At 73.0% G+C, this 57,219-nt stretch carries 51 protein-coding genes and 1 tRNA gene (2 of these 52 only partly in view); 32 read left to right on the plus strand and 20 right to left on the minus strand.

Going from position 1 to position 57,219, the window contains the following annotated elements:
• The 6 genes from mscL to IEZ05_RS28970 all read right to left on the minus strand — a co-directional run.
• On the minus strand, positions 1–53 hold the 5' end (the start) of the coding sequence (gene mscL, locus IEZ05_RS28945) for a large conductance mechanosensitive channel protein MscL (protein WP_189233214.1). 418 nt of this gene lie to the left of the window's left edge; 53 of the gene's 471 nt are visible here — the first part of the coding sequence; the start codon lies at positions 51–53; the stop codon falls past the left edge of the window.
• Between the two features lie 111 nt (positions 54–164).
• On the minus strand, positions 165–737 hold the full coding sequence (locus IEZ05_RS28950; protein WP_229869909.1) for an RcpC/CpaB family pilus assembly protein: 573 nt from the start codon (positions 735–737) through the stop codon (positions 165–167).
• A 208-nt stretch (positions 738–945) separates the two neighbouring features.
• On the minus strand, positions 946–1,788 hold the full coding sequence (locus IEZ05_RS28955; RefSeq protein ID WP_189233216.1) for an S-methyl-5'-thioadenosine phosphorylase: 843 nt from the start codon (positions 1,786–1,788) through the stop codon (positions 946–948).
• 82 nt (positions 1,789–1,870) lie between these two features.
• Entirely contained in the window at positions 1,871–2,188 is a 318-nt protein-coding gene (locus tag IEZ05_RS28960) for an FmdB family zinc ribbon protein (RefSeq protein ID WP_189233217.1), read from the minus strand.
• Between the two features lie 67 nt (positions 2,189–2,255).
• Positions 2,256–3,563, minus strand: coding sequence for an MFS transporter (locus IEZ05_RS28965; RefSeq protein ID WP_189233218.1), 1,308 nt, complete (start codon positions 3,561–3,563; stop codon positions 2,256–2,258).
• Between the two features lie 255 nt (positions 3,564–3,818).
• Entirely contained in the window at positions 3,819–5,459 is a 1,641-nt protein-coding gene (locus tag IEZ05_RS28970; protein ID WP_373298865.1) for a potassium/proton antiporter, read from the minus strand.
• A gap of 218 nt (positions 5,460–5,677) precedes the next feature.
• Between IEZ05_RS28970 and IEZ05_RS28975 the strand changes: the two genes are divergently transcribed.
• Complete coding sequence (locus IEZ05_RS28975) at positions 5,678–8,470, plus strand: penicillin acylase family protein (protein WP_189233219.1); 2,793 nt, start codon at positions 5,678–5,680, stop codon at positions 8,468–8,470.
• A gap of 90 nt (positions 8,471–8,560) precedes the next feature.
• Here the strand turns inward: IEZ05_RS28975 and IEZ05_RS28980 are convergent, their stop codons facing one another.
• Positions 8,561–9,115, minus strand: coding sequence for a 5-formyltetrahydrofolate cyclo-ligase (locus tag IEZ05_RS28980; protein ID WP_189233326.1), 555 nt, complete (start codon positions 9,113–9,115; stop codon positions 8,561–8,563).
• Between the two features lie 152 nt (positions 9,116–9,267).
• Between IEZ05_RS28980 and galU the strand changes: the two genes are divergently transcribed.
• The 7 genes from galU (at position 9,268) to IEZ05_RS29015 (ending at position 14,856) form a co-directional block, all read left to right on the plus strand.
• The gene (galU, locus tag IEZ05_RS28985) at positions 9,268–10,170 is read left to right on the plus strand and encodes a UTP--glucose-1-phosphate uridylyltransferase GalU (RefSeq protein WP_189233220.1); all 903 of its coding nucleotides are present in this window, start codon (positions 9,268–9,270) and stop codon (positions 10,168–10,170) included.
• A gap of 5 nt (positions 10,171–10,175) precedes the next feature.
• Positions 10,176–11,525: a molybdotransferase-like divisome protein Glp gene (gene glp / locus IEZ05_RS28990; RefSeq protein WP_373298866.1), complete on the plus strand. Its 1,350-nt coding sequence runs from the start codon at positions 10,176–10,178 to the stop codon at positions 11,523–11,525.
• Between the two features lie 85 nt (positions 11,526–11,610).
• Positions 11,611–12,123, plus strand: a complete 513-nt coding sequence (gene moaC, locus IEZ05_RS28995; protein WP_189233221.1) for a cyclic pyranopterin monophosphate synthase MoaC — start codon at positions 11,611–11,613, stop codon at positions 12,121–12,123.
• Complete coding sequence (locus IEZ05_RS29000) at positions 12,120–12,659, plus strand: MogA/MoaB family molybdenum cofactor biosynthesis protein (RefSeq protein WP_189233222.1); 540 nt, start codon at positions 12,120–12,122, stop codon at positions 12,657–12,659. Before moaC ends, IEZ05_RS29000 begins: the two co-directional genes overlap by 4 nt.
• A gap of 23 nt (positions 12,660–12,682) precedes the next feature.
• Positions 12,683–13,321, plus strand: coding sequence for a GNAT family N-acetyltransferase (locus IEZ05_RS29005; protein WP_229869915.1), 639 nt, complete (start codon positions 12,683–12,685; stop codon positions 13,319–13,321).
• Between the two features lie 168 nt (positions 13,322–13,489).
• A complete protein-coding gene (gene sepX / locus IEZ05_RS29010) occupies positions 13,490–14,707 on the plus strand; it encodes a divisome protein SepX/GlpR (RefSeq protein WP_189233223.1) in 1,218 nt (405 codons plus the stop codon).
• A gap of 75 nt (positions 14,708–14,782) precedes the next feature.
• A tRNA-Ala gene (locus tag IEZ05_RS29015) sits at positions 14,783–14,856 on the plus strand.
• A gap of 86 nt (positions 14,857–14,942) precedes the next feature.
• On the opposite strand, the gene IEZ05_RS29020 is transcribed toward IEZ05_RS29015, so the two are convergent.
• The 3 genes from IEZ05_RS29020 to IEZ05_RS29030 all read right to left on the minus strand — a co-directional run bounded on the left by IEZ05_RS29020 (position 14,943) and on the right by IEZ05_RS29030 (position 18,771).
• Positions 14,943–17,405, minus strand: coding sequence for an ABC transporter permease (locus IEZ05_RS29020; protein ID WP_189233224.1), 2,463 nt, complete (start codon positions 17,403–17,405; stop codon positions 14,943–14,945).
• The gene (locus IEZ05_RS29025; RefSeq protein WP_189233225.1) at positions 17,399–18,166 is read right to left on the minus strand and encodes an ABC transporter ATP-binding protein; all 768 of its coding nucleotides are present in this window, start codon (positions 18,164–18,166) and stop codon (positions 17,399–17,401) included. The genes IEZ05_RS29020 and IEZ05_RS29025 overlap by 7 nt, the downstream gene beginning before the upstream one ends.
• 119 nt (positions 18,167–18,285) lie before the next feature.
• On the minus strand, positions 18,286–18,771 hold the full coding sequence (locus IEZ05_RS29030) for a GNAT family N-acetyltransferase (RefSeq protein WP_189233226.1): 486 nt from the start codon (positions 18,769–18,771) through the stop codon (positions 18,286–18,288).
• A 68-nt stretch (positions 18,772–18,839) separates the two neighbouring features.
• On the opposite strand from IEZ05_RS29030, the gene IEZ05_RS29035 reads away from it, so the two are divergent.
• Complete coding sequence (locus tag IEZ05_RS29035) at positions 18,840–19,643, plus strand: exodeoxyribonuclease III (RefSeq protein ID WP_189233227.1); 804 nt, start codon at positions 18,840–18,842, stop codon at positions 19,641–19,643.
• On the opposite strand, the gene IEZ05_RS29040 is transcribed toward IEZ05_RS29035, so the two are convergent.
• A complete protein-coding gene (locus IEZ05_RS29040) occupies positions 19,631–20,269 on the minus strand; it encodes a MerR family transcriptional regulator (RefSeq protein WP_189233329.1) in 639 nt (212 codons plus the stop codon). The genes IEZ05_RS29035 and IEZ05_RS29040 overlap by 13 nt on opposite strands.
• A 187-nt stretch (positions 20,270–20,456) precedes the next feature.
• Between IEZ05_RS29040 and IEZ05_RS29045 the strand changes: the two genes are divergently transcribed.
• From IEZ05_RS29045 to IEZ05_RS29060, 4 genes are all read left to right on the plus strand, one after another.
• Complete coding sequence (locus IEZ05_RS29045; protein WP_189233228.1) at positions 20,457–21,986, plus strand: flavin-containing monooxygenase; 1,530 nt, start codon at positions 20,457–20,459, stop codon at positions 21,984–21,986.
• The gene (locus tag IEZ05_RS29050; protein ID WP_189233229.1) at positions 21,983–22,930 is read left to right on the plus strand and encodes an alpha/beta fold hydrolase; all 948 of its coding nucleotides are present in this window, start codon (positions 21,983–21,985) and stop codon (positions 22,928–22,930) included. Before IEZ05_RS29045 ends, IEZ05_RS29050 begins: the two co-directional genes overlap by 4 nt.
• On the plus strand, positions 22,927–23,820 hold the full coding sequence (locus tag IEZ05_RS29055; protein WP_189233230.1) for an SDR family oxidoreductase: 894 nt from the start codon (positions 22,927–22,929) through the stop codon (positions 23,818–23,820). Before IEZ05_RS29050 ends, IEZ05_RS29055 begins: the two co-directional genes overlap by 4 nt.
• Positions 23,821–23,906: 86 nt before the next feature.
• Positions 23,907–24,110, plus strand: coding sequence for a hypothetical protein (locus IEZ05_RS29060; protein WP_189233231.1), 204 nt, complete (start codon positions 23,907–23,909; stop codon positions 24,108–24,110).
• A gap of 87 nt (positions 24,111–24,197) precedes the next feature.
• On the opposite strand, the gene IEZ05_RS29065 is transcribed toward IEZ05_RS29060, so the two are convergent.
• A complete protein-coding gene (locus tag IEZ05_RS29065; protein ID WP_189233232.1) occupies positions 24,198–27,677 on the minus strand; it encodes a S41 family peptidase in 3,480 nt (1,159 codons plus the stop codon).
• 162 nt (positions 27,678–27,839) lie between these two features.
• Here IEZ05_RS29065 and IEZ05_RS29070 point away from each other — a divergent pair, with 162 nt between their 5' ends.
• The 6 genes from IEZ05_RS29070 to IEZ05_RS29095 all read left to right on the plus strand — a co-directional run bounded on the left by IEZ05_RS29070 (position 27,840) and on the right by IEZ05_RS29095 (position 33,603).
• Positions 27,840–28,439, plus strand: a complete 600-nt coding sequence (locus IEZ05_RS29070; RefSeq protein WP_189233233.1) for a TetR/AcrR family transcriptional regulator — start codon at positions 27,840–27,842, stop codon at positions 28,437–28,439.
• A 121-nt stretch (positions 28,440–28,560) separates the two neighbouring features.
• Complete coding sequence (locus IEZ05_RS29075) at positions 28,561–30,795, plus strand: MMPL family transporter (RefSeq protein WP_189233234.1); 2,235 nt, start codon at positions 28,561–28,563, stop codon at positions 30,793–30,795.
• 158 nt (positions 30,796–30,953) lie between these two features.
• The gene (locus IEZ05_RS29080) at positions 30,954–31,487 is read left to right on the plus strand and encodes a hypothetical protein (RefSeq protein ID WP_189233235.1); all 534 of its coding nucleotides are present in this window, start codon (positions 30,954–30,956) and stop codon (positions 31,485–31,487) included.
• Entirely contained in the window at positions 31,484–32,179 is a 696-nt protein-coding gene (locus IEZ05_RS29085) for a hypothetical protein (protein WP_189233236.1), read from the plus strand. Before IEZ05_RS29080 ends, IEZ05_RS29085 begins: the two co-directional genes overlap by 4 nt.
• Before the next feature lie 78 nt (positions 32,180–32,257).
• The gene (locus tag IEZ05_RS29090) at positions 32,258–32,761 is read left to right on the plus strand and encodes a YbaK/EbsC family protein (protein ID WP_189233237.1); all 504 of its coding nucleotides are present in this window, start codon (positions 32,258–32,260) and stop codon (positions 32,759–32,761) included.
• On the plus strand, positions 32,758–33,603 hold the full coding sequence (locus IEZ05_RS29095) for an EamA family transporter (RefSeq protein ID WP_189233238.1): 846 nt from the start codon (positions 32,758–32,760) through the stop codon (positions 33,601–33,603). Before IEZ05_RS29090 ends, IEZ05_RS29095 begins: the two co-directional genes overlap by 4 nt.
• A 30-nt stretch (positions 33,604–33,633) precedes the next feature.
• On the opposite strand, the gene IEZ05_RS29100 is transcribed toward IEZ05_RS29095, so the two are convergent.
• Entirely contained in the window at positions 33,634–34,572 is a 939-nt protein-coding gene (locus tag IEZ05_RS29100) for an alpha/beta fold hydrolase (protein WP_189233239.1), read from the minus strand.
• A 90-nt stretch (positions 34,573–34,662) separates the two neighbouring features.
• Between IEZ05_RS29100 and IEZ05_RS29105 the strand changes: the two genes are divergently transcribed.
• From IEZ05_RS29105 to IEZ05_RS29115, 3 genes are all read left to right on the plus strand, one after another.
• Entirely contained in the window at positions 34,663–35,292 is a 630-nt protein-coding gene (locus tag IEZ05_RS29105) for a TetR/AcrR family transcriptional regulator (protein WP_189233240.1), read from the plus strand.
• 158 nt (positions 35,293–35,450) lie between these two features.
• On the plus strand, positions 35,451–35,798 hold the full coding sequence (locus IEZ05_RS29110; protein ID WP_189233241.1) for a DUF1330 domain-containing protein: 348 nt from the start codon (positions 35,451–35,453) through the stop codon (positions 35,796–35,798).
• 131 nt (positions 35,799–35,929) lie between these two features.
• The gene (locus IEZ05_RS29115; RefSeq protein ID WP_189233242.1) at positions 35,930–36,205 is read left to right on the plus strand and encodes a DUF1876 domain-containing protein; all 276 of its coding nucleotides are present in this window, start codon (positions 35,930–35,932) and stop codon (positions 36,203–36,205) included.
• A gap of 40 nt (positions 36,206–36,245) precedes the next feature.
• Here the strand turns inward: IEZ05_RS29115 and IEZ05_RS29120 are convergent, their stop codons facing one another.
• The 4 genes from IEZ05_RS29120 to IEZ05_RS29135 form a co-directional block, all read right to left on the minus strand.
• A complete protein-coding gene (locus IEZ05_RS29120; protein ID WP_189233330.1) occupies positions 36,246–37,430 on the minus strand; it encodes a serine hydrolase domain-containing protein in 1,185 nt (394 codons plus the stop codon).
• 90 nt (positions 37,431–37,520) lie between these two features.
• Positions 37,521–38,279 (minus strand): energy-coupling factor ABC transporter ATP-binding protein, encoded by a 759-nt coding sequence (locus IEZ05_RS29125; RefSeq protein ID WP_189233243.1) that lies wholly within the window; start codon positions 38,277–38,279, stop codon positions 37,521–37,523.
• Positions 38,267–39,028 carry a cobalt ECF transporter T component CbiQ gene (cbiQ, locus tag IEZ05_RS29130; protein WP_189233244.1) on the minus strand — a complete coding sequence of 254 codons (762 nt, stop codon included), beginning with the start codon at positions 39,026–39,028 and terminating at the stop codon, positions 38,267–38,269. Before cbiQ ends, IEZ05_RS29125 begins: the two co-directional genes overlap by 13 nt.
• 1 nt (position 39,029) lies before the next feature.
• A complete protein-coding gene (locus tag IEZ05_RS29135) occupies positions 39,030–40,103 on the minus strand; it encodes an energy-coupling factor ABC transporter permease (RefSeq protein ID WP_189233245.1) in 1,074 nt (357 codons plus the stop codon).
• Positions 40,104–40,295: 192 nt separating this feature from the next.
• Here IEZ05_RS29135 and IEZ05_RS29140 point away from each other — a divergent pair, with 192 nt between their 5' ends.
• Positions 40,296–40,673, plus strand: a complete 378-nt coding sequence (locus IEZ05_RS29140) for an SsgA family sporulation/cell division regulator (protein ID WP_189233246.1) — start codon at positions 40,296–40,298, stop codon at positions 40,671–40,673.
• A gap of 75 nt (positions 40,674–40,748) precedes the next feature.
• Here the strand turns inward: IEZ05_RS29140 and IEZ05_RS29145 are convergent, their stop codons facing one another.
• From IEZ05_RS29145 to IEZ05_RS29155, 3 genes are all read right to left on the minus strand, one after another.
• Positions 40,749–42,479, minus strand: coding sequence for a penicillin-binding transpeptidase domain-containing protein (locus IEZ05_RS29145; RefSeq protein ID WP_189233247.1), 1,731 nt, complete (start codon positions 42,477–42,479; stop codon positions 40,749–40,751).
• A 287-nt stretch (positions 42,480–42,766) separates the two neighbouring features.
• A complete protein-coding gene (locus IEZ05_RS29150) occupies positions 42,767–44,404 on the minus strand; it encodes a penicillin-binding transpeptidase domain-containing protein (protein WP_189233248.1) in 1,638 nt (545 codons plus the stop codon).
• Between the two features lie 138 nt (positions 44,405–44,542).
• Positions 44,543–46,288, minus strand: a complete 1,746-nt coding sequence (locus IEZ05_RS29155) for a dolichyl-phosphate-mannose--protein mannosyltransferase (protein ID WP_189233249.1) — start codon at positions 46,286–46,288, stop codon at positions 44,543–44,545.
• A 97-nt stretch (positions 46,289–46,385) separates the two neighbouring features.
• On the opposite strand from IEZ05_RS29155, the gene rsmI reads away from it, so the two are divergent.
• From rsmI to IEZ05_RS29200, 9 genes are all read left to right on the plus strand, one after another.
• Positions 46,386–47,234: a 16S rRNA (cytidine(1402)-2'-O)-methyltransferase gene (gene rsmI / locus IEZ05_RS29160; RefSeq protein ID WP_189233250.1), complete on the plus strand. Its 849-nt coding sequence runs from the start codon at positions 46,386–46,388 to the stop codon at positions 47,232–47,234.
• Positions 47,235–47,594: 360 nt separating this feature from the next.
• Positions 47,595–48,026 (plus strand): hypothetical protein, encoded by a 432-nt coding sequence (locus tag IEZ05_RS29165; protein ID WP_189233251.1) that lies wholly within the window; start codon positions 47,595–47,597, stop codon positions 48,024–48,026.
• 55 nt (positions 48,027–48,081) lie between these two features.
• Positions 48,082–48,972 (plus strand): TatD family hydrolase, encoded by an 891-nt coding sequence (locus tag IEZ05_RS29170; RefSeq protein ID WP_189233252.1) that lies wholly within the window; start codon positions 48,082–48,084, stop codon positions 48,970–48,972.
• A 123-nt stretch (positions 48,973–49,095) separates the two neighbouring features.
• A complete protein-coding gene (locus IEZ05_RS29175; protein ID WP_229869910.1) occupies positions 49,096–50,397 on the plus strand; it encodes a resuscitation-promoting factor in 1,302 nt (433 codons plus the stop codon).
• 58 nt (positions 50,398–50,455) lie between these two features.
• Entirely contained in the window at positions 50,456–51,316 is an 861-nt protein-coding gene (gene rsmA / locus IEZ05_RS29180; protein WP_189233253.1) for a 16S rRNA (adenine(1518)-N(6)/adenine(1519)-N(6))-dimethyltransferase RsmA, read from the plus strand.
• Between the two features lie 7 nt (positions 51,317–51,323).
• Complete coding sequence (locus IEZ05_RS29185; protein ID WP_189233254.1) at positions 51,324–52,223, plus strand: 4-(cytidine 5'-diphospho)-2-C-methyl-D-erythritol kinase; 900 nt, start codon at positions 51,324–51,326, stop codon at positions 52,221–52,223.
• 55 nt (positions 52,224–52,278) lie between these two features.
• The gene (locus tag IEZ05_RS29190; protein ID WP_189233255.1) at positions 52,279–54,093 is read left to right on the plus strand and encodes an ABC-F family ATP-binding cassette domain-containing protein; all 1,815 of its coding nucleotides are present in this window, start codon (positions 52,279–52,281) and stop codon (positions 54,091–54,093) included.
• 247 nt (positions 54,094–54,340) lie between these two features.
• The gene (locus tag IEZ05_RS29195; RefSeq protein WP_189233256.1) at positions 54,341–56,122 is read left to right on the plus strand and encodes an outer membrane protein assembly factor BamB family protein; all 1,782 of its coding nucleotides are present in this window, start codon (positions 54,341–54,343) and stop codon (positions 56,120–56,122) included.
• 88 nt (positions 56,123–56,210) lie between these two features.
• Positions 56,211–57,219: the 5' portion of an outer membrane protein assembly factor BamB family protein gene (locus IEZ05_RS29200; protein ID WP_189233257.1), read on the plus strand. 860 nt of this gene lie beyond the right edge of the window; the window shows 1,009 of its 1,869 coding nt (coding positions 1–1,009); its start codon is at positions 56,211–56,213; the stop codon falls past the right edge of the window.

Below are 57,219 nucleotides of genomic sequence, written 5' to 3' on the forward strand. Positions count from 1 at the left end.
ATCAGGAAGGCCTTGAAGCCCTGCCAGACGCTCGGATCCTTCTTCGCGCTCACCTCGGGGGCACTCCTCACATGACCAGGTTGTGGAACAAAACGCTCCGCAACCTACGCCGACGCCCGGCGGTGCTGTCCAGTCCGGCCCCACCAATGAGGGACTTGACAGGCTCAGCACAGCGTCACCGCCAGCCGCGCCCGGGCCCCCGCGCCGACCAGCCGGTGCGCGGTGGCGGGCGGCACCGAGAGCACGACCAGCGCCCCTGCCTCGGGCCCCCCGGCCTCCGGTGCTCCGTCCCCCGGCACCCCGGCGTCCGGCTCCGGCACCTTCACCACCCGTGCTCCCCGCGCGATCACGGAGACCCCGCCGCCCGCGCCCTCCTCGGACGCGACGACGTCGACCCGGTCGCCCGGCGCCAGCAGCCGCACCGTCGCGGCGTCCGCGATCCGCACGGGCGCCGCCACCGGCCGCGCGGCCGGCCGCTCGCCCGCCCGGTCGGACACCGGATGCCCGCGCGCCCGGCCGCCGTCCTGCGCCCCGGTGTCAGGAAGCGGGCCCGCCGCCACCAGCGCCGCGGCGGTGACCGCGAGACCGGCGGCCACGGCACGCCTCCGGTGCCGTACGAGCCGGTGCAGCTGATGACGCCCGCCCCGCACCCGCACCGGAGCGAAGTGCGGCACCTCGCAGGTGGGCGGGGCGTCGGCGCCGAGCGGCGGCGGGAAGGGAACGGCGGAACGGGACACGGTGACCACCACCTGTGACGAGGGATCGGCTTGCGCACCCACGATGAGGCGTCTCGCCGTCTCCCGCCGGCGTCCGTGGACCACCGGCCGGTTGTGGAAAACTCCCTCACCCGATCCGGACGTTCCGCATGCCCGCCGAGACCCGCCGGGCCCCGCAGGGCCCCGCCGAGACCCGCCGCCCCGCAGGGCGCTGCCGATCCCCGTCGGCCTAGGGCAGCGCGATCCCGGGGTCCATCCCGCCCAGCGCATGCCCGCACCGGCAGTCCCGCTCCCCGGCCGCCGGCAGGGCCGCCACCGCGTCGAACAGCACGCCCCGCAGCCGGTCCACATTGGCAGAGAACACCCGCAGCACCTCCTCGTGCGAGACGCCCTCGCCGCTCTCGGCCCCGGCGTCGAGGTCGGTGACGAGGGTCAGCGAGGTGTAGCAGAGCTCCAGCTCCCGGGCGAGCGCCGCCTCCGGGTGGCCGGTCATGCCGACCACCGACCAGCCCTGCGCCCGGTGCCACAACGATTCCGCACGTGTCCCGAAGCGCGGCCCCTCGACCACGACCAGCGTGCCGCCGTCCACCGGCTCCCAGTCCCGGCCCCGCGCCGCCTTCAGCGCGGCCGCCCGCCCGGCGGGGCAGTACGGGTCGGCCAGCGACACGTGCACCACGTGGGGCACCGTGCCGTCGGGCAGCGGCATCCCGTCGAAGTACGTCGACGGGCGGGACCGCGTCCGGTCGACGAACTGGTCCGGCACCAGCAGCGTGCCCGGCCCGTACTCGGGGCGCAGCCCGCCCACCGCGCACGGACCGAGGACCTGGCGCACGCCGACCGAGCGCAGCGCCCACAGGTTGGCCCGGTAGTTGATCCGGTGCGGCGGCAGATGGTGGCCGCGTCCGTGCCGGGGGAGGAAGGCGACCCGCCGGCCGGCGACCTCGCCGAGGAAGAGGGAGTCGCTGGGCGGCCCGTACGGGGTGTCCACCTGGACCTCGGTCACGTCGTCGAGGAACGAGTAGAAACCGGAGCCGCCGATCACGCCGATCTCGGCGTTCACCTTGTTCGCCATGCCCCAGACCCTAGCCGCCCCCCGGATCCGGGAACGCCGAGGACCCTGCCGTCGGACGACGGCAGGGTCCCGGTGAGAAGTGCTACGCGGCGGTGGTGCTCGAGGAGGAGCTGCCGGAGCTCGACGCCGAGGACGACGAACCCGAGCCCGACGACGAACCGGAGTCCGAGGAGGAGGACGTCGAAGCGGGCTTCGACGACGCCGGCGAGCTGCTGGACGAGCTGCCGCGGCTGTCGTTTCGGTAGAAGCCGGAGCCCTTGAAGACGATGCCGACCGCCGAGAACACCTTCTTCAGGCGGCCCTGGCAGTTCGGGCACTCGGTCAGGGCGTCGTCGGTGAACTTCTGCACCGCCTCGAGGCCCTCGCCGCACTCGGTGCACTGGTACTGGTACGTCGGCACTGTCTTCCTCCTGGCACTCTCACTCGATGAGTGCTAACGACGATCCATAGTGACGTATTCCCGGGGTTCAGTCCACTGTGGCGGGCGTGCGGTGACCGACGCCACGTGCGACCGTCCGGCCGCGGGGCGGTGTCGCCAGCCGAGAACGCAGCGCCACCAGCACCGACAGCGCGAGCACCGTGCCGCCCATCGGGACCAGGAATCCGGCGCCGTCCCAGAAGCGGTCCTCCAGCTGTCCGGCGACCGTGACGGCCGCCGCCTGGCCGAGCGCCACGGCGCCGGTCAGCCAGGTGAAGGCCTCGGTGCGGGCGCCCGCCGGGACCAGGTCCTCGACCAGCGTGTACCCGGTGACCAGGGCGGGCGCGATGCACATGCCGACGAGCAGGCCGAGGCCGGCCAGCACGAGCACCGAGTGCGCGGCCCACAGGCCGGAGGCGGTCAGCGCGAGGGCGGTGTAGCCGACGAGCAGGCGCCGCTGCGGGGCCGCCTTCCAGGCGATGGCGCCGCAGGCCAGGCCGGAGAGCATGTTGCCCGCCGCGAAGACGCCGTACAGGACGCCGTTCATGCCGGGCTCGCCGATCGACTCGGTGAACGCGGCCAGCGAGACCTGCATGCCGCCGAAGACCGAACCGATGCCCAGGAAGATCACGGCCAGCACGCGCACGCCGGGCACGCGCAGCGCCGGAACGTGCTCCACGCGCCCGTGGCCGTCACCGCCGCCGACCCGCGGCTGGGTGCTCTTCTGCGCGGCGAAGAGCAGGCCGCCCACCAGGGTGAGCGCGGACTCGGTGACCAGGCCGGCTGCCGGGTCCACGCCCGTGCACAGAGCGGTCGCCACCAGCGGGCCGAGGACGAAGGTCAGCTCGTCCGTGACCGACTCGAAGGCCGCCGCCGTGCTCATCAGCGGGGAGCCGCCCAGCTTCACGCCCCAGCGGGCGCGCACCATGGGCCCGATCTGCGGCACCGAGGCACCGGTGGGCACGGCCGCCGCGAACAGCGCCCACAGGGGGGCGTCCGAGAGCGCGAGGACGGTCAGGGTCAGGCCGGACAGGGTGTGCACGAGCACGCCGGGCAGCAGGACGGCGCGCTGTCCGAAGCGGTCGGCGAGGCGGCCGCTGTAGGGGGCGAACAGGGCCATGGAGACGCCGGTGACGGCGGCGGCGGCGCCCGCGACGCCGTACGAGCCGGTGGTGTGCTGCACGAGCAGCACGATGGAGATCGTCAGCATGGCGAACGGCTGGCGGGCCGCGAAGCCGGGAAGCAGGAACGTCCAGGCGCCGCGGGTACGCAGCAGTTGTCCGTATCCGGGGCGGGAGGGCGCGTTGTGCCGCGTCTCCTGCGGCGACTTCTTCGACGGGGTGACCGTGGATGCCACGGCCGTGCCTTTCTGCCGCCTGGTAGCGCCGGTCCCGCCTGGTGGCTGTTCGCCGTGCGGGTGCGCCGAGAGCTGTCCTCTTGCGCGGACTGCGGTAGATACCGGAGCCCGGCTCACGGGGCGTTCCGGCCGCCATACGGTCGCGCCAGCTCTGCGTCAGGCAGAGTTGGTTCGATCAGGTGCCGCCTTCATCGTACAGGGGTCAAGCAGGTCGGCACCTGTGAAAGCGAGCACCCGGGCCCCGCTCACCCGCCCTTAGTGCCGGTGTCCGTCGGTGCCGAGCCAGCCGGCGAGCTTGCCGCCGTGGCCGACCGCGCGCAGCCGGGCCTCGGCCGCGTCCCGGACGGGGTCGGTGGCGACGACGAGGAGTTCGTCCCCGCGCCGCAGCCCCGTCGTCGGCAGCGGCACGAACGACTTGCCGTCCCGCACGACCAGCGTGACGGCGGATCCGGCCGGCAGCCGCAGTTCGCTGACCTCGACGCCGTGCATCCGGGAGCCCTCGGGGATCGTGACGGACAGCAGATGTCCGCGCAGCCGCTCCAGGGGCGCCGACTCGATGCCGAGGTCGGCGGCCTCGTCCCCCTTGCCCAGGTGCAGCTTGCGGGCCAGCCAGGGCAGGGTCGGGCCCTGGATCAGGGTGTAGACGACGACCAGGACGAAGACGATGTTGAAGATCCGGCGGCTGCCCTCGACGCCCTCCACCATGGGGATCGTCGCGAGGATGATGGGCACGGCGCCGCGCAGCCCGGCCCAGGACATCAGGGCCTGCTCCTGCCAGGGCACCCGGAAGGGCAGCTGGCACAGCACGACGCTCAGCGGCCGGGCCACCATGGTCAGCACCAGCCCGATCACCAGGGCGGGGACGACGTCGTCACCGAGTTCGTGCGGGGTGACCAGCAGGCCGAGCAGCACGAACATGCCGATCTGGGCGAGCCAGCCGAGCCCGTCGGCGAAGCCGCGCGTGGCGGGCCAGTGCGGCAGCCGGGCGTTGCCCATCACCATCGAGGCCAGGTAGACGGCGAGGAAGCCACTGCCGTGCGCCATGGCACCGGCCGCGTAGGCGGCGACGGCGATGGCCATGACGGCGATCGGGTACAGGCCGGAGGCGGGCAGCGCGACGTGCCGCAGCCCCCACGAGCCCAGCCAGCCCACCGCGAGGCCGATGGCGGCGCCGATGGCCAGCTCCAGGGCGATCTCGCCGAGCAGCGCGTACCAGTGCTCGATCGGTCCGGCGGTGGAGAAGGCGACGACGAGGATGACCACGGGGGCGTCGTTGAAGCCCGACTCGGCCTCCAGCGTGCCCGTGATGCGCGCGGGCAGGGGGATCCTGCGCAGCACCGAGAAGACCGCCGCCGCGTCCGTGGAGGACACCACCGCCCCGACGATCAGCGCCTGCCGCCACTCCAGCCCGGTCAGGTAGTGCGCGCCCGCGGCGGTCACGCCGACGCTCACCGCGACTCCGGCCAGCGCCAGTGCGGAGGCGGACGGGAGGACCGGCTTGATCTCCTTCCACTTCGTGCCCAGGCCGCCCTCGGCCAGGATCACGACGAGGGCCGCGTACCCGATGACCTGCACCAGTTCGGCGTTGTCGAACCGGATGTCGCCGATGCCGTCCTGACCCATGGCGATGCCGATGGCCAGGTAGACGAGCAGGCTGGGGAGCCCGCTGCGCGAGGAGATCCGGACCGCCGCGACGGCGATGAGCAGGACGAGCGAGCAGACGAGCAGGAGCTGGTTGAGGTGGTGGACAGTCAGCGGCCGTTCCCTTCCCTGGCGCACGTCACCCACGCGTATCGCGGTGCGCTTACAGCATGCGCGCGGGTGCGCGGTCGTTCGAGCGCACGCCACGAGGCGCGGGTGGGTGTGCGGACACAGCGCGCGTGAGCGCACATACATGGCACACGAAGCCGCGGGAGTCCGCGGCCGACTACTTCGTTACCTTACCTAACTCTTGACGATTTCTTGACGCTCGACTTGGCAAGATCGAACGCCCGTGCGCGCCGGTACCCGACTCCGCGTCAAGGGGGAGTGGGCCCTGCGCCTACAGTTGCTCCAGCGTTCAGTACAAAGCACAGCCCGCCCCTGCCGCTCGTGTTAGGACAGCAAGGACAGCGATGCCCCCCACCAACACCGCCTCTTCGGGTCAGCAGCCCGGCAAGTCCGGCAGGAAGAAGGGGCGCAAAGCACGCCTTCTCGTCCTCGTGCTGGTGCTGGCCATCATCGGCGGCCTCGCCTACGGGGCGTACTGGTCCATCAGCACCGTCCGCGCCTCCTTCCCGCAGACCAAGGGCTCCGTCACGCTGGACGGCCTGGCCGGTCCGGTCGACGTCAAGCGCGACGGCTACGGCATCCCGCAGGTCTACGCCTCCTCCGACGAGGACCTGTTCATGGCGCAGGGCTACGTCCAGGCGCAGGACCGGTTCTACGAGATGGACGTGCGCCGCCACATGACCTCCGGGCGCCTGTCGGAGATGTTCGGCAAGGGCCAGGTCGACAACGACGAGTTCCTGCGCACCCTCGGCTGGGACCGGGTGGCGAAGCAGGAGTACGACGAGAAGCTGTCGCCCTCCACGAAGAAATACCTCCAGGCGTACTCCAAGGGAGTCAACGCCTACCTGGCGGGCAAGGACGGCGCGGACATCTCGCTGGAGTACGCCGCCCTCGGCTTCACCAACGACTACAAGCCGCAGGCCTGGACCCCGGTCGACTCCGTCGCCTGGCTGAAGGCGATGGCCTGGGACCTGCGCGGCAACATGCAGGACGAGGTCGACCGCGCCCTGATGACCAGCCGCCTCGGTCCCAAGCAGATCGCCGACCTGTACCCGGCGTACCCGTACAGCCGGAACAAGGCCATCGTCCAGGAGGGCCAGTACGACGAGCTCACCGAGACGTTCGAGGGCGGCGGCGACGGCTCCACGGACGGCACGGGCACGGGCACGGGTGCCGGCACCGGCAGCGGCACGGGTACCGGCACGTCCGGCTCGGGCACGGGCACCGGCAGCGCCCTCGAGAGTCAACTCGCGGGCCTGCAGAACGTCCTGGACGACCTGCCCACCGCCGTCGGCGTGAACGGCAACGGCATCGGCTCCAACTCGTGGGTCGTCTCCGGCGACCACACCATCACCGGCAAGCCGCTGCTGGCCAACGACCCGCACCTGTCGCCCTCGCTGCCCTCCGTCTGGTACCAGATGGGCCTGCACTGCCGCACCGTCTCCGCCAAGTGCCAGTACGACGTCACCGGCTACACCTTCGCGGGCATGCCCGGCGTCGTCATCGGCCACAACCAGGACATCGCCTGGGGCCTGACCAACTCCGGCGTCGACGTCACCGACCTGTACCTGGAGAAGATCACCGGCGACGGCTACCAGTACGACGGCAAGGTCGTGCCCTTCGAGACCCGCGAGGAGACCATCAAGGTCGCCGGCGGCGAGCCGAAGAAGATCGTCGTCCGCGAGACCAACAACGGCCCCCTCCTCTCCGACCGCGACGACGAGCTCGTGAAGGTCGGCAAGAAGGCCACCGTCGACGCCGCGGCACCCGACCGCGCCGACGGCTACGGCGTCTCGCTGCGCTGGACGGCGCTGGACGCGGGCACCACGATGGACGCCGTCTTCGCGATCGACCGGGCCAAGGACTGGGACACCTTCCGCGAGGCCGCCGCCCTGTTCGACGTGCCCTCCCAGAACCTGGTCTACGCCGACACCGAGGGCCACATCGGCTACACGCTGCCGGGCCAGATCCCGATCCGCGCCGAGGGCCACGACGGCTCGGTCCCCGCTCCGGGCTGGAACTCCAAGTACCGCTGGACCGGCAAGTACATCGACCCGGACGAGCTGCCCTACGAGTTCGACCCCGACCGCGGCTACATCGTCACCGCCAACCAGGCCGTGATCGACGAGGACGAGTACCCGTACACCCTGACCACGGACTGGGGCTACGGCACCCGCAGCCAGCGGATCACCGCCCTGATCGAGCAGAAGATCAAGGACGGCGGCAAGATCTCCACGGACGACATGCGGCAGATGCAGCTGGACAACAGCAGCGAGATGGCCAAGCTGCTCGTGCCCCAGCTGCTGAAGATCGACGTCGCCGACAAGGACGTGCGCGAGGCGCAGAAGCTGCTGGAGGGCTGGGACTACACCCAGGACGCCGACTCGGCCGCCGCCGCCTACTTCAACGCGGTCTGGCGCAACATCCTCAAGCTCGCCTTCGGCAACAAGCTGCCCAAGGAACTGCGGGTCGAGGGCCAGTGCCTGTGGGTCGACCCCGTCAACAGCACCGGGCCCGCGGACGAGGTCAGCAAGGTCTACGAGTGCGGTCAGCGCGATGCCGACCAGGCGCAGCCGGACGGCGGCGACCGCTGGTTCGAGGTCGTCCGCACCCTGCTGGACCAGCCGAAGAGCGACTGGTGGACGACGCCGGCGAACGGCACCCGCAAGGGCGCCGACCACAACCGCGACGACCTGTTCAAGCGCGCCATGGTCGACGCCCGCTGGGAGCTGACCGCCAAGCTCGGCAAGGACATCGACAGCTGGAACTGGGGCCGGCTGCACCGCCTGTTCCTGAAGAACCAGACCCTCGGCACCGAGGGCCCCGGCTTCGTGAAGTACGCCCTGAACCGCGGCCCGTGGAAGCTCAGCGGCGGCGAGGCGGCGGTCAACGCCACCGGCTGGAACGCGGCCGGCGGCTACGGAGTGGTGTGGGTGCCGTCCATGCGGATGGTGGTCAACCTCGGCGACCTCGACAAGTCGCGGTGGATCAACCTCACCGGCGCCTCCGGACACGCCTACAGCGCCCACTACACCGACCAGACGGACAAGTGGGCCGACGGTGAGCTGCTGCCGTGGTCCTTCTCCGCGAAGGCGGTCGACGAGAGCACGAGCGACACCCTGGTGCTCAAGCCGTAGCGCTGCCACCGGAACCCGAGACGGCCTCCACGCGTGCGTGGAGGCCGTTTCGCGTCCCCGGGAGAGGCAGGGGGACCGGGGGGCCCCGCGTCAGCGGAACCTGCGCACGCCCGACGGCGTCACCACCGCGTCCACCGGCCGGTCGTGCGGCTCCTCGGGGACGTGCGCGACGACCTCCCGGTCGTACAGCAGGACCAGCAGCGCGGGCCGCGCGCCCGCCCGCTCCAGCCTGGCGAGGACACGGTCGTACGACCCGCCGCCGCGCCCCAGCCGCATGCCGCGCTCGTCGACCGCCAGGCCCGGCAGCAGCACGACGTCGGCGGCGGTCACCGCGTCCGGGCCGAGGCGCTCGCCGCCGGGTTCGTACAGGGCCATCCGCCCGCCGTGCCGCACGCGCGTGAGGGAGTCCTCCCCGGCGTAGACACCCCAGTCCAGGTCGTTGTCGGGCAGCAGCGCCGGCAACAGCACGCGCACGCCCCGCGCGCGCAGCGCGTCCAGCAGCGCGAGGGTGCCCGGCTCGGCGCCCACGGAGACGTACGCCGCCACGACGCCCGCCCCCGCGACCTCGGGCAGCGCGAGCGCCCGTCCGGCCAGCGCGTCCGCCGCCTCGCGCACCTCGTCCGCCGTCAGACCGCCCCTCACCATGAGGAACTCCCGCCGCAGGGCTCGCTTGCCGGACTCGTCGGCATGTCCGCTGAGCGTCAAAAGTGGCTCCTGTACCGTTCTCGTATGCTCATATGAGCGCGGGTGATCCGGAGTTGCGGATTCTCCCAAAGTCACCGGATATGGTGGCGGGCATGACTCAGTCCCACCCCAGGATCAGCAAGGCTGTCATCCCCGCAGCCGGACTTGGTACCCGGTTCCTGCCGGCCACCAAAGCCACTCCCAAGGAGATGCTGCCGGTCGTCGACAAGCCGGCGATCCAGTACGTGGTCGAAGAGGCCGTCTCCGCGGGTCTCGGCGACGTCCTCATGGTCACGGGCCGCAACAAGCGTCCCCTCGAGGACCACTTCGACCGCAACTACGAGCTGGAGTCCGCCCTCCAGAAGAAGGGCGACGCGAGCCGGCTGGCCAAGGTCCAGGAGTCCAGCGACCTCGCGATGATCCACTACGTCCGCCAGGGCGACCCCAAGGGCCTCGGCCACGCCGTGCTGTGCGCCGCCCCGCACGTCGGTGACGAGCCCTTCGCGGTCCTGCTCGGCGACGACCTGATCGACCCGCGCGACCCGCTGCTGCAGCGCATGATCGACGTGCAGGAGCAGCACGGCGGCAGCGTCATCGCCCTCATGGAGGTCGAGCCCGAGCAGATCCACCTCTACGGCTGCGCCGCCGTCGAGGCCACCGAGGACGGCGACGTCGTCAAGGTGAGCGGACTGGTCGAGAAGCCCGACCCGGCCGACGCCCCCTCCAACTACGCCATCATCGGACGCTACGTCCTCGACCCGCACATCTTCGACATACTGCGCAAGACCGAGCCCGGCCGCGGCGGCGAGATCCAGCTCACCGACGCCCTCCAGCAGCTCGCCGAGGACGAAAAGGTCGGCGGCCCGGTGCACGGCGTCGTCTTCAAGGGCCGCCGCTACGACACCGGCGACCGCGGCGACTATCTGCGGGCCATCGTCAGGCTCGCGTGCGAACGTGAGGACCTGGGCCCCGACTTCCGGACCTGGCTCCGCAGTTACGTAGCCGAGGAGATGTAACGACGTTGAGCAGCGCCGCGCCCCGTGACACCGGCCACGACCACGCAGGAGCGGACTTCGGTCCGGACCGGCTGTGGTCGGTGCAGGACCACCTGGACGACATCCTCGCCACCGTCCGCCCCCTGGAACCCATCGAGCTGAACCTGCTCGACGCCCAGGGGTGCGTCCTGGTCGAGGACATCACGGTGCCGGTCTCGCTGCCGCCGTTCGACAACAGCTCCATGGACGGGTACGCGGTGCGCGTCGCCGACGTGGCCGGGGCGAGCGAGGAGTTCCCCGCCGTCCTGGAGGTCGTCGGCGACGTGGCCGCCGGCCAGGCCGACCCGCCGTCCGTGGGCCCCGGCCAGGCCGCCCGCATCATGACCGGCGCCCCGCTGCCGCCCGGCGCCGAGACCGTCGTCCCCGTCGAGTGGACGGACGGCGGCCTCGGCGAGGGCCCGGTCGCCGGAATGCGGGCCCGCAGCCTCGCCCCCGAGGGTGCCGAGGGCCAGGTCCACGTGTACCGGCCGGCCGAGGCACGCGCGCACGTGCGCGCGGCGGGCAGCGACGTGAAGTCCGGTGACCGCGCCCTGGAGGCCGGCACCGTCCTCGGGCCGCCGCAGATCGCCCTGCTCGCCGCGATCGGGCGCGGCAGGGTCCGGGTGCACCCCCGCCCGCGCGTGGTGGTGCTGTCCACCGGCAGCGAACTCGTCCAGCCCGATGAGGAACTGGCCCACGGTCAGATCTACGACTCCAACAGCTTCGCCCTCACCGCCGCCGCCCGCGACGCAGGCGCCATCGCCTACCGCGTGGGCGCGGTCGCCGACGACGCCGAGACGTTGCGGAGCACCATCGAGGACCAGCTCGTCCGCGCCGACCTGATGGTCACCACCGGCGGGGTCAGCGTCGGGGCGTACGACGTCGTCAAGGAGGCGCTGGCGCACGTCGCCGACGAGGACGAGCCGGGCAGCGGGGTGGAGTTCCGCAAGCTCGCCATGCAGCCCGGCAAGCCGCAGGGCTTCGGCTCCATCGGCCCCGACCACACCCCGCTGCTCGCCCTGCCGGGCAACCCGGTGTCGTCGTACGTCTCCTTCGAGCTGTTCGTCCGCCCCGCCATCCGCACCCTCATGGGCCTCGCCGACGTCCACCGCCCGACCACCACGGCGACCCTCACCGCCGACAAGGCGCTGAGCTCACCCAAGGGCCGCCGGCAGTTCCTGCGCGGCACCTGCGCCGACGGATCGGTCACCCCGGTCGGCGGCGCCGGGTCCCACCTCGTGGCGGCCCTCGCGCACGCCGACGCGCTGATCGTCGTCCCCGAGGACGTCGAATCGGTCGAGCCCGGCACCGAGGTCGAGGTGGTCCTGCTCCGCTGATCCCGCCCGGTTGGCGGTACCGTGTCGCGCACAGCAGGCCCACGCGCCGCACCGCGCCGGGCCCGGACCGGGAGCGCCACACAGCATGAGCACGCAGGACCGACCCACCCAGGACGGCCAGGACACGCAGGGCCGGCTGACGCACATCGACGAGGCGGGCGCCGCCCGGATGGTCGACGTGTCCGCCAAGGACGTGACCGCGCGCACCGCACGCGCCAGCGGACGCGTCCTGGTCGCGCCCCGCGTGGTCGAGCTGCTGCGCGGTGAGGGGGTCCCCAAGGGCGACGCCCTGGCCACCGCCCGGATCGCGGGCATCATGGGCGCCAAACGCACCCCCGATCTGATCCCGCTGTGCCACCCCCTGGCGCTCTCCGGTGTGAAACTGGACCTGTCGGTCGCGGACGACGCCGTGGAGATCACCGCCACGGTGCGGACGACGGATCGCACGGGTGTCGAGATGGAGGCGCTCACCGCGGTCTCCGTCGCCGCGCTCACCGTGATCGACATGGTCAAGGCGGTCGACAAGGGAGCGGTCATCACGGACGTGCGCGTGGAGGAGAAGACGGGCGGCAAGTCGGGCGACTGGAGCCGGTCATGACGCTGGACGCGTCGATCGCAGGTGCCCTCGCCGCTTCGTACAGCGCCCTGGTGGTCACCGCGTCCAACCGGGCCGCCGCCGGTGTCTACGAGGACAAGGGCGGCCCCCTGATCGCCGAGGGCCTCGGCCGCTTCGGCTTCGCCGTCGACGGCCCGCGGGTCGTCCCCGACGGCGAGCCCGTCGAGGCAGCCCTGCGCGCGGGCGTCGAGGCGGGCTACGACGTGATCGTCACCACCGGCGGCACCGGCATCTCGCCCACCGACCGCACCCCCGAGGCGACCCGGGCGGTGCTCGACCACGAGGTCCCCGGCATCGCCGAGGCCATCCGGGCGTACGGCCGCGACAAGGTGCCCACCGCGGCGCTCTCCCGCGGCCTGGCCGGGGTGGCGGGCAGGACGCTGATCGTCAACCTGCCGGGTTCCACCGGCGGCGTGAAGGACGGCCTCGCGGTCCTGGAGCCCCTGCTGAAGCACGCCGTGGACCAGCTCCGCGGCGGTGACCACCCCAGAACCGCCGGCAGTGGGGGTGCGAGCTGAACAGCCCATCCTGGCCCGTCGAGCTGGTGGACGGCGACATCGTCCTCAGGCCCATAAAGCTGCGCGACCAGCGGGCATGGCGCGAGGTCAACCGGCGCAACCGCGACTGGCTGCGCCCGTGGGAGGCGACCATCCCGCCGCCCTCGCCCGGCGGACCGCTCGCGCAGCGGCCGACGTACCGGCAGATGGTCCGCCATCTGCGGGCCGAGGCGAACGCGGGCCGGATGCTGCCCTTCGTCATCGAGTACCAGGGGCGGCTGGTCGGGCAGCTGACGGTGGCCGGGATCACCTGGGGCTCGATGTGCTCCGGCCACGTCGGTTACTGGGTGGACGAGGCGGTGGCCGGGCGCGGGGTGATGCCCACGGCCGTCGCGATGGCCGTGGACCACTGTTTCCGCACCGTCGGCCTGCACCGCGTCGAGGTCTGTATTCGCCCGGAGAACGGGCCCAGCCGCCGGGTCGTGGAGAAACTCGGATTCCGCGAGGAGGGCCTCAGGCCGCGTTATCTCCACATCGACGGCGGATGGCGTGACCATCTGGTGTTCGCGCTCACCGCGGAAGAGGTACCGGAGGGCCTGCTGCGACGCTGGCACCGGTCACGGGACCGGAGCGCGCGGAACAGCCCGGGCAATCCGGCCCGGCCGAGCACCGGAATTGAATAAACGTTCGAAATTGATCGGGTCGCGACCACGCGGGAGCGGGTAATTCGCGACCCTGACAGTCGGCTGGTCGCATCGGTCGCAAAAAAAGTTCGAAATATCAGCCTGATCGTGCGACACACCGGCCCAATTGGCGGATGGCCCCACGCAAACCCCTCTACCGTGTGAGATGTGAGCAGCAGCGGCCTCATCTACGCAGTCATCGTCGGGGCCTGGGCCGCCTACTTGGTGCCGATGTGGCTCCGTAGGCAGGACGAGCTGAACGAAGCCCGTCCGACGGAACGCTTCAGCACCGCCATCCGGCTGCTGTCCGGACGGGCGGGCATGGAGCGCCGGTACGCCAAGGACCTGCGGTCGCGCTCCGCCGGCGACGCGGAGCCCGACGCCGACGCCCCGGACGCCGTCACCGAATCGGTGGACGTCCGGGCCTTCGCGGTGTCCAAGACCCGTCGGCACACCCAGCCGGTCCCGCAGCACACCGAGGAGCGGCCCGCACCGGACCGCGCCGAGACGGACGGACGTCCCGACCGCGACAGACCCGCGCAGGCCCCCGAGTCCGGTGCCGCACCGGCCCGCAGGCGGGTGCCCGCCGCCCGGCCCGCCCCGGGCTCACCGGCGGCGGCCCGCGCCCGGCGCCTGAAGGTGCTCGCACGCCGTCGGCGCACCACCGTGATGCTCTTCCTGGCCTTCACCCTCGGCTCGGTCGTCGCCGCGGTCGGCGGACTGGCGTTCCTGTGGGCGCCCGGCGTGCCCGCGGTGCTGCTCAGCGCCTACATCGCCTACCTGCGGTCCCAGGAACGCCGCCGGTTCGCCTTCCACATGGACCGCCGTCAGGCCGAGGTCGCCGCCCAGCGGCTGCGCGACCGCCAGCCGCGCCGGCGCGCCTCCGCCGACGTCACCGGCGACCCCGACGCCGAGGAGCCCGACGAGGCACCCGAGGCCGAACCCGACGCCGGGCTCTCCGCGCTCGCCGCGGACCGCCGGGCGCTGGTGGAGCAGACCGACCACGCCGAGTGGGTCGACCAGCAGCGCGAACGGCAGCGGCGGCCCGGCCAGGGCGACAGCTGGGACCCCGTGCCGGTTCCCCTGCCGACCTACGTCACCGCGCCGGTCGCCCCCCGCGCCACACCCGACGTGGACCTGGCGGCGCCCGACGCGTGGAGCTCGGCCCGCTCCAGCGCCGTAGCCCCCGACCGCCCGGACCAGCGGGACACGGCGGCCCCGCCCGCACCGGACCGCCCGGCCGACGACGCCGAGGACCGGCCCGAGGCCCCCGGCCGCAGCGGCGTCCGCCGCGCCGCGTCCGCCCGCCGCTCCCGGGAGCGGGGCCGGACACCGCTGTTCGACCAGTACGAGGACGGCGACCGCCCCCGCGCGGCCAACGAGTAGCGCACCCCGCGCCCGGCCCCCGGGAAGGGATTTTTGAGCAGGCCGATCGGGGTGCTAAAGTTTCACTCGTTGCAAGGGCCTGTGGCGCAGTCCGGTAGCGCACCTCGTTCGCATCGAGGGGGCCAGGGGTTCAAATCCCCTCAGGTCCACGCAGCATGAAGCCCCTGTCAGGGATTACTGACAGGGGCTTCATCGTGTTCCCGGGAGCGGGAACCGGGCCGGCCGCCCCGGAGCCTCAGCCCGCCGCGCGGACTGACAGCCCCTCACCCGCCCCGCGCCGCAGCGCCAGCGCCGCCGGAACCGTCGCCGCGAGCACGGCGACCACCGCGCACGCCCCCGCCACCGCACCCAGCGCCGGCCAGGGCAGCGCGACCGGGGCGGCCGGGGCCGACAACAGGGCCAGGGCGCCCCGCATCCCGCACAGGTTCAGGACCGCCACCAGCACGCCCAGCACGGTGCCTACCGCCACCACCGTCAGCGCCTCCGCCGCCACCAGTCGCAGCACCTGCCCCCGGGTCGCCCCCGCCAGTCGCAGCACGCCCAGGTCCCGCAGCCGGTCGGAGGTCGCCATGACCAGGGTGGCCGCCAGCGAGATCCCCGCGTACAGCAGCGCGATGCCCAGCACCAGCAGGAAGCCCGCGCGGGCCGTCCCGTCCGTCCCCGGCGCCGTCGCCGTCGCCCGCAGCCACGCCTGCCGGGACAGCACCCGCCCGCCCGAGGACCGCGCCGCCTCCCGCAGCCCCGCCGCCACGGCCTCCCGGTCCGCGCCCCGCGCCACCGTCACCTCCACCCGGTCGACGACCGCGCCCCGCGCGTTCGCCGGCGTGACGTACGCCCCGTTGTCGCCGGTGCCGACCGGCATCACCGCCGCGATCCGCAGCGAGCGCCGGGTGCCGTCGCCGAGCCGGACCGTCACGCGCTGCCCCACGGTGTGCCGCTCCCACTCCTCGTTGACCACGATCGAGTCGTCGTCGAGGTCGCTGATCCGGCCGCCCGTCAACGGGATCCGCGCGGTCGCCGCCAGCGCTCCCGGGTCGGCCGCCCGGGCCTCGGAGCGGATCAGGGCCACGCCCTCCTCCACGACGTACACGGCGGTCGGCGCGGTCGCCGACACGGCCGCCGTGCCGGGCACCGCGCGCACCCGCCGCACCGCGTCCCGGCCGAGACCGCCGTCGGCCGTCACCACCAGATCGGCCACCGTCCGCTCCCGGACCTCGGCCGCCCGCGCCCCGTCCAGGGTTGCCGTCGCCCCCAGCAGCGACCCGGTCAGCGCCACCGTCACCAGCACCGGCGCCGCGACGGACGCCGTACGCCGGACCGAGGCGGCGGCGTTCTCCCGCACCAGCATCCCGCCCGCACCCGGCAACCGGGACGGCCCCCAGGCCAGCAGCCGGGTCAGCGGGCGCACCAGCAGCGGCGCCAGCAACGCCACCGCCGTGATCAGCAGCATCGGCCGGCTGACGTACGTCTTGCGGTGCAGCAGATCGCCCGGGTCGGTCAGCAGCGCCAGGACCAGCGTCACGGCCGCCGTCAGCAGCAGGGCCGCACCGCACACCAGACGGCCCCGGGTCAGCGTCCCCGTGTCCACGGACGCCTCGCGCAGCGCCTGCGCCGGCATGGTCCGCCCCGCCCGCCAGGACGCCGCCACCACCCCGCACAGGGCCACCAGCAGCCCCGTCCAGAAGGCCAGGTGATACGGCCACACCTGATCGCCGATCGCGAACCAGCCGGGCGCCAGCCCCTGCCCGACCACCCACGCCGCCAGCCGCGGTGCCGCGTACGCGCCCAGCGCGCAGCCCGTCGCCGAGGCGAGGACACCCACCAGCAGCGCCTCGGCGGCCACCAGCCGGCGCACCTGGCCCGGCGTCGCCCCCGCCGTACGCAGCAGCCCGAACTCCCGGCGCCGCTGCGCCACCGTGAAGGAGAACGTCGACGCCACCACGAACACCGACACGAAGGCGGCCACCCCGCCCGCCGTCCCGAACAGGGCGTTGAGCGCCGTCACCGCCTCCCGCTCCCGGTCCGGATCGGTGTCCGCCAGCCGCCGCGCCGCACCGGTCAGCACCTGGGCGGCGTCCCCCACCACCCGCCGCACCTCCGCCGGGTCCGCGTCGACCACCAGCTGCGTACTCGGCGGCGACAGCCGCGCCGCGCGGGCGTCCGTGAAGAAGACCGCCCGCTCGAAACCGAGATCCTCCACCGTGCCGACGACGCGCACGGAGCCGTAGGACGTGCGCAGCCGCTCGCCCACGGCCGGCCGGCCGCCCGTGACCACCACCTCGCCGTCGGCCCTCGGCGCGCGTCCCGCGCTGAGCTCGTACGGGGCGAAGGCCGCCGTCGACCACGGGTGGCCCACCAGAGCGCCGGGCCCGCCCGCCACCCGCACGGGGAAGGCACGGTCCTCGGTGACCGGGCCCAGCGCGCGCAGCGCCGCCACCGTACGGGCCGGAACCGGGCGGGGATGCGCCAGCGGCTGCGTCTCCACACCGTTCGCGGTGGGCACGCGCAGCGTGTCCTGCCCCCGCACCACCACGGGCGCCGAGGCGAACCGCTCCGGGGCGCGCTCGGGGGCGTTCAGCGAGGAGGCCAGGGCCAGGCCCATCACACAGAGCAGGGCGACGCCGAGCGCCAGGGCGACGAAGCTGCCGGCGAAGGAGGTCCAGCGGACGCGCAGAGTGCGCAGGGCGACGGTCAGCACGGCACGGCCTCCTGGTCATCGGCCTCCAGCGTGGCCATCCGCGCCGCGATCTCCCCGGCCGGGGCGCCCGCCAGCTCGCCGTGCACCCGCCCGTCGACCAGGAACACGACCCGGTCCGCGTACGACGCGGCCAGCGGGTCGTGGGTGACCATGACGACCGTGCGGCCGTCGTCGTCGACCATGCCCCGCAGCAGGGCCAGCACCTCACGGCCCGTCCGCGAGTCGAGCGCGCCGGTCGGCTCGTCGCCGAACAGCACCTCGGGGCGGGTGATCAGCGCCCGGGCCAGCGCGACGCGCTGCTGCTGGCCGCCCGACAGCTCGGACGGGCGGTGCCGGGCGCGCTCACCGAGCCCGACCCGCCGCAGCACCTCCCGCACCTCGGCCCCGCGCGGGCGCCGCCCGGCCAGGCGCAGCGGCAGCGCCACGTTCTGCTCGGCCGTCAGGGACGGCAGCAGGTTGAACGCCTGGAACACGAACCCGATCCGCTCCCGGCGCAGCAGCGTCAGCCGCCGCTCGCTCAGCGCGGTCAGCTCCGTCTCCCCGAGCCGCACCGAACCCGAGGTGGGCCGGTCCAGACCCGCCGCGCACTGCAGCAGCGTCGACTTGCCCGAGCCGGACGGGCCCATGACCGCGGTGAAGGTGCCGGCCGGGAAGGCCAGCGACACCCCGTCGAGAGCGGCCACCCGGCCACCGCCCGCCCCGTACTGCCTGCTGACGGAACGCAGTTCGACCGCGCTGGTTCCGGTAGTCGCGATGCCCATGTCTCCCGCTGCCCCCACTCGTCCGGCGTCCGTGGGGTCCACGAAACCGCGAGGGACCCCTCCGGGTCGGTGCGGCAGGGGCGAGACTTGGGGGTAGGGCCAGGCCTACCCACCCCGGACTAGGAGACCTGGAGGGCCTTCGCGTAGCAGAGGCTCTCCTCGTGGAAGCGGTAGTAGCCGAACTTCTCGCAGGGCTCGTAGCCGCTGGAGAGGTACAGGGCGACGGCCTCCGGCTGCTTGGTGCCGGTCTCCAGGACCATGCGGGTCCGGCCGGCGGCGCGGGCGTCCTCCTCCAGGGCGGCCAGGATGCGGCGGGCCAGCCCCCGGCCGCGCACCTGCTCGATCACGAACATCCGCTTGAGCTCGGCGTCCCCGTCGCGGTTGCCCTCGCCGTTGGCGTCCTGACTGCGCCAGCCGCCGGAGGCGACCGGGACGTCGTTCTCGTCGTACGCGACCAGGTAGAGGCCGTTCGGCGGCGCGAAGTCCGAGGCGTCGAGCTGCGTGGCGTCGCCGCCGTCGCCGTAGCGCAGGTCGTACTCGGCCTGGACCTCGTCGTTCAGCTTCACGGCGTCGGGGTGGTCGAAGGGGACCCGGCGTATGTTCATGCTTCCTACCGTATATTGATGCGCACTCGGGAGAGGGACGTCGTCCAGTGTGCCGGTATCGTGCGCTGATGCTCACCGTGACCTCCGTGAATGTGAACGGTCTGCGCGCCGCCGCGAAGAAGGGCTTCGTGGAATGGCTCGCGGACACCTCCGCCGACGTGCTGTGCCTCCAGGAGGTACGGGCCGAGCCCCAGCAACTGCCCGAGCACGTGCGCACCCCCGACGGCTGGCACGTGACGCACGCCCCCGCCGCCGCCAAGGGCCGCGCCGGTGTCTCCCTCTACACCCGCCGTGAGCCCGACCGTGTGCAGGTCGGCTTCGGCTCGTCGGAGTTCGACACCAGCGGCCGGTACGTCGAGGCCGACCTGCCGGGTGTGACGATCGCCTCCCTCTATCTGCCCTCCGGCGAGGTCGGCACCGAGCGCCAGGAGGAGAAGGTCCGCTTCATGGGCGAGTTCCTCGCCTACCTCAAGGAGCTGCGCGAGCGCGCCGCCGCCGAGGGCCGCGAGGTCGTGGTCTGCGGCGACTGGAACATCGCCCACCGCCAGGCGGACCTGAAGAACTGGCGCGGCAACACCAAGAACTCCGGCTTCCTGCCGGAGGAACGCGAGTGGCTGGGCCGCGTCCTCGACCCGGCGGACGGCGGCTATGTCGACGTGGTGCGCGCCCTGCACCCCGACGCGGAGGGGCCGTACTCGTGGTGGTCGTACCGGGGGCGGGCTTTCGACAACGATTCAGGTTGGAGGATCGACTACCACGTGGCGACGCCGGGACTGGCCGCCCGGGCCGTGAAGGGGTACGTCGAGCGGGCCGCCACGCATGCCGAGCGCTGGTCGGACCACGCGCCGGTGACAGTCGTCTACGAGCGCTGACCCTCGTCGGACCGCTTGCGCAGGCGTCGGTCCAGGGCCAGGGAGAGTTCCGCCTCCACCACGCTGCGGGCCAGGGGGCGCAGGCGGTGGAGGTCCTGTTCGGGGGCGTGGCGGAGGATCAGGTCGGCGAAGAGTTCGGCGAGGGCGTCGGCGTGGTCGCGGACGCGTTTGCCGGCGTCCAGGACCTCGGCGAGGGGGATGCCCTCGCGGACCAGGGCGGAGGAGACGTCCAGCAGGCGGTGGCTGATGTGGACGAGTTCGTCGCCGTCGGTGCCGAGGTAGCCCAGCTCCATCGCGGCGGCGAGGTTCTCCGGGGTGACCTCGCCCTCGAAGCGGGCGGCGAGTTCCTCGGGGGTGAGGCGGACCGGGGTCTCCTCGGTGGGCTCGCCGATGCCGAGCAGGTCGCCGACGTCGCGGCCGTGGTCGAAGGCGTCGGCGAGCTCGGCGATGCCGCTGAGGGTGTGGCCGCGTTCCAGGAGGGCGGCGATGGTGCGCAGGCGGGCCAGGTGGTGGTCGTCGTACCAGGCGATGCGGCCTTCGCGGCGGGGTGGCGGGATCAGTTTGCGCTCGCGGTAGAAGCGCAGGGTGCGCACCGTGATGCCGGCCAGCCGGGCCAGTTCCTCCATGCGGTACTCGCGCGGGCCATCGGGTCGTCCAGCGTCTCCAGCGTCTTCTGCCACGCGGGAAGCCTATGTCGTACCGTCGGTAACTTTCCTTGCCGCGCCCCCTACCCATCAGTACGGAGCTGTTCTACTCTCCCCATTGCGCCAGTGTTCACTGGCAGAGTTCTAGGCGATGCGTGGAGGCTTCGGGATGGCCGAGCACGAGCAGGTTCACGAACACGTGCGGGTGGCGGTGATCGGGTCCGGCTTCGGCGGGCTGGGGGCCGCCGTGCGGCTGCGCCGTGAGGGGATCACCGACTTCGTCGTCCTCGAGAGGTCCGACAGCGTCGGCGGCACCTGGCGGGACAACAGCTACCCGGGGTGCGCCTGCGACGTGCCGTCCCACCTGTACTCGTTCTCCTTCGCGCCCAATCCCGAGTGGCCGCGCACCTTCTCGGGGCAGCGGCACATCCGGGCCTACCTGGAGCACGTGGCCGACACCTTCGGGCTGCGCCCCCACCTCCGCTTCGGCTCGGAGGTGAAGCGGATGGCGTGGGACACCGAGCAGCTGCGGTGGGAGATCGAGACGGCGAGCGGGACCCTCACCGCCGACGTCGTCGTCTCCGCGACCGGCCCGCTGTCCGACCCCAAGGTCCCGGACGTCCCCGGCCTCGACACCTTCCCCGGCAAGGTCTTCCACTCGGCCCGCTGGGACCACGACTACGACCTCACCGGCAAGCGGGTCGCCATGATCGGCACCGGCGCCTCCGCCATCCAGATCGTGCCGTCCATCCAGCCGAAGGTCGGCCGCCTCACCGTCTTCCAGCGCACCCCGGCCTGGGTGATGCCCCGCATGGACCGGCCGATCACCGGCGCCGAACGCGCCCTGCACCGGGCGCTGCCGGTCACCACCAAGCTGCGCCGCGGCCTGCTGTGGGGCATCCGGGAGCTGCAGGTGCAGGCCTTCACCAAGCACCCCGACGAGCTGGGCTTCGTCGAGAAGATCGCCAAGCGCAACATGGCCGCCGCCGTCAAGGACCCGGCCCTGCGCGCCAAGCTCACCCCCGACTACCGCATCGGCTGCAAGCGGATCCTGCTGTCGAGCACGTACTACCCGGCGCTCGCCCGGCCCAATGTGGACGTGGTCGCCAGTGGTCTCAGCGAGGTCCGCGGCAGCACCCTCGTCGCCGCCGACGGCAGCGAGGCCGAGGCCGACGCGATCATCTTCGGCACCGGCTTCCACGTCACCGACATGCCCATCGCCGAGCGGGTCGTGGGCGCGGACGGGCGGACGCTGGCGGAGGCGTGGAAGGACGGCATGGAGGCCCTGCGCGGTGCCTCGGCGGCCGGCTTCCCCAACTTCATGACGATCATCGGGCCCAACACCGGCCTCGGTAACTCGTCCATGATCCTGATGATCGAGTCGCAGCTGAACTACATGGCCGACTACCTGCGCCAGCTCAACGTCCTCGGCGGCGAGGTCGCCCTCGACGCCCGGCCCACCGCCGTACGGGGCTGGAACCACCGGGTGCAGGAGCGCATGAAGCGCACCGTGTGGAACACCGGCGGCTGCGACAGCTGGTACCTGGACGCCAACGGCCGCAACACCACCGTCTGGCCCGGCACGACCGCCGAGTTCCGGCGGGCGACGCGACGCGTGGACCTCGCCGAGTACGAGGTGCTGCGCGCCCCGGCCGCCCGGACGGCCCCCGCCCCCCGGAGCGCGGAGGTGGGCGCGTGAGCCGCCTCGCCCACGTCGCCTCCGGGCCCTACGCCCCGCCCGTGCCCGCCCGCGAGCTGACCGTCGCCTCCGCCGACGGAGCCCGGCTGCACGTCGAGGTGCACGGCCCCGAGGACGCGCCCGCGGTCGTGCTGTCCCACGGCTGGACCTGCTCGACCGCCTTCTGGGCGGCGCAGATCCGCGCCCTGTCCGCCGACCACCGGGTCATCGCCTACGACCAGCGCGGCCACGGCCGCAGTCCGGTGAACCCGGTGTGCGGCACCGACGCCCTCGCCGACGACCTCGAGGCCGTCCTGTCGGCCACGCTCGCGCCGGGCGAGCGGGCGGTGATCGCCGGGCACTCCATGGGCGGGATGACGGTCCTGGCCGCCGCCGCGCGGCCGGCGGTGCGCGAACACGCCGCGGCCGTTCTGCTGTGCAGCACGGGCAGTTCGCGGCTGGTGGCGTCCGCGACCGTGCTGCCGCTGCGGGAGGGCCGGGTGCGCACCTGGCTGACCCGGCGGATCCTCGGCTCCCGGGCGCCGCTCGGGCCGGTCACGCCTCTGGCGCTCAGGATCCTCAAGTACGGGACGATGGGCCCGGGTTCGGCGCCGCACATGGTCGAGGCGTGCGCCCGTATCGTGCACGCCTGCCCGCGCGGTGCGCGGCACGCCTGGTCGCAGGTGCTCGACCTGCTCGACCTCGACCACGGCGTACGGGAGTTGAGCATGCCGGTCGAGGTGGTCGTCGGGACCGCGGACCGGCTGACCCCGCCCGTGCACGCCCGCGCGCTGGCGGCGGCGCTGCCCGACTGCGTGGGCCTGACGGAGCTTCCGGGGCTCGGCCACATGACGCCGGTGGAGGCGCCGGAGCTGGTCACCGGGAAGATCCGCGCGCTCGCCGCCGCCCACATATCCGCCGCGTCCGCGAAGCCGGACGCCGTACACGCCGAGGAGAGCGCATGAGCAGGGTGAGCCTGGAAGGACGCGTCGCCGTCGTCACCGGGGCGGCGCGGGGCGTCGGGGAGTTGCTGGCCCGCAAGCTCTCGGCGCGCGGGGTGAAGGTGGCCCTGGTCGGGCTGGAGCCGGACGGGCTCAAGCAGGTCGCGGCGCGGCTGCACTCCGAGAGCGAGGTGTGGCACGCCGACGTCACCGACCACGAGGTGATGGCCCGGGTCGCCGGCGAGGTCAAGGAGCGGTTCGGCAAGGTCGACATCGTCGTCGCCAACGCCGGTGTCGCCACCGGCGGTCCGTTCGTCGACTCCGACCCGGAGTCCTGGCGGCGGGTCATCGAGGTCAACCTGATCGGCTCGGCGGTGACGGCCCGCGCCTTCCTGCCGGTGCTGATGGAGAGCCGCGGCTATCTGCTGCAGATCGCGTCCCTGGCCGCGATCACGCCCGCGCCGATGATGACCGCGTACTGCGCCTCCAAGTCCGGTGTGGAGGCGTACGCGCACAGCCTGCGTGCCGAGGTTGCCCACCGGGGCGTGAAGGTCGGCGTCGGCTATCTGTCCTGGACCGACACCGACATGGTGCGCGGCGCCGACCAGGACGACGTCATGCGGGAGCTGCGGCAGCGGCTGCCGTGGCCGTCGAACAAGACGTATCCGCTGGGTCCGGCGGTGGACCGGCTCGTGGAGGGCATCGAGCGGCGCGCCGCTCACGTCTACGGGCAGTGGTGGCTGCGCGGCATGCAGGGCGTGCGCGGGTACCTGCCGGCCGTCATCGGCACCGTCGGGCAGCGCGAGATGCGGCGCTTCGCGGACCGGCTGAACGGCATGCGCACGGGGCTGGTCGGGGCGGGCGGAGCGGCCGACGAACAGCACCGGACGACGTCGGCTACGGTCCGTCACTGATCGACATGCGCAGGGTCACCGCCCGTGTGAATCTGATCGGGCCCGGCCGATCCGGCCGGCCCGAAACACCACAGGAGTGAACCCACATGGGTATCAAGGACCAGTTCCAGGACAAGGCCGAGCGCATGCAGCAGCAGGGCAAGCAGCGTGCCGAGCAGGGCAAGCAGCGCGCCGACCAGGCCAAGGACCAGATGCACAACCGCGACCGCCGTCGCGACGAGGACGAGATGGACCCGTCCTCGCGCCGCCGGGACGCGGACGAGCGTTTCGAGGAGAGCTACGACGCCTGACGCGTGGCAGCTGATCCGAGGAGGCGCCCTCCGTCGCACGGAGGGCGCCTTCGCGCGTGCCCGGGTGTCCCCTTCACGGCCCCCGCGTCAGCTCCGCGGCGGCAGCGGCGGCCGGGACCGGTCCGGTACGGCGTCGTATCCGGGCGGCGTGGTCGGCGGGTTGGCCTCCAGCAGCTCCAGCGCGAGCCGCACCGCCTCGTCCAGCACCGGGTAGCGGCCCTCCGCCCAGTCCAGCGGGGTGCGCAGCGCCTCCACGTCGGGGGCGACGCCGTAGTTCTCCACGGACCAGCCGTACGCGTCGAACCAGGCCGCGTTCATCGGCACCGTGATCACCGTCCCGTCGCCCAGGCGGTGCCGGCCGGTCATGCCGACCACGCCGCCCCAGGTGCGCTGTCCGACCACCGGGCCGAGCCGCAGCAGCTTGAAGGCGGCCGTGATCATGTCGCCGTCGGAGGACGTCGCCTCGTCCGCGAGCGCCACCACCGGGCCGCGCGGGGCGTTGGACGTGTACGACACCGGCTGGGCGTCGCGCGTCAGGTCCCAGCCCAGGATCGTGCGCGTCAGCTTCTCGATGACCAGTTCGCTGATGTGCCCGCCCGCGTTGCCGCGCACGTCCACGATCAGCGCGGGCCGGGACACCTCCATGCGCAGGTCGCGGTTGAACTGCGCCCAGCCGGAGCCGCCCATGTCGGGGATGTGCAGATAGCCGCAGCGTCCGCCGCTCAACCGCCGTACCACCGCGCGGCGTTTGGTCACCCAGTCCTGGTAGCGCAGCGGGCGTTCGTCGATCAGCGGGACGACGGCGACGCGGCGGGCGGGGCCCGGACCGTCCCCGGCCGGTGCGAAGGTGAGCTCCACGGTCGTCCCGCCCGCGCCGGCGAGCAGCGGGGACGGCCCGGCCACCGGGTCGACCGGGCGGCCGTCGACGTGGGTGAGGGCGGCACCCTCGCGGATGCCCGTGCCGGCCAGCGGGGAGCGGGCCTTGGAGTCGGAGGAGTCGCCGGGCAGGATCCGCTTGACGATCCAGCGGCCGTCCCGGCACACGAAGTTGGCGCCGAGATGGCCCTGCCAGCGCTGGTAGTGGGCCGGGCCCTCGTTGCGGCGGGCGGCGGCGACGTAGGCGTGCGAGGTGCCCAGTTCACCGAGGACCTCGCGCAGCAGGTCGGCGAACTCGTCCGGGGTGGCGACCCGTTCGACCAGCGGGCGGTACTGCGCCAGCACCGCGTCCCAGTCGATGCCGCACATGCCGGGGTCCCAGAAGTAGGCGCGGATCAGGCGGCCGGCCTCGTCGTACGCCTGGCGCCACTCGGCGGGCGGGTCGACCTCGTGCAGGATGCGGCGCAGGTCGATCCAGGTGGTCGAGTCCCCGTCGCCCGCCTCGGTCGCCGGTACGGCGCGCAGGTCGCCCTCGTCGAGCACGACCAGCCGGGTGCCGTCGCCGCTGACCCGGAACCAGTCGAGGTGGTTGACCAGTTCGGACTTCTTCGCCTTGGCGAGGCTGAAGTGCTCCAGCGTGGGGCGCTCGCTCGGGTCGTCCGGGTTGGCGAAGGTCTCGCCGAGCGCGCCCGAGATCGGCCAGCGCAGCCAGACCAGGCCGCCGCCCGCGACGGGATGCAGCGCCGAGTACTTGGAGGCGGCCACCGGGAACGGCGTCACCCGTGCCTCCAGGCCCTCCGCCTCCACGGTCACCGGGCCGCCCTCCCCGGGCTCGTCCTCCAGCGGGTCCAGTCCGCCGGCGGCCGGGCGGCCCTCCGGGTTGAGCGCGAAGGGGGAGGGGGTCGCCGACGACAGCGGCACCAGGTAGGGCCGGCAGCCCAGCGGGAAGGAGAGGTCCCCGGTGTGCACGTCGTACACCGGGTCGAAGCCACGCCAGGACAGGAACGCGAGATAGCGGCCGTCGCTGGTGAACACCGGGTTCTCGTCCTCGAAGCGGCCGTTGGTCACGTCGACGACGACCGGTCCGTCCGCTCCGTCGATGCGGGCCATCCTGATCTGCCGCAACGACCGTCCGATCCCCGGGTGGGACCACGTCAGCCAGGCCCCGTCCGGGGAGAAGGCGAGGTCGCGCACGGGGCCGTTGTCCGAGCGGACCAACTCGGTGACGACGCCGTCGGCGGGGTCCTCCGGGATGTCCGCACCGTCGTCGCCGGTGCCCTCGCCGCTCGCCTCCCCGTCCGTGCCGGGTTCCGCCTCCGGGGCCGTGCTCGTGCCCGCGGCCCCGGGTTCCGCCTCCGCTCCCTCGCCGCCCGGATCCGCCCCGGCGGCCACCGCGCCGTCGTCCGGGCCGGCGCCCGCACCACCGGCCCCCTCCAGCACCTCGGCGCCCTCCGTCTCCTCCGAGACGTCGAGCAGCAGCAGCCGCCCGTCGTGCGAGGCGACGGCGAGGCGCCCGCCCGCCGGGTCCGAGACCAGCTCCAGCACCCGGCCCAGCCGGCCGGAGGCCAGCCGCCGGGGCGCCCGGCCCCCCGTCGCCCGCGGCAGGTAGGAGATCTCGACGGCGTCCTCGCCGTCCGCGTCCGTCACGTACGCCACCCGTCCGCTCGCCCCCACCATCTCCGGGAGCCGGACCCGTACGCCCGGGGTGTCGGCGAGGGTGCGTGCCGGGCCGTCGCGGTGGGTGAGCCAGTACAGGCTGCCGCGTACGACGACGGCGCTCGCGCGGCCCGTCTCGTCGACGGAGAGGCCGCCCACGTTCTGCGCCGCGGGCACCTGGTAGGTGCGCCGTCCCGCGCGCGGCCCGCTCAGCCGGACGTCGAGGCGGCGCGGCACCGACGCGGACGACAGGTCGTCGACGATCCACAGGTCCCCGGCGCACTGGTACACCACCCGGGTGCCGTCGCTGGAGGCGTGCCGGGCGTAGAAGGCGTCGTGGTCGGTGTGGCGGCGCAGGTCGGAGCCGTCGTGGGCGCACGAGTAGAGGTTGCCGACGCCCTCGTGGTCGGAGAGGAACGCGATCCGGCCGCCGGTGAACATGGGGGAGTCGAGGTGCCCGTCCAGGTCCTCGAGGAGTCGCTGCCCGTGCAGCCACAGCCGGCCCGTGGCGCCGCCCCGGTAGCGCTTCCAGGAGGCGGGTTCGTGCGGCGGGGTGCCGGTGAGCAGGAGCGTCCTGCGCTCGCCGTCGAGGTCGGCGGCTTGGATGTCCGTGACCGGGCCCCAGGGCAGCTTGCGGCCGGGGTCGCCGTCGAGGGAGATCTTGTGGGCCCAGGTCAGGTGCGAGAAGGGCTCGCCGTGGGAGGCGACGGCGAGGACGGCGCTGCTGCCGTCGGGGTCGGGGGGCGTCCAGCCGCAGACGCGGGTGTCGAAGCCGCCCCAGTGGGTGAGCCGGCGTCCGGGTCCGCCGTCCACCGGCACGAGGTGGACCTCCGGCACCAGGGTGCGCCAGCTGGTGTAGGCGATGTGGCGGCCGTCGGGCGAGAAACGCGGGTGGCCCGCCTTGGTGCGGTCGACGGTGAGCCGCCAGGCGCGGCCCGGAGCGTCGAGGTCGGCGAGCCAGAGGTCGTCCTCGGCCACGAAGCACAGCCGGTCGCCGCTGAGGTGGGGAAGGCGCAGATAACTCACCCATCCCATGCTTTGCCGCGGGCAGGGCACCGGCAACTTATGGGGAGCTGACAACCGTGACCCACGACACGAACGAAACCGTTTCGTTTCGCTAGTGGGCCGGTGTAGATTCATGACGTACGAAACGGTGTCGTTCTGAGTAGCGGAGAGAACGGAGAGGGGGAGAGCGAGATGACCGAGGTCGCCACCGCGCGCCGCAGTCGGATCACTCCCGAGCGCGAGGCCGAGCTGTACGGCGCCGTGCTCGACCTGCTCCGGGAAGTCGGCTACGACGCCCTCACCATGGACGCCGTGGCCGCACGCACCCGGTCCAGCAAGGCGACGCTCTACCGCCAGTGGGGCGGCAAGCCCGAGCTGGTCGTCAAGGCCATCCGGCACGGCAAGCCCGGCAAGATCGGCGAGATCGACACCGGCACCCTCCGCGGTGACCTGCACGCCCTGATGGCCCGCGAGGACGACTGCACCATGGAACAGAACTCCGCGCTGATGCGGGGTGTGGCCATGGCGCTCCACCAGAATCCGGACCTGCGCCAGGCGTTCCGGGAACAGCTCATCGAACCGGAGATGGCGGAGTTCCGGCGGCTGCTGCAACGCGCGGTCGACCGGGGCGAGGTGAGACCGGACTGTCCGGCACTGGACTTCCTCGTGCACATGCTGGTCGGCGGTTTCGCCACCCGCACGCTGCTCGACGACCAGCCGCCGACCCGGGCCTTCCTCACCTCCTACATCGACGCCGTGATCCTCCCCGCTCTCGGCGTCCCCGTCTCCTGACACGTCCCTCGGCCAGGCCCCACCTGAGCCCCGTATGAGCCCCACCTGACGTCACCGCTCACGTCGTCGGGCTGATCACCCCTGCCCTGAAGACCCACGACCTGACCGGGAGTACGCCCTCGTGGCCACATTCCTCTACAAACTCGGCCGGCTCGCCTTCCGGCGACGGCACTTCGTCGCCCTGATCTGGGTGGCGCTGCTGACGCTCGCCGGTGTCGGCGCGGCCAGCGCCCCGCCCGCCGGCAACTCCTCCTTCTCCATCCCCGGCACGGAGGCCCAGAAGGCCTTCGACCTGCTGGAACAGCGCTTCCCGGGCCAGAGCGCCGACGGGGCGACCGCACGCGTCGTCTTCAAGGCGCCGGCCGGCGAGAAGATGACGGACGCCGGCAACAAGGCGACCGTCGAGAAGACCGTCCACGAGCTTCTCGACGGCTCCGAGGTCGCCTCCGTCGCCGACCCCTACCAGGGCAACGCCGTCAGCAAGGACGGCACGATCGCCTACGCCTCGGTGAAGTACGACGTCTCCGGCATGGAGCTGGAGGAGTCCACCAAGGACGCCCTGGAGGACGCGGCGCAGCAGGCGCGCGACGCCGGGCTGACCGTCGAGATCGGCGGTGACGCCCTCCAGGCCGTCCCGGAGACGGGCGCCACGGAGATCATCGGCATCGCGATCGCCGCGGTCGTCCTCGTCATCACCTTCGGTTCGCTGATCGCCGCCGGACTGCCGCTGCTCACCGCGCTGATCGGCGTCGGCATCGGCGTCTCCTCGATCACCGCGCTGGCCAATGTGCTGGACCTGGGCTCCACCACCTCCACCCTGGCGATGATGATCGGCCTCGCGGTCGGCATCGACTACGCCCTGTTCATCGTCTCCCGCTACCGCGCGGAACTCGCCGAGGGCCGCGAACGCGAGGAGGCGGCCGGCCGGGCCGTCGGCACCGCGGGCTCCGCCGTGGTCTTCGCCGGCCTCACCGTGGTCATCGCGCTGGTGGGCCTCGCGGTCGTCAACATCCCGATGCTGACCAAGATGGGCGTCGCGGCGGCCGGCACGGTCGCCATCGCGGTCCTGATCGCCCTCACCATGATCCCCGCGCTGCTCGGCTACGCGGGCCGCAAGGTCAAGCCGGCCGGTCAGAAGAGCAAACTGCTGGGCGGTGCCCGCGCCGCGCGGAAGAGCGAGGCCGGCAAGCCCGCCAAGGCCAACCTGGGCACCCGCTGGGCGAGCTTCGTCGTCCGCCGCCCGGTCGCCGTGCTCCTGCTCGGCGTCATCGGCCTCGGTGCCGCCGCGATCCCCGCGACCTCCCTCGAACTGGGCCTGCCCGACGACGGCTCGCAGCCGACGTCCACGACGCAGCGCCGGGCGTACGACCTGCTGTCGGACGGCTTCGGCGCCGGCTTCAACGGCCCGCTGATGGTCGTGGTGGACGCGAAGGGCACCGACGCCCCGAAGGACGCGTTCACCGACGTCTCCGACGAGATCGAGGGCCTGGACGGCGTCGTGGCGGTGACCCCGCCCGCGCCCAACAAGGCCGGCGACACCGCGACGATCACCGTGATCCCGGACTCCAAGCCGTCCTCCGTGCAGACCGAGGACCTGGTGCACGCCATCCGTGACGCGGGCGGCGACATCGAGGCGGACACCGGGGCGGAGACCCTGGTCACCGGCGCGACGGCGATGAACATCGACGTCAGCCAGAAGCTCAACGACGCGCTGCTGCCCTACCTGGTCCTGGTCGTCGGCCTGGCCTTCCTCCTCCTGATCGTGGTCTTCCGCTCGATCCTGGTCCCGCTGAAGGCGGCCCTCGGCTTCCTGCTCTCCGTCATGGCGGCGCTCGGCGCGGTCGTCGCGGTCTTCCAGTGGGGCTGGCTGTCCGGCCTGCTGGGTGTCGAGGAGACCGGCCCGGTCATGTCGATGATGCCGATCTTCATGGTGGGCGTCGTCTTCGGCCTGGCGATGGACTACGAGGTCTTCCTGGTCACCCGCATGCGGGAGGCGTACGTCCACGGCGAGAAGCCGAACCAGGCCGTCGTCACCGGCTTCAAGCACGGTGCGCGGGTGGTGACGGCCGCGGCCGTGATCATGATGGCGGTCTTCGCGGGCTTCATCGGCTCCAGCGAGTCCATGATCAAGATGATCGGCTTCGGCCTGGCGATCGCGGTCTTCTTCGACGCGTTCGTCGTCCGCATGGCCATCGTCCCGGCCGTCCTCGCCCTGCTCGGCAAGAAGGCCTGGTGGCTGCCGAAGTGGCTGGACCGCGCCCTGCCCAACGTGGACGTCGAGGGCGAGGGCCTGCGCACGGCCGCCGACCGCAAGCACACCGACCCCGACGAGGACCGGGTACCGGCCCGCACCTGACATCCCACACCTGACGACAGACCGGCCGGTGAGGGCCCCGTGGGGACGGGGCGGCCCTCACCGGCTTTCTTCTTTCCCCGACCGCCCGGGGCGTCAGCGGGTCAATCCAATGGGCCTGCAGAGCAGAGGAGTTGATAGATTCGCATGTGCGATCGGCGATGAGCCATATCGTCCTGATGAACCAGGACGACTGGCGCAGGCAGGCCCTGGAGGAGTTCAGGAAGAACGGCGGGAAGGCGGTTGCCTTCCCGGTCGAGGCCAAGCGCTCCAAGGGTTTCTACTTCTCCCCGGAGGAGGACCCCAACTGGTTCTACGCGGTGGGCGGCGCCAACACCAACGTCACCGGTGTGGTGACGGCCGTTCCGGACGCGAACGGCAACCCGAGGATCGGCATCGACTACCAGGTGAACGTCTGGGACCGCTACAACTGGGACCAGGGCAAGGGCGTCGACATCGGTCCGCTGAACGTGCCGGACGGACAGATGGCCAAGCTGCACCGGGTGGGCCTCGCCCAGGAGTTCGACATGTCGGGCAGCAGCAGCGTCAGGCACTACGACCTGGGCGCCTCGGCGCCCACCGGGGATTCGCTACCGGGCCCTGGCGAGAGCAGAGACGGGCGTTTGAATCCCGGCCGGGAACAACAACAGGACCGTACGGCCGGCATGCCGGTGGGGAGAGCGGACAGCCGATGAATGACGTGAATCCCTTCCGGGCCCCCGAGCCGGGCAGAAACGAGGCCGAGGGCGTCGGTGGCGGGCGCCCTCGATGGCTCGTCGCCGGGGTGGTCGCCGGTGCGCTGGTCCTCTCGGGCGCCGTGACCGCGGTGGGGTGGCTCCTCGACGGCTCGGACGGTGCCGGTGACCGCGTGACGGAGCAGGCGGCGGACGTGCGGTGGGCCGAGGGGATCACGCCGAAGTGGATGAGCGAGCGGATGGGCCTCGGCATTCCGGCCACGGCCCGATCCCCGCAAGCCGCGTACGAGGTCACCTCCCGCTTCGACACGGGCCTTCTCAGCTTCACTCTGACCAGGTCGGAGGCGGATTCCTACCTGGCGGAACACCCCCCGGACGGCAAGTGGCTCGAACCGACCTCCGCACAAGCCGACGTCACCTCCCACGACTTCGCCCACTTGGGGCTCCCGGAGCCCGAGACGTTCGAGGACGGCATGCGTTACGGCGATGTCTGCCCCGGCTCCGCCGAGACCGCCGGGGAGTCCGGCGTCTCCGGCGTCTCCGATGCCTACGGCCTGTCCGACAAGCGCTGCGTCAGCCTGTACGCGCACGACTACGCGCCCGGACGCACCCGCATCTATCTCCGCGCCCACTTCGAGCCGGGCATCAGCCCTCTGCCGGCCACCCCGTCCCCGTCGGCCCAGGAGAACTGACCGCTTCCGTCCTCGCCCCTCCCACGGTCCCCGTAACGCAGTCGCCTGCGCCCTACATCCACCGCTACGGTGCCGGTCATGACGACGACCAATGGCACCCCCGAGGCCCACCCCCGTTTCGCCGACGCCCTGCGTGAGCTCGGGCTCGACGACCTCGTCGGGCAGGTCCGGCGGTTTCCGGAGGCCACGCGGACCGCCGCCGAGGCCGCCGCCGCGATCGGGTGCGAGCTGAGTCAGATCTGCAAGTCGCTGATCTTCGCCGCGGACGGGGTGCCCGTGCTGGTCCTCATGGACGGGGCCTCCCGCGTCGACGTGGACCGGGTCCGTGAGGAGCTCGGCGCCGAGAAGGTCACGCGGGCCAAGGCCGACGTCGTGCGGGAGACCACCGGGTACGCCATCGGCGGCGTGCCGCCCTTCGGGCACCGCAGCAGGACCCGGGTGCTCGCCGACCGGTCCCTGCTCGCGCACGACACCGTGTGGGCCGCCGCGGGCACCCCGTACGCCGTCTTCCCGATGGCTCCCAAGGACCTCGTCGCCACCGCGGGGGCCACCCTCGTCGACGTGCGCGAGCCCTCCGCGTGACCCCTCTGGTCACGGCCGCGGTCCTGCTCGCCGCGGTCACGCACGCCGGCTGGAACGCCATCGCCCACCGGATCGCCGACAAGCTCACCGGCTTCGCCCTGATCTCGGGCGGCGGGATGCTCATCGGGCTCGCGCTGGTGCCGTTCACGGCGCTCCCGGCGGCCGGCGCGTGGCCGTATCTCCTCGCGTCCGCCGCGATCCACATCGGCTACTACGCCCTGCTGATGCGCTCCTTCCGGCTGGGTGACTTCGGGCAGGCCTACCCGATCGCCCGGGGCAGCGCGCCCCTGCTGGTCACCGTCCTGGCCGCCTTCTTCGCGCACGAGGTGCCCGACGGATGGGCGACCGCGGGCATCGCGCTGTCCTGCGCCGGACTGACCGGCGTCGCCCTGTGGGGGCTGCGCGGACGCCGGCCCGACTGGGCGGCGATCGGCGCGGCCCTCGCGACCGGGGTGACCATCGCGGCGTACACCGTCGTGGACGGGCTGGGCGTCCGCGCCTCCGGGTCCTCCCTCGGGTACATCGCCTGGCTGATGGCGGTGCAGGGGTCCGTCCTGCCGGCGTACTTCCTGTACCGCCACCGTGCCGGTGCCCGGGCGCTGCTGCGCCCGCACGCCGGTCTCGGACTGGTCGGCGCGGCCATGTCCGTGCTCGCCTACGCCCTGGTGCTGTGGGCGCAGACCCGTGCCGAACTCGCGCCGATCGCCGCGCTGCGAGAGTCCTCGATCCTGGTCGGCGCGGCGATCGGCGCCCTCTTCTTCAAGGAGCGGTTCGGCGCGCCCCGGATCGCGGCGGCGGGGCTCCTGGTCGTCGGGATCGGGCTGATGCTGCACACCGGGTAGACCGCCTCCCGCCCGGCGCCCCGGCATGTGTCAGTCGGCGGAGTCCATGAAGGCCACCATCCGGCGGTTGATCTCCTCCGCGTGGTCGATCTGGGGCCCATGGCCGGTGCCGTCGACGATCTCGGCCCGGGCGCCGGGTATGAGGCGCGGAACGCGCTCGACCTGCCTGCGCGGGTGCACGAGGAGGCTGCGCTTGCCGAGCACCAGGTAGAGCGGGGTGCGCAAGGTGGCCAGCTCGTCGTCGGACAGGGGCAGGGGGGCGGGGCGGCGGACGCGGTAGGCGCGGACGCCCGTCCTGATCATGGTGCGCAGTTCCGGCACGACGAGCACCGGCTGCTCCAGCCAGGACGCCAGCCGCGGGCGCAGCGCCTTGGGCGCGAAGGTCGCGAAGAGGCTGGCGAAGATCCAGACGAAGAAGCGCAGGCCCACCTTCTCCAGGCCGCCGGGGTCGAGCAGGGTGACCGAGGCGAGGCGGCCGGGCTCGCGGTGCGCCTGGTTCAGGGCGAGCCATCCGCCGTAGGAGGAGCCGACCAGGTGCACGCGGTCGAGCCCGAGCCCGGCAAGGGTCTCCTCCAGCCACTGGGTGGCGCGTTCGGGCTGGTGGATGGGTTCGCGCTGGACGCTGCGGCCGGGGTCGCCCGGGGTGTCGATCGCGTAGACCGGGCGGACGGCGCTGAGGGCCGGGGTGTTCGGGTACCACATGGCGGAGCAGGAGCCCGCTCCGTGCACCAGGACGACGGGGGTGCGGGAGCGCGCGGCGGGGTCCGCGGGGTCGTACCGGTAGACGTGCGTGGTGCCGAAGGAGGTCTCCACGTCGGTCTCCGCGGCGGCGGGCGCTCCCAGCGCGTAGACCGCGTCGCAGGCGGCGAAGTACCGGTCGCGCCAGGCGTCGCTGACGAAGCGGCCGACATCGGCCTGGGTGCGGGTTGCGGTCGGGAACACGGTCACCTCCGGGGGTCGGTCCTTCATGGTACGAACGTATCACGTTGATGGTACGGTTGTATCATGAAAGGCGGGACCGGACCGGGCCGGTGGACAGGGTGAGTGGAGGAGCGGTCGATGCCCAAGCGCGTGGATCACGCTGAGCGGCGTACGAAGATCGCCGACGCGCTGCTGCGCGTGGCGGCGCGGCGCGGGCTGCACGCCGTGGGGATGCGCGACGTGGCGGCGGAGGCGGGCGTGTCCCTGCGGCTGGTGCAGTACTACTTCGAGACCAAGGAGAAACTGCTCTTGCACGGGCTGCACCGGCTGGCCGAGCGCTTCGGGGACCGGGTAGCCGCCCGCCTCCGGGCCGCCGGAGACGATCCGGGGCCGCGCGCGATGATCGAGGCGGTGCTGAGGGCGGCGCTGCCGGCCGACGAGGAGGGTCGCACCTTCCACCTCGTCTACACCTCGTACGCCGTCCTGTCGGCCACCGACCAGGAGCTCGCCTCCCAGCCGTTCATCAAGAATCCCGACGCCGCCGAGGGCGCCGTGGCCGGACTCCTGCGGCAGGCGGCGGAGCGTGATCTCCTGCGGCCCGGGGTGGATCCCCGGATGGAGGCCATCAGTCTGCTCGCCCTGTCCGCCGGACTCGGCACCAGCGTCCTCGTCGGCCAGCGCGGCCCCGAGGAGGCCGCCGCGGTGCTCGGGCACCACCTGGACCGGATCTTCCGGGACGACCGCGCCGGCGCGGGAACGGGCGCGTGACGCCACCGCCCGGCTGCCCGCCGGCACCGGACGCTCCGGCCGACACCGGACGGTCCCGCCGGGGTCGCTCACCTCTTGGGGCATCGGCACCGGTACGGCACCCTGCCACGACCACCGTCATACGCACGCACACTCCGATCACCAACCGGAAGGACGCCATGTCCGCCTACGTCGTAGCCCACCTGCAGGACGCCGCTCCGCACCCCGAGGTCGCCGACTACATCGAGCGACTCCCCACCACCTTCGAGCCGTACGGAGGCCGTTACCTCGTGCACATGGCGCAGCACGAGGTGCTGGAGGGCAACTGGCCCGGCTCCGTCGTGATGATCGGTTTCCCCGGGGTCGCCGAGGCCCGCGCCTGGTGGGACTCGCCCGCCTACCAGGAGATCGCGCCGCTGCGCTCACGGCATATCGAGGGCGACATCATCCTGGTCGACGGCGTCCCCGAGGGCTACGACGCGTCCGTCACCGCCAAGGCGATGCGGGAGGCCATGTCCGCCGAGTAGTCCCGGGGAGGCCGGGCGACGGCCCCACCGGGCCGCCGGGACGCACCGGCGGGCTGTCTTCCACGATTCCGTGGGTGCGTCCGCACGCCGCGAGGAGCACCCTGGAAGGAGGTGTTCCGGAGGTGATCGTCATGATGCACACCGCTGTGGGATGGCATGTCGAGCTGGAGTTCATGGAGGACGACCAGCACACGCGCGCGGTCGCGATGGTGCGGCTGCCCGACGGCACGGAGGTGCGGGCGCACGGCCACGCCAGCCGTCACCGGGTGGACGCCCAGCAGCCCCGGGTCGGGGAGGAGGTTGCCGGTGCGCGGGCGCTGAACGAGCTCGCGATGCAGTTGCTCACCAAGGCGCACAGCGAGATCGACGACGCGTCGGGGCGGATCTCCCACCCGATCCACGTCTGAGCCGGGACCCCGGCGGGCCGGCTCCGTCCCCCGCCGGGTCTCAGCCCGCGTCGAGCGACGCCCGCACCGCCCGCACCAGGGCCTGCGCCCGCGGGTCGGCCGTCACGGTCTTGCGGAAGCCGTTGGTGACGTAGCCGAAGGAGATCCCCGTCTCCGGGTCGGCGAAGCCGAGGGCGCCGCCGCGGCCGGGATGTCCGAAGGAGCCGGGGGACAGGAACGGGGACGCGCTGCCGTGCAGCATGTAACCGAGGCCGAAGCGGGTGCCGACCACCAGCACCCGGTCCGGACCCGCCGACTCCTCGGCACGGGCGCGTTCCGTCGTCGCCGGGTCGAACAGCCGCACGCGCCGCGTCACGCCGTCGACCTCGCCGGTCAGCGCCGCGTAGAAACGGGCCAGTGCGTCGGCCGTCGCGATGCCGTTGGTCGCCGGGAGCGCCGCCGCCCGGTACGCCGGGTCGTTCTGGTCCGGGAACGGCGTGATCGCCGCGAAGGCGCGGCGGGTGAGGGAGTCCGGGTCCTCGTACGCCTCGGTGACGGAGCGCTTGGGGCGCAGGCGCAGCCCGCCGGACGGCTCGGGGTCCTCGACGCGGCCCACCCGGCCGACGCGGCCCGCGCTCTCCTCCTCGGCGGGCAGGCCGAGCCACAGGTCCAGGCCCAGCGGGCCGGCGATCTCGTCGGCGATCCACTCGCCGGTGCCGCGCCCGCCCGTCACCCTGCGCACCAGCTCGTCGAGCAGCCAGCCGTAGGTCAGCGCGTGGTAGCCGTGGTCGGTGCCCGGCTCCCAGACGGGTGCCTGGGCGGCGACGGCCTCGGGGCCCCGCAGCGGGTCGAGGGCCTCCTCGGGGGTGAGCGGACGGTCCAGCACCGGCAGCCCGGCCCGGTGGTTCAGCACGTGCCGGACCAGCACTCGCTCCTTGCCGTGCGCCTTGAACTCCGGCCAGTACTCGCCCACCGGCGCGTCCAGGTCCAGCTCCCCGCGCTGGTGCAGCAGCAGCGGTACGGCGGCGGCGACGCCCTTCGTCGCCGAGCGCACGACCTGGGCGGTTCCCCGGCGCCACGGCTCGGTGCCGTCGATGTCGCGCGTGCCGCCCCACAGGTCGACGACCTTGCGCCCGTCCCGGTAGACGGCGACCGCCGCGCCCCGGTCCCCGAGCGCCGCGAAGTTCCGTGCGAACGCTTCCCTGACCGGCTCGAAACCTCCGGCCACTGTGCCGTGCACGTCCACGCTCGCGTCCACTTCCCTGCGTCCCTTCCCGATACCCCGGCCCGTCGCCCGCGGCAGTGGGTGCAACAGCCACCGTCCGCCTGCGATTCCTCACGTACCCGTCGTGACCGACCGCGGGTCGAAGCCGAAGGGCAGTTCCAGACGGTGGGCGCGCATCAGCGCGTCGTCGGAGAGCAGGTCGGCGGTCGGGCCGTCCGCCGCGATCACTCCGTCGCTGAGGACCAGGGCGCGGGGGCACAGCTCCAGGGCGTAGGGCAGGTCGTGGGTGACCATCAGGACCGTGACGTCCAGGGAGCGCAGGATGTCGGCGAGTTCGCGGCGGGAGGCGGGGTCCAGGTTGGAGGACGGTTCGTCCAGGACCAGGATCTCCGGCTCCATGGCGAGCACGGTCGCGACCGCCACCCGGCGCCGCTGGCCGAAGGAGAGGTGGTGCGGGGGCCGGTCCTTGAACGCGGCCATGCCGACCAGGGCGAGCGCCCGGTCCACGCGCGCCTCCAGCTCGGCGCCCTTCAGCCCGGCCGCCGCCGGTCCGAAGGCCACGTCCTCGCGCACCGTCGGCATGAAGAGCTGGTCGTCGGGGTCCTGGAAGACGATGCCGACCCGGCGCCGGATCTCCGCCATGTTCCGCTTGTCCACGGGCATCCCGGCGACGGTGACCGTGCCGGTGCCGCCGGACAGGATGCCGTTGAGGTGGAGCACCAGGGTCGTCTTGCCGGCGCCGTTCGGACCGAGCAGCGCGACCCGCTCGCCGCGGGCGACGGAGAAGTCCACGCCGAAGAGGGCCTGGTGCCCGTCGGGGTAGGCGAAGGCGAGGCCGGAGACCTCCAGAGAAGCTGTCACAGCACCCATCCCAGCAGACAGACGACGAGCGCCGCACACGGGAGGGTCAGTGCGTACGACCACTGCGCCCGGGACGCGGTCACCTCGTCGATGACCGGCATCGAACCGGCGTACCCGCGGCTGACCATGGCCAGGTGGACGCGCTCGCCGCGCTCGTAGGAGCGGATGAACAGGGCCCCGGCGGACTTGGCGAGCACGCCCCAGTGCCGGACGCCCTTCGCCTCGAAGCCCCGCGACTCCCGGGCGATCCGCATCCGCCGCATCTCGTCGGTGATGACGTCGCCGTAGCGGATCATGAAGGACGCGATCTGCACCAGCAGCGGCGGCAGCTTCAGCCGTTGCAGGCCGAGCAGCAGTTCGCGCAGCTCGGTGGTGGAGGCGAGGAGCACGGAGGCGGCGACGCCCAGGGTGCCCTTGGCCAGGACGTTCCAGGCGCCCCACAGGCCGCCCACGCTCAGCGACATGCCGAGGACGTCGACCCGCTCGCCCTCCGCCACGAACGGCATCAGCACCGCGAACGCGACGAACGGCACCTCGATCAGCAGCCGCTTGAGCAGGAAGGCGGCCGGGACGCGGGCCGCGCAGGCCACCGTCGCCAGCAGGACGGCGTACAGGCCGAAGGCCCACATCGCCTCGCGCGGGGTCGACACCACGACGACCACGAAGGCGAAGGCCGCGGCGAGCTTGGTGTGCGGCGGCAGACCGTGCACGGGGGAGTGCCCGTGCCGGTAGAGCCTGTGCGCGTGCCCGGTGCCCATCTCAGACGCTCGTGTCGCTGGTGGTGCCGGCCGTCGTGCTGCTCGGCGAGGTGTCGTCGGTGCGCCGCCGGCGCACCGCCCAGAACACCGCGCTGCCGGCGACGACGGTGACGCCGACGCCGATGACGCCCGCGAGGCCGCCGGAGACGCGGGCGTTCGTGATGTCCTTCACGCCGTAGTCGGCGAGCGGCGAGTCCGCGCTCGCGTGCTCCTCGGTCTTCTTGTCGATGCCCTTGTCGGCGGCGACCTTCTCCAGGCCGTCCGGGTCGGCGGAGGCGTAGAAGCTGACGAACCCGGCGAGGACCAGGGAGGCGACCAGACCGGTGATCCACACCTTGCGGTGCGAGCGGGCGGCGACGGGCGCGGGGGCCGGCCCGGCGTCCGGGGCGTCGACCAGTTCGCCGTTCACCCGCAGCTTCAGCCGCTGCTGGAGCCCGCGCGCCCCGTACACGAGGTCCGGGCGTACGGCGATGACGGCGCCGACGGTGAGCGCGGTGATCGCGGCCTCGCCGATGCCGATCAGGACGTGCACGCCGATCATCGCGGTGGCGACCTTGCCGATGGAGACGTCGGTGGTGCCGCCGATCCCGTACAGGACGGTGAAGGCGAGGGCGGCGGCCGGGACGGAGACGAGCGCGGCGACGAAGGAGGCGACGGTGACCGAGCGGCGGGTGCGCGGCAGGACCTTCACCAGGCCCCGGAAGAGGGCGTAGGCGACGACCGTCGTGACGATCGCCATGTCGGTGATGTTCACGCCGAGCGCGGTCAGGCCGCCGTCCGCGAAGAGGATGCCCTGCATGAGCAGGACGACGGAAACGCACAGGATCCCGGTGTAGGGGCCGACGAGTATCGCGGCGAGCGCGCCGCCGAGCAGATGCCCGCTGGTGCCCGCGGCGACGGGGAAGTTCAGCATCTGCACCGCGAAGATGAACGCCGCGACCAGGCCCGCGAGAGGCGCCGTCCGCTCGTCCAGCTCGCGCCGCGCACCGCGCAGGCTCACCGCGATGGCGCCGGCGGCGACGACCCCGGTCACGGCGGAGGTCGGGGCGTTGATGAATCCGTCAGGTACATGCACGGGTCGATGATAGAGGCTTGTTGCGAACCTCTTGCAAGAGCGAGGCGCTCGTTAACTCGGCTGTGAGACAGGTGACCGTGCGGCGTGGAGAGTGCCTCGCTCTCAAAATGTGTCATTCGGAAAATATGGGACATTTGATGAGGGGTGGACGCACAGCTTCCCCCTAGGTGACAGAGCGTGAGGTGCGATCCGATGTCCGTTGTCGAACAGTACGCACGAGCCCACATCCTCACGGACGCGGATCTCCCCGACGAGGACGACGGCGGCGCCATACCGGTCGTTCTCCGCTACGACCCCGACCACGACCCGCGCTCGGTGTGCGTGGGGCTGCCCGGGCGGGGCCGCAGCCCCGTCGCGCGCGAGTGGAGGTTCTCCCGGGACCTGCTCGAACAGGGACTGCGGGCGCCCACCGGGAGCGGCGAGGTACGGGTGTGGCCCTGCGGGCGGGTGCAGGCCGTCGTCGAGTTCCACTCCCCGCAGGGGTGCTCCGTCGTCCAGTTCGAGACCAAGGCGCTCATCCGGTTCCTGCGCCGCACCTACGCGGCGGCGGCCGAGCCGGTTCCGCACTGAGCCGCCCGGCCGCCCCTGCGCCGCCCGTCCGGCCGCCGGAACCGTCCGCTCAGCAGCCCGCCGTCAGCCGCCCGCTCAGCCGCCCGCCTTCAGCAGCGCCGCCACGATGGGCCCCGCCGTGTCGCCGCCGTGACCGCCCTGCTGGACCACGCCCGCCGCGGCCAGGTCGCCCCGGTACGCGGTGAACCAGCCGTTGGGCTTGTCCTGGCCGTCGACCTCGGCGGACCCCGTCTTCGCGCCGACCTGACCGCTGACCCCGGCCATCGCCTCGGCCGCCGTACCGCTCGTGGCCGTGTAGGACATCAGCTCGCGCAGCTGCCCCAGCGTCGACGCGGACATCGTGCGGGAGGCCTTGGCCGTCCTGCGCCCGTCGACCGACGGGTCGACCAGGTACGGCTGGTGGAAGGTGCCGGTGCGCACGGTCGCCGACACCGACGCCATGTTCAGCGGGTTCATCCGCACCCCGCCCTGCCCGATGAGGGAGGCGGCCATCGGCGCCGCGCTCTGCACCGGAACCGAGCCGTCGAAGCTCGGCACGCCGATCGCCCAGTCGTTCCTCGACAGGCCGAAGACCTGCTGGGCCTGCTTGGTCAGGTCGTCGTTCTCCAGCTTCGGGGCCTGGCTGATGAAGGCGGTGTTGCAGGACCGGGCGAAGCTGGCCTTGAACGTGCCGTTCTTGATCTCGAACTCGTCGTCGTTCTGGAACTTCCAGCCGCCGTAGCTGGAGTACTTCGGGCACGGGTGCTGCTTGTCGGCCGACGCCAGGCCCTTCTCGATGAGCAGCGAGGCGGTGACGACCTTCATCGTGGAGCCGGGGGCGAGGGAGCCCTGGAAGGCGGTGTTGAAGCCGTGGCCGCCGTTGGCGACCGCGAGGATCTCCCCCGTCGAGGCGCGCAGCAGCACGACCGACGCCCGCGCCTTGCCCGCCACCTGCTGCTCGGCGGCGGCCTGGAGGCCGGGGTCCAGGGTCGTCCGCACGGTGCCCGGCGTGCCCTCGCTCAGCTCCAGCAGGGTCTTGTCGGACGCCTTCGCCGCCTTGGACTCCTTGCCGCGGACCACGCGCAGTTCGATGCCCGCCGTGCCGCCGGCCTTCTTGCCGTACTTCTCGCGCAGCCCGTCCAGGACGGTGCCGAGCGACGGGTAGGTCGCGGCGGTGATCTCTCCGCCGTCGCGGTCCAGCGCCTTGACCGGGGGCGTCCCGGCCTCGCCGGTGACCAGCGTGTCGCCGTCCTTCAGCTCGGGGTGGACGACGGCGGCGTGCCAGTCGACGAGCGGCGCGCCGTCGCCGGCCCGGCGGACGACGGTCAGCGCGCTGTCGTAGGCGAGCGGCTTGCTGACCGCCTCCCCCTGCGGGGACGCGGCCTGCGGGGACGCGCTCTGCCGGGTCCCGTCCTGTGCCTCGCCCCCGTAGGCCACCGTCGCCCTGACGGAGAACGGGACCTTTGCGCCGGCCGGGGTGCCCGGGGTGAGCGTGGTGTCCGTGACGTGGGCGTCCTTCGTCCAGCCGGTGAGCAGGGCCGTGGCCGCCTCGGCGTCGTCGGTCGCGGCGGCCGCGGCGGCGACGTCACCCCGCTGCCAGGCCGTGAGGAACCGCTGGGCGGCCGTGGTCACCTCGGCAGCCGTCAGCGGACCGGCCGGCGCCTTGTCCTCGGCCGCCGCGGACGTCGTCCGCCCGGTCTCCTCGGCCGCGGCCCCGCCGTACAGCGCCCACGCGCCGGCTCCCGCGCCCACGACCACGGCGACCACTCCGCCGACCAGGGCCGGTCTCGTCTTCCGTCGCCCGGCGACGGCCCTTCTGCTGCCCACTCGCGTCCCGTTCCTCCGCGTCGCCCGGAAGTCCCGGGCCCCTGCTGCCGCACCCTTGCCACGACGGCGACCACCCTAGGGGGTGTCGTTCGGATCTTGCCGGGGTCACCGGGTCCGGCACGCGCATCTGCGGCGTTGTCGGTTGCCAGGGCTCCGCCCTGTCGCCCTCCTCCGCCTTTCGGCTGCACGCACCGGACCCCGCTCGGGGCAGCTGCAGAGCACCGCTGCCTGGACTCGGCCTGGGCCGAACGACACCCCCTCGGGCGTCCCGCCCCACCGGAGCGTGCTCAGCCGCCTGCCCGCAGCACGTCCGCCACGATCGGACCGGCCGCGTCACCGCCGTGGCCGCCCTGCTGGGCCATGGCCGCCGCCGCGACGTCGTAGCGGAAGCCGGTGAACCAGCTGTCGGACGTGGCCTTCCCGTCGACCTCGGCCGAGCCGGTCTTGGCGCCGATGTCGCCGCCGAGCCCGGACATGGCGTTCACGGCGGTGCCCTGGGTCGCGGTGAGCCGCATCATCTGCTTGAGCTGGGAGGCGGTGCTCTGCGGCAGCCCCTTGGCGGTGGCCAGCTGCCGGCCGTCCAGCTCCGGCGGGACCAGGTACGGCTGGCGGAACTCGCCGGTGATGGCGGTCGCCGTCACCGAGGCCATGTTCAGCGGGTTCATCTGGACCTGGCCCTGGCCGATGGCGCCCGCCGCGCGGTCGGGGCCGCTGACGGCGGGGACGCTGCCGTCGAAGGAGACGATGCCGGTCTGCCAGTCGTCCCGGCCCAGCCCGAACCGCTCCTGGGCCTCCTGCGTCAGCGACGAGTCGGTGAGCGGGTCCTCGTCGATGAGCTTGATGAAGCCCGTGTTGCAGGACCGCAGGAAGTCGTCGGCGAGCGTGGCGCCCGTGTCGGGCTTCATTTTGGTGAGGTTCTTGAAGGTCTGGCTCTGCCAGGTCGCCGTGTCCGGGCAGGGCGCCGGGCTGTTCATCGAGGCCACGCCGTTGTCGATGAGCATGGCGGCGGTGATGATCTTCATGGTGGAGCCGGGGGCGACCCGGCCCTGGAAGGCCGCGTTGAAGCCGTCCGCGCGGTTGTTCGCCACGGCCAGCACCTCGCCGGTGCTCGGCTTGACGGCGACCACCGAGGACTCGTCGAACCTGCCGACCGCCCGCTCGGCCGCCGCCTGCACGCTCGCGCTGAGCGTGGTGCGCAGCTTGCCGGGCCTGCCCTCGGTCACCGTCAGCAACGGGGTGTCCGGGGCCTGGGTCATGGTGTGCCGGATCGCCAGCTCGACGCCGGGCGTGCCGCCGGCCTTGTCGCCGTACTTCTCGCGCAGGGTGGCGAGGACCGGGCCGAGCGAGGGGTACTTCTCCTTCGTCAGCACGGTGCCGTCGCGGTCGACCGCCTGGATCTGCGGGGTCGCCGACTCCTCGGTGACCAGCGTGTCGCCGTCCTTCAGCTGGGGATGGACGACGGCCGGGTCCCAGTCGACCAGCGCCCGCCCGGAGGTCTGCCCGCGCACCACGGTCAGCTCGCTCCGGTACGTCAGCGGCTTCGACTGGCCGTCGTAGGAGACCTTCGCCTTCACGGTGAACGGCACGGTCATGCCGCTCACGCTCACCTCGCCGGGCGTGATCTCGACGCCGGTGATGCGGGCGTCCTCGCCGTAGGCCGTGAGCAGCGTCCCGGCGATCGCGGCGTTGTTCGTGTACGAGGCCGCCGTCGTCGCGTCACCCTTCTCCCACGCGGTGAGGAACTTGTCCGCGGTCTCCTTCACCTCGTCGCCGCTCGGCGGCCCGCTCTTCGTGGACGCCCCGGCCGCACCGGAGCCCCCGCCCCCGTCCAGCGCCGACACGACGTTGTAGGCGCCGTACCCGGCCCCGCCCACCATCACGGCGAACACGCCGCCTATGACGGCGGCCTTCACCCCCCTGCCCATCGGCAGTCCCCTCCCCGTCGGACCCTGAACACGCTTTCTTGAACGCGTTCAGAAGTAGTTGTGAGGTGCACTCTAGGTGCCGGGAGTGGCCCGCGGTACGGGTGTGTCCGGAAGTTGTCCGAATGAGATGCGGTCGCGTCAGACCCAGGTGTCGAGCCACATCCGCGACCGCCACTCCTCCATGGGGATCGCCGTGCCGGTGTACAGGGGCCAGAAGTAGATGAAGTTCCAGGCGATCAGCAGCACCAGCACGCCCGCGCCAGTGGCCCCCGCCACGCGCCGGGTGTCGCCGCAGCCCGGCCGGCCCACGATCGCCCCCAGCAGCATCGCCACCGCCAGGCACAGGAAGGGCAGGAAGACGACGGCGTAGAACAGGAAGATCGTGCGCTCCTGGTAGAGGAACCAGGGCACGTAGCCGGCCGCCAGCCCGCAGGCGATGGCACCCGCGCGCCAGTCGCGGCGGAAGGCCCAGCGCCACAGGACGTACAGCAGGGCGAAGCAGCCGATCCACCACAGCAGCGGCGTGCCGATCGCCAGCACCTCGCGGGCGCACTTCTCGCCCGCGTCGGCCGGGCAGCCGTCCGTGCCGGCCCCCGGCGACTCGTAGAAGTAGGAGACCGGGCGGCCCAGGACGATCCAGCTCCACGGGTTGGACTGGTACGTGTGCGGAGACGTCAGGTGGGTGTGGAACTCGTACACCTGTGTCTCGTAGTGCCACAGGCTGCGCCACCAGTCCGGGAAGAGCCACGACCAGGAGCTGGTCCGGCCGTCGGCCGTCGCCCAGTCGCGGTAGTAGCCGCCGGAGCCGTCGGAGGGGGAGAGGATCCAGCCGGTCCAGGTCACGATGTAGGTGAGGACGGCGACCGGCACGGTCGACAGGAACGCCCAGCCCAGGTCGTGCTTCAGGACCGCCAGGTACGGCCGGCGGGCGCCCGCGACCCGGCGGGAGCCGACGTCCCAGAGCACGGCCATCACGCAGAACGCCGCCATGACGTACAGGCCGTTCCACTTGGTGGCCGCGGCCAGGCCCAGCATCACCCCGGCCGCCAGCCGCCAGGGCCGCCACCCGAGCCGCAGCGTCTCGGCGACGTGCGCGTCCGGGCGGACCCGGCCGTCGGCGTCCTCGGGCAGCGCGGCGGCGAGCTTCCCGCGGGCCCTGTCGCGGTCCACGACCAGGCAGCCGAACGCGGCCAGCACGAAGAACATCAGCACGCTGTCCAGCAGCGCGGTGCGGCTCATCACGAACGCCAGGCCGTCCACCGCCATCAGCGCGCCCGCCAGGCACCCCAGGAACGTGGAGCGGAACAGCCGGCGCCCGATCCGGCACAGCAGCAGCACCGACAGCGTGCCGAGCAGCGCCGTCATGAACCGCCAGCCGAACGGGTCGAACCCGAACATCAGCTCGCCCAGCCCGATCACGTACTTGCCGACCGGCGGATGCACGACGTACGCCGCGTCCGTCGGGATCGGGACGTCCCCGCCCGAGTTCAGGATCAGGTCGTTGGCGTTCTTGTCCCAGTTGACCTCGAAGCCACGGTGGATCAGCGCCCAGGCGTCCTTGGCGTAGTACGTCTCGTCGAATATCACCGCCTTCGGGCTGCCCAGGTTCCAGAACCGCAGCACGCCCGCCAGCAGCGTCACCAGCAGCGGTCCGCCCCAGCCCGACCAGCGCCCGATCCGGTCGGCCGCCGTCTTCGACAGGCCGAGGAAGGTCCACAGCCGCGGGCCGGGCCGCGTGTACGGCGGCACCAGCCGGTCGCGGACGTCGCCCGCGGGCAGCCCCGCCGTGTAGCCGAAGCGGCGCAGCCGCTGCTGCCAGGTGGGCCCCTGGTCGGGCGGTGCCTGGTCCTGCCGGAGGTCCGTGGAGGACGCGGTACTGGTCACCGCGCCATCGTAGGGAACCGTGCTGTGCACGTCCCGCGCACGGCCCTCACCGGTCCGGATGCGTCCCCGTCCGCGCACCCCTGGGAGGATGGGGGACGTGACTGGAACCCTTGTACTGGCGGGCACTCCCATCGGCGACGTCCAGGACGCCCCGCCCCGGCTCGCCGCGGAACTCGCGGGCGCCGACGTCGTCGCCGCCGAGGACACCCGGCGGCTGCGCCGGCTCACCCAGGCGCTCGGGGTGACGCCCAAGGGGCGCGTCGTGTCGTACTTCGAGGGCAACGAGTCCGCCCGTACGCCCGAACTGGTCGAGGAGCTGGTGGGCGGCGCGCGCGTGCTGCTGGTGACCGACGCCGGCATGCCCTCGGTGTCCGACCCGGGCTACCGGCTGGTCGCCGCGGCCGTCGAGCGGGACGTCAAGGTGACCGCCGTGCCCGGCCCGTCCGCCGTGCTCACCGCCCTCGCGCTGTCCGGGCTGCCGGTCGACCGGTTCTGCTTCGAGGGCTTCCTGCCCCGCAAGGCCGGCGAACGGCTCGGCCGGCTGCGCGAGGTCGCCGGGGAGCGCCGGACCCTCGTCTACTTCGAGGCCCCGCACCGCCTCGACGACACCCTCGCCGCGATGGCCGAGGTGTTCGGCGCCGACCGGCGGGCCGCCGTCTGCCGGGAGCTGACCAAGACGTACGAGGAGGTCAGGCGTGGCGGCCTCGGCGAGCTCGCCGCGTGGGCCGCCGAAGGGGTGCGCGGCGAGATCACCGTCGTGGTCGAGGGTGCACCGGACACCGGGCCCGAGGAGGTCGGCCCCGAGGAACTGGTGCGCCGGGTGCGGGTGCGCGAGGAGGCCGGGGAGCGGCGCAAGGAGGCGATCGCCGCGGTGGCCGCCGAGGCGGGCGTCCCCAAGCGGGAGGTGTTCGACGCGGTGGTCGCCGCGAAGCACGCCGGAGCATAGGGCGGGACGCGAGGGCACCCGCTCGGGAGAGCGGGGGCTGTCCGCGCCGCGCCTGCGCGACGGCGACGACGCGCGTCGGCGCGCAGACGACGGCGGCCGTGCGCGCCCGCGCGGGAACGACGCGGGCGTTGCGCGCCTGCGCGGGCAGGACGGGCGTCATGCGCGCCTGCGCCCCATGGGTGGGCAAACAGGCCCTCCGCAAGGCAAAGCCCCGCCCCGCCCGCCGGGGGCGCTCGGGCAAGGAACGCCCAAAACGGCTCCAATACTCGACAGGACTGATGCGTTCCTGTCGGGCGAGGCGTCCACTGGACGCAGGGGGACGTACCCGTTCCCCACGTCCAGCGGACAGCAGGAGCCGGCATGAGTGAGATCACCGGGCAGCCCGGACTGCGGGCCGGAGCCACCGCCGTCGCCCACGAGTCGTACTCGTTCGCCTGCATGCGATGCGGGCACGGCTGGGAGCAGTCGTTCGAGATAGAGCACCACAAGGACGCCGACGGCCGCGAGTTCGTGCTCTACGTGGCGGACGGCCGCATCGTGCCCTCCCCGCTGAGCCGGCCCACGTGCGCCAACTGCGACAGCCACGTCGTACGGATCATGCGGCCGGGGCGCGTCGCCTCGGTGCGCGGCACCGGGCACGGCGTCCACCGGGTGCCGCCGGCCGGACCGCTGGAGGTCCCGCAGGTGCCCGAGCGGCCGGGACCGGGGACTCCGGGAACCTCGTCCGGGCACCGGCGCCGGCACCTGTCCGACCTCCTCCAGGCCCTCCACCTCCAGCGCAGGGCGAGCTGACCGTCCCGCGGCCTCCGGACATCCGCACGGCATGCTCCTTTCGTAGGATCGGGGCATGCCTTCGAACGCCTCGGACCGGACCGACAAGAACGACGCCCCGCCGCTCCCCGAACCCCTGCGGGTACCGGTCGCCGACTCGCACACCCACCTCGACATGCAGTCGGGCACGGTGGCGGAGGGCCTCGCGAAGGCCGCGTCCGTCGGCGTCACCACGGTCGTCCAGGTCGGCTGCGACCTCGCCGGCTCCCGCTGGGCGGCCGAGACGGCGGCGGAGTACGACGCCGTCCACGCCACCGTCGCCCTGCACCCCAACGAGGCCCCGCGCATCGTCCACGGCGACCCCGACGGCTGGTCGAGGCAGGGTGCGCGGCAGCCCGGCGGGGACGCGGCCCTGGACGACGCCCTCGCGGAGATCGACCGGCTGGCCGCGCTGCCGCAGGTCAAGGGCGTCGGCGAAACGGGCCTGGACTACTTCCGCACCGGGCCCGAGGGCAAGGAGGCCCAGGAGAGGTCCTTCCGCGCCCACATCGAGATCGCGAAGCGGCACGGCAAGGCCCTGGTCATCCACGACCGCGACGCCCACGCCGACGTCCTGCGCGTCCTCAAGGAGGAGGGCGCCCCCGAGCGCACCGTGTTCCACTGCTACTCCGGCGACGCGGAGATGGCCGGGATCTGCGCCGAGGCCGGGTACTACATGTCGTTCGCCGGCAACGTCACCTTCAAGAACGCCCAGAACCTGCGCGACGCCCTCGCCCTCGCCCCGCTGGAACTGGTCCTGGTGGAGACCGACGCGCCGTTCCTGACGCCGGTCCCGTACCGGGGCCGCCCCAACGCGCCCTACCTGGTCCCGGTCACGGTGCGGGCGATGGCCGCCGTGCGCGGCATCGACGAGGACGCCCTGGCGACGGCCCTCGCGGCGAACACGGCCCGCGCTTTCGGCTACTGACACACGTACGGACACACATACGGACATACGGTGCGTCACTCGACGTAGCCGCGTCGCTTTGGAGAGTGACGGACGCTCGGCTAGGTTCTGGGGGCCCGATCCGGACCCCTGGAGCGTGTCGGCGTGAGCAGAACGCAGTTCGAGCCCTACGAGACCTGTGAACCGTACGACGTGCACAGCGCGCCGACCCTGCCCTACGGGGAGACGTACCGGCCCGCCTACGAGGCGGCCGGGCCCGCACTGCCCCGGCAGAGCGCCCCACCGCGCGCGGCCGTCCCCGCGGCGGGCGGGCGGGCCGCGCACCGGCGCCGGACCCGGTACGCCGGGCGCGCGGACGGCACCGTGCGCCGGCTGCTGCCGCAGGCGCTGGTCGTGGCGTTCCTCGCCGGCGGCACCACCGCCTTCGTGGCCAAGGACAAGGCGGTGGAGCTGACCGTCGACGGCAGGCCCCGCACCCTGCACACCTTCGCCGACGACGTGACCGAACTGCTCGCCGAGCAGAGCATCCCGGTGGGCGCCCACGACGTCGTCTCGCCCGCCCCCGGGGCACCGCTCACCAGTGGTGACGAGATCGCCGTCCACTACGGGCGGCCCGTCCTGCTCACCCTCGACGGCCACCGGCGCCAGGTGTGGACCACCGCCGAGACCGTGGAGGGGGCGCTGCGGCAGCTGGGGGTCCGGACGGAGGGCGCCCACCTGTCCACGTCGCGTTCCCGGCGCATCGGACGCGAAGGGCTGGCGCTGGACGTCCGCACCGAACGCGTGGTGACGGTCATGGCGGACGGCCGGGCCCGCACCATCCGCACCAACGCCGCGACCGTGCACGAGGCCGTCGAGCAGGCCGGCGTCACCCTGCGCGGCCAGGACACCACCTCCGTCCCCGGGACCGGCTTCCCGCGCGACGGGCAGACCGTCACCGTGCTGCGCGTCACCGACACCACGGAGGTCCGCGAGGACCCCCTCCCCTTCGCCGAGGAACGGACGGAGGACTCCTCCCTGCTCCGGGGCACCGAGGTCGTCGAGCAGGCGGGGCAGCCCGGACTGCGCCGCACCACGTACGCCGTGCGCACCGTCAACGGGGTCCGGCAGAAGCCGCGCAGGCTGCGCACCGAGGTGGTGCGCGAACCCCGCCCCCAGGTCGTGCGGGTCGGCACCCGGCCCCGGCCCGTCTCCGTGCGGGGCGCCGACCACCTGAACTGGCAGGGCCTGGCGGCCTGCGAGTCCGGCGGACGCCCGGACGCCGTCGACCCCTCCGGGACGTACGGGGGCCTGTACCAGTTCGACACCGCCACCTGGCGGAGCCTCGGCGGGCAGGGCCGCCCCCAGGACGCCCCGGCGGCGGAGCAGACGTACCGGGCCAAGAAGCTCTACGTGCGCAGCGGGGCGAGCGCCTGGCCGCACTGCGGGGCCCGGCTGCGGGGATGACCGGCGGTGCCCGGCCGCCCCGGGCCGCCCGGCGGACGCCCCCGGCTACCCTTGCGGGGTGAGCAGCCCCACCTCCGACGCCCTTCTGGGCCCCGCCGACGTCCGCGAACTCGCGGCGGCCCTCGGCGTGCGCCCCACCAAGCAGCGCGGCCAGAACTTCGTCATCGACGCGAACACGGTCCGCCGTATCGTCCGCACCGCCGAGGTACGCCCCGACGACGTGGTGGTCGAGGTGGGACCGGGTCTCGGCTCGCTCACCCTGGCCCTCCTCGAGGTGGCCGACCGGGTCACCGCCGTCGAGATCGACGACGTCCTCGCCTCCGCCCTGCCCGCCACCGTCGCCGCCCGGATGCCCGCGCGCGCCGACCGGTTCGCGCTCGTCCACTCCGACGCCATGCAGGTGACCGAGCTGCCGGGCCCCGCCCCGACCGCGCTCGTCGCCAACCTGCCCTACAACGTCGCCGTGCCCGTCCTCCTGCACATGCTCGAGACCTTCCCGAGCATCGAGCGCACCCTCGTCATGGTCCAGGCCGAGGTCGCCGACCGGCTCGCCGCCGGACCCGGCTCGAAGGTGTACGGCGTGCCGTCCGTGAAGGCCAACTGGTACGCCGAGGTCAAGCGGGCCGGCGCCATCGGCCGCAACGTCTTCTGGCCCGCGCCGAACGTCGACAGCGGACTGGTGTCACTCGTCCGGCGGACCGAGCCGCTGAAGACCACCGCGTCCAGGCGCGAGGTGTTCGCCGTCGTCGACGCCGCGTTCGCCCAGCGCCGCAAGACCCTCCGGGCCGCTCTGTCCGGCTGGGCCGGGTCGGCCGCCGCCGCCGAGGCCGCCCTCGTCGCCGCGGGCGTGTCGCCGCAGGCGCGCGGAGAGGCGCTGACCGTGGAAGAGTTCGCGCGTATCGCCGAACACAAGGAGTGACGAGCAAGTGAGCGTGACGGTCCGCGTCCCCGCCAAGGTCAACGTGCAGCTCGCGGTCGGCGCCGCCCGCGCCGACGGCTTCCACGACCTGGCCAACGTCTTCCTCGCGGTCTCGCTGTACGACGAGGTCACCGCGACCCCGGCCGACGCCCTGCGCGTCACCTGCGAGGGCCCGGACGCCGACCAGGTCCCGCTGGACCGCACCAACCTGGCCGCGCGCGCGGCCCTCGTCCTCGCCGAGCGGTACGGCCGCGAGCCCGGCGTCCACCTGCACATCGCCAAGGACATCCCCGTGGCCGGCGGCATGGCGGGCGGCAGCGCGGACTGCGCCGGCGCCCTGGTCGCCTGCGACGCCCTGTGGGGCACCGGCGCCTCCCGGGCCGAGCTGCTGGAGATCTGCGCCGAGCTGGGCAGCGACGTCCCGTTCAGCCTGGTCGGCGGGGCGGCGCTGGGCACCGGGCGGGGCGAGCGGCTGACGCAGCTGGAGGTCGGCGGCGACTTCCACTGGGTGTTCGCAATGGCCGCGCGGGGCCTGTCCACGCCGGCGGTCTTCCGGGAGTTCGACCGGCTGGCGGAGGGCCGGGACGTCCCCGAGCCGGTCGCCGCGCAGCCCGTCCTCGACGCCCTCGCCAAGGGCGACCCCGCGGCCCTCGCCGTGGCGGTCACCAACGACCTCCAGCCCGCGGCGCTGTCCCTCTTCCCCGAACTGTCCGACACCCTCGCGGCGGGCCGGGCGGCGGGGGCGCTGGCGGCGCTGGTCTCGGGCTCGGGCCCGACCACGGCCTTCCTCGCCCCGGACGCCCGGTCCGCGTCGGACATCGCCGGGGTGCTGAGGGCGTCCGGCACCTGCCGCGACGTACGCACGGCGTCGGGCCCGGCGGCGGGGGCGACGGTGCTCGGATCCTAGGGACCGGCGGCCGGGACTACCCTGGAGGGTCGATCGTCCCCCAGGCAGGAGAGAAATGGCCGTCAACCTGGTCAATGTCGAGAACGTCAGCAAGGTGTACGGCACCCGTGCACTTCTCGACGGCGTGTCCCTCGGCGTCTCCGAAGGGGACCGCATCGGTGTCGTCGGCCGCAACGGCGACGGCAAGACGACCATGATCCGGATGCTCGCCAAGCTGGAGGAGCCCGACACCGGACGGGTCACCCACTCCGGCGGGCTGCGGCTCGGCGTGCTCACCCAGCACGACTCCCTCGACCCCGAGGCCACCGTCCGCCACGAGGTCATCGGCGACATGCCCGACCACGAGTGGGCGGGCAACGCCAAGGTCCGGGACGTGCTGACCGGCCTGTTCGGCGGGCTGGACCTGCCCGGGTTCCCGCAGGGACTGGACACCGTCATCGGTCCGCTCTCCGGCGGCGAGCGGCGCCGGATCGCACTCGCCAAGCTGCTCATCGACGAGCAGGACCTGATCGTCCTCGACGAGCCCACCAACCACCTCGACGTCGAGGGCATTGCCTGGCTCGCGCGGCACCTGCGCGAACGCCGCTCGGCCCTCGTCTGCGTCACCCACGACCGCTGGTTCCTCGACCAGGTCTGCACCCGCATGTGGGACGTCCAGCGCGGCGACGTCTACGAGTACGAGGGCGGCTACTCCGACTACGTCTTCGCCCGCGCCGAGCGCGAGCGCATCGCCGCCACCGAGGAGACCAAGCGGCAGAACCTCGTCCGCAAGGAGTTGGCCTGGCTGCGGCGCGGCGCCCCCGCCCGCACCTCCAAGCCCCGCTTCCGCGTCGAGGCCGCCAACGAGCTGATCGCGGACGTCCCGCCGCCCCGCGACAGCAGCGAGCTGATGAAGTTCGCGTCGTCCCGGCTCGGCAAGACCGTGTTCGACCTGGAGGACGTGACCGTCCAGGCCGGCCCCAAGGTGCTGCTCAAGCACGTCACCTGGCAGCTCGGCCCCGGCGACCGCATCGGCCTGGTCGGCGTCAACGGCGCCGGCAAGACCTCCCTGCTGCGCGCGCTCACCGAAGCCGCCCGCAGCGAGGGCGAACAGCAGCCGGCGGGCGGGAAGGTGCGCGTCGGCAGGACCGTCAAGCTGGCCTACCTGTCCCAGGAGGTCGCCGAGCTCGACCCCACCTGGCGGGTGCTGGAGGCCGTGCAGCGCGTCCGCGAGCGCGTCGACCTCGGCAAGGGCCGCGAGATGACCGCGGGCCAGCTGTGCGAGACGTTCGGCTTCGGCAAGGAGAAGCAGTGGACGCCGGTCGGCGACCTGTCCGGCGGTGAGCGGCGGCGGCTCCAGCTGCTGCGCCTGCTCATGGACGAGCCCAACGTCCTCTTCCTCGACGAGCCCACCAACGACCTCGACATCGAGACCCTGACCCAGCTGGAGGACGTCCTCGACGGCTGGCCCGGCTCGATGATCGTCATCTCCCACGACCGGTTCTTCATCGAGCGCACCACCGACCGCGTCTTCGCCCTGCTCGGCGACGGCGCCCTCCGGATGCTGCCGCGCGGCATCGACGAGTACCTGGAGCGGCGGCAGCGGATGGAGGAGGCCGCGGCGGCCAACGCCCCCGCGCCGGCGGCGAAGCCGGCCACGGAGGCGGGGGAGAAGAGCGCCGCCGACGTGCGCGCCGCGAAGAAGGAGCTCCAGAAGATCGAGCGGCAGCTCGACAAGATCTCCGAGAAGGAGACCAGGCTGCACGGCCAGATCGCCGAGAACGCCACGGACTTCGCGAAGGTGGCCGAACTGGACGCCGAGCTGCGCGCCTTGGCCGGGCAGCGCGACGAGCTGGAGCTGCGCTGGCTGGAACTGGCGGAGGACGCCTGACCCGCGGCGGACCCCTGCGCATACGGGGCGCGCAGCGCGTGAAGGGGGCGTGAAGGCGCGTAACGGAGGCATCACGGGCCGGTCCTCCCTTGGGAACAGGGGCGGACGCGGCCCGGTGTGCTGTCGGTACCGGGTGATAGAAAGGGCCGTCTGAAGACTGTCTGAGACCGCCCGATGACGCTTCCGAGGCCAGCGCGTACCTCGGGGCGTGGCGAAAAATCAGTGAGCAATAAGGGGGAACGCGCTGATGAGCCAGCCGCCCAACCAGCCGCCGCAGCAGGGTGGTTTCGGAGCACCGCAGGATCCGCCGCCGGGCGGTGGTTTCGGAGCGCCGCAGACGCCTCCGCCCCCGCAGGGACCGCCCCAGACGCCCCAGCCGCCGCAGGGCCCGCCGCCCGGACCGCCGCAGCCGGGGTACGGCTACCCGCAGCAGCAGCCCGGTCCGTACGCGCAGCCGGGCCCGTACAACTCCGGCCCGTACGCCCAGCCCCAGCAGCCGGGCCCGTACGGCCAGCAGCCCGGCTACGGCTACCCGCAGCCCCAGTTCCCCGGCGGGCCCGGCACCCCGCCGCCCGGCGGCTCCGGCTCCCGCAACCCCTTCAAGGGCAAGCCGGCCCTCGTGATCGGCGCCGCGGTCGCGGCCCTGCTCGTGATCGGCGGCACCGTGTGGGCGGTCACCGGCACCGGGGACGACGGCAAGGACAAGAAGCCGGTCGCCGAGAAGAGCGACGACGCCAAGCCCTCGGCCTCCGGTGGCGCCCCGGTCGACCCGGGTGACGGCAGCGGCGACGGCGGCGAGGACCCCGAGGACCTCAACGAGGGCCGCCAGGCCGGGGAGTCCAAGGTGCTCTGGTACAAGGAGGCGCCCGACGCCCCCGGTTCCGGCGCCGACGCCGACGGCATGTGGATCACCGACAAGGCCGCGGTGAAGGCGGCGTACAAGCAGCTCTTCGCCTACAACGTCGGTGACGGCAAGCCCACCTGGGACCCGATCACCTTCCCGCAGAAGATCTGCGCGGTCACCCCGGACAAGACGGCTCAGAACACGATCGTCGTCGCCTACATGAGCGGCTCCAGCGACCGTGCCGAGTGCAACCAGCTCCAGCAGGTCGACCTCGCCACCGGCAAGCAGGGCTGGAAGGAAGAGGTCGAGGAGGGCGAGCTGTTCGACTCGACGCTCTCCCTCGAACTCACCGTCAGCGGCAACACCCTGATGGTCGGCCGCTCCCAGTCCGGCACCGCCTACGACGTCACCAGCGGCAAGAAGCTGTACGACAAGAAGCGGTACGGCGACGCCTGCTTCCCCGCCGGATTCGCGGGCAGCGCCACGAAGCTCGTCCAGGTCGCCTCCTGCGGCGCCGGCGGCGACAACGCGCACGACGAGATGCAGGGCCTCGACCCGAAGACCGGCAAGGTCCTGTGGACCTACAAGTACGAGAAGGGCTGGCAGGTGGCGCGGGCCTACTCCGTCGACCCGCTCGTCGTCTACGCCACCAACGAGGACAAGAAGGTCTGGAACATCTCCAGCTTCACCCCCGCCGGCCGGGTCCAGGCGCAGGTCGGCGTCGACGAGGACTTCGCCCCCGAGTGCGGCTGGGCCATCCTCGAACGCGACCTCCAGGGCTGCACGGGCGTCGTCGTCGCCGACAACACCCTCTACCTGCCGACCGAGGCGACCACCGGGGCCAACGAGATCGTCGCGATCAACCTCGCCGACGGCAAGGAGAAGTGGCGCACGAAGTCCCCCGCGGACGAGTCGATGCTGCCGGTGAAGGCCGAGGGCGGCGCGCTCGTCGCCTACGTGGAGCCGTCGTACGACGCGGGCGGTCAGGTCGTGTCGATCCCGACGGGCGGCGGCAGCCACACGCCGGCCAAGCTGCTCCAGAACCCGCAGGGCGCCGCGGACGTCGAGGACAGCTTCTACTCGCGCGACATCGACTGGGCCGACGGGCGCTTCTACCTCTCCAGCACCCGCCTGACCGGGAACGACGACGCGAAGGAGAAGTTGATGCTCGCCTACGGCAAGTGACCTTCTCCGCCCCCGCCGTCCGCCCCGCCGGGGCCGTCCGGCCCGTCCGGCCGGTCCCGTCGTCTCCGCTCTCCGAGGTACTCACGCCATGACCCAGCCGCCGCCCCCGCCGCCCCACCAGCCCCCGCAGGGAGGGGGTTTCGGCCCGCCGCAGGACCAGCCGCCGCAGCCGTCCCAGCCCGCCGCCCCGCCGGCGGGGCCGAACCTCGGCAAGGCTCCCGAGCCCGGGTACGGCTACCCTCAGGCCCCGGGGACGCCTCCGCCGGCCCCGCAGCCGCCCGCGGCTCCGCCGCAGCCGGGGTACGGGTATCCGCAGCCCCCGCAGGCGCCCCAGCCCGGTTACGGCTACCCCGGCCAGCCGGGCGGGTACGGACAGCCGCAGCAGCCCGGGCCCTACGGACAGCCGACGCCGCCGTACGGTCAGCCGGGGCAGCCCGGCTACGGATATCCGCAGGCGACCGCGCCGATGCCGGTCCAGCCCGGCGGAACGGGCGGCGGGCGGAAGATCAGCGCATCGATGGCGATCATCGTGGCGGCCGTCGTCGCGATCGCCCTCATCGTCGGCGGCGGGGTCTGGTACGCGAGCTCCTCCGGCAAGGACGACGACAAGAACACCACCGCCGGCACCACCGGCGGCAAGGGCGGCACGGACGAGAAGGGCGGCACCGGCGGCACCTCCTCCGGCGGCGAGGAGAAGGTGCCGTCGGACCCGTCCGCCAAGGTCCTCTTCCAGGTCCCGGCGCCCCCGGTGAGCAAGGACGACAGCAGCATCGTCGTCGCCGGCTCCTGGCTCACCGACTCGGTGTACGCCAAGAGCGGCATCGCCCAGATCGTCGGCTACGAACCCGACAAGGGCACCAAGCTGTGGACCGTCCCGCTGGCGGGCCCCGTCTGCACCACCAGCCGGCACCTCACCGAGGACAACAAGGCGGTCGTCGTCCACGAGCCCGCCATGCCGACCAAGGCCGACCCCTCGCACGGCTGCAGCCAGGTCGCGCTGATCGACCTGAACACCGGCAAGACGGTGTGGACGAAGACCGGCAAGTCCGGTGACCAGCCGATCTCCTTCAACAACGTCACGATCAGCGGCGGCACCG

The organism is Streptomyces flaveolus (assembly GCF_014648815.1).
Taxonomy (GTDB): domain Bacteria; phylum Actinomycetota; class Actinomycetes; order Streptomycetales; family Streptomycetaceae; genus Streptomyces; species Streptomyces flaveolus.

Excerpts from the sequence above, each read along its gene's own strand:
- IEZ05_RS28955 (WP_189233216.1), bottom strand. The coding sequence starts at position 1,788 with ATGGCGAACAAGGTGAACGCCGAGATCGGCGTGATCGGCGGCTCCGGT.
- IEZ05_RS28970 (WP_373298865.1), bottom strand. The coding sequence starts at position 5,459 with ATGTATGTGCGCTCACGCGCGCTGTGTCCGCACACCCACCCGCGCCTC.
- IEZ05_RS28975 (WP_189233219.1), top strand. The coding sequence starts at position 5,678 with ATGCCCCCCACCAACACCGCCTCTTCGGGTCAGCAGCCCGGCAAGTCC.
- IEZ05_RS28980 (WP_189233326.1), bottom strand. The coding sequence starts at position 9,115 with ATGGTGAGGGGCGGTCTGACGGCGGACGAGGTGCGCGAGGCGGCGGAC.
- galU (WP_189233220.1), top strand. The coding sequence starts at position 9,268 with ATGACTCAGTCCCACCCCAGGATCAGCAAGGCTGTCATCCCCGCAGCC.
- moaC (WP_189233221.1), top strand. The coding sequence starts at position 11,611 with ATGAGCACGCAGGACCGACCCACCCAGGACGGCCAGGACACGCAGGGC.
- IEZ05_RS29000 (WP_189233222.1), top strand. The coding sequence starts at position 12,120 with ATGACGCTGGACGCGTCGATCGCAGGTGCCCTCGCCGCTTCGTACAGC.
- IEZ05_RS29025 (WP_189233225.1), bottom strand. The coding sequence starts at position 18,166 with ATGGGCATCGCGACTACCGGAACCAGCGCGGTCGAACTGCGTTCCGTC.
- IEZ05_RS29030 (WP_189233226.1), bottom strand. The coding sequence starts at position 18,771 with ATGAACATACGCCGGGTCCCCTTCGACCACCCCGACGCCGTGAAGCTG.
- IEZ05_RS29035 (WP_189233227.1), top strand. The coding sequence starts at position 18,840 with ATGCTCACCGTGACCTCCGTGAATGTGAACGGTCTGCGCGCCGCCGCG.
- IEZ05_RS29040 (WP_189233329.1), bottom strand. The coding sequence starts at position 20,269 with ATGGAGGAACTGGCCCGGCTGGCCGGCATCACGGTGCGCACCCTGCGC.
- IEZ05_RS29045 (WP_189233228.1), top strand. The coding sequence starts at position 20,457 with ATGGCCGAGCACGAGCAGGTTCACGAACACGTGCGGGTGGCGGTGATC.
- IEZ05_RS29055 (WP_189233230.1), top strand. The coding sequence starts at position 22,927 with ATGAGCAGGGTGAGCCTGGAAGGACGCGTCGCCGTCGTCACCGGGGCG.
- IEZ05_RS29060 (WP_189233231.1), top strand. The coding sequence starts at position 23,907 with ATGGGTATCAAGGACCAGTTCCAGGACAAGGCCGAGCGCATGCAGCAG.
- IEZ05_RS29065 (WP_189233232.1), bottom strand. The coding sequence starts at position 27,677 with ATGGGATGGGTGAGTTATCTGCGCCTTCCCCACCTCAGCGGCGACCGG.
- IEZ05_RS29070 (WP_189233233.1), top strand. The coding sequence starts at position 27,840 with ATGACCGAGGTCGCCACCGCGCGCCGCAGTCGGATCACTCCCGAGCGC.
- IEZ05_RS29080 (WP_189233235.1), top strand. The coding sequence starts at position 30,954 with ATGAGCCATATCGTCCTGATGAACCAGGACGACTGGCGCAGGCAGGCC.
- IEZ05_RS29085 (WP_189233236.1), top strand. The coding sequence starts at position 31,484 with ATGAATGACGTGAATCCCTTCCGGGCCCCCGAGCCGGGCAGAAACGAG.
- IEZ05_RS29090 (WP_189233237.1), top strand. The coding sequence starts at position 32,258 with ATGACGACGACCAATGGCACCCCCGAGGCCCACCCCCGTTTCGCCGAC.
- IEZ05_RS29100 (WP_189233239.1), bottom strand. The coding sequence starts at position 34,572 with ATGAAGGACCGACCCCCGGAGGTGACCGTGTTCCCGACCGCAACCCGC.
- IEZ05_RS29105 (WP_189233240.1), top strand. The coding sequence starts at position 34,663 with ATGCCCAAGCGCGTGGATCACGCTGAGCGGCGTACGAAGATCGCCGAC.
- IEZ05_RS29110 (WP_189233241.1), top strand. The coding sequence starts at position 35,451 with ATGTCCGCCTACGTCGTAGCCCACCTGCAGGACGCCGCTCCGCACCCC.
- IEZ05_RS29115 (WP_189233242.1), top strand. The coding sequence starts at position 35,930 with ATGATGCACACCGCTGTGGGATGGCATGTCGAGCTGGAGTTCATGGAG.
- IEZ05_RS29125 (WP_189233243.1), bottom strand. The coding sequence starts at position 38,279 with ATGGGTGCTGTGACAGCTTCTCTGGAGGTCTCCGGCCTCGCCTTCGCC.
- cbiQ (WP_189233244.1), bottom strand. The coding sequence starts at position 39,028 with ATGGGCACCGGGCACGCGCACAGGCTCTACCGGCACGGGCACTCCCCC.
- IEZ05_RS29140 (WP_189233246.1), top strand. The coding sequence starts at position 40,296 with ATGTCCGTTGTCGAACAGTACGCACGAGCCCACATCCTCACGGACGCG.
- IEZ05_RS29150 (WP_189233248.1), bottom strand. The coding sequence starts at position 44,404 with ATGGGCAGGGGGGTGAAGGCCGCCGTCATAGGCGGCGTGTTCGCCGTG.
- IEZ05_RS29165 (WP_189233251.1), top strand. The coding sequence starts at position 47,595 with ATGAGTGAGATCACCGGGCAGCCCGGACTGCGGGCCGGAGCCACCGCC.
- IEZ05_RS29170 (WP_189233252.1), top strand. The coding sequence starts at position 48,082 with ATGCCTTCGAACGCCTCGGACCGGACCGACAAGAACGACGCCCCGCCG.
- IEZ05_RS29190 (WP_189233255.1), top strand. The coding sequence starts at position 52,279 with ATGGCCGTCAACCTGGTCAATGTCGAGAACGTCAGCAAGGTGTACGGC.
- IEZ05_RS29195 (WP_189233256.1), top strand. The coding sequence starts at position 54,341 with ATGAGCCAGCCGCCCAACCAGCCGCCGCAGCAGGGTGGTTTCGGAGCA.